The sequence below is a fragment of the Variovorax brevis genome (genome assembly GCF_030317105.1).
GTDB classification, from domain to species: domain Bacteria; phylum Pseudomonadota; class Gammaproteobacteria; order Burkholderiales; family Burkholderiaceae_C; genus Variovorax; species Variovorax brevis.
In genome coordinates this window covers 1-56,045 of sequence record NZ_JASZYG010000005.1, presented here as the reverse complement: position 1 = coordinate 56,045, position 56,045 = coordinate 1, and the positions used below count along the sequence as shown (strand labels likewise).

The window sequence follows — 56,045 nt, the reverse complement described above, 5'->3', positions numbered from 1 at the left end:
AGCGCGTCGAGATCCCCTCGCAGTGCCGGCTCGCGCATCAGTTCGCGAAAATGCAGCGGCGCGAGCCGGGGATCGCAGGCATGGCGTTCGAGCGCCGGCTCCATCGCGGCGTAGATCGCGTGCAGGTTGCGCAGCATGGCGCAATAGGGCTTCCGTTCCATTTCGCCGCGCAAGAGTTGCCGCATGAAGACGCTGCGTTCAGCCTGCGTGTGCAGTTCGCGCGTTTCGAGCTTCAGGGATTCCGACAAGCTGGGCATCAAGCCGCTCTCCAGGGGCCGAGGAAGCCCCATCATAGAGACGGCCGCCTATTTCATCACGGCGACCTCCACGCGCCGCGCCCTCGGGTCTTCGCCCGCCACGTTGGCCTCCGCCACCTGCGGTTTTTCCAGCACGATGCGATCCTGCGCAATGCCGGCCGCTTGCAGTGCATCGCGCACGGCAAAGGCGCGCTGCTTGGCCAGCTCTTCGTTCGTGGCCGTGTCGCCGGTCGCGGAGTGGAAGCCGGACAGCGTGACCCTGGCGGTTGCGTCCGCCTTCAGTGCGTCGATCACCGCCCCGAGCGCCTTCGTGCCGTCGTCCGAAACGGCCTTCGAGCCCACGGCGAACAGCACTTCCGCGCTGGCGCTGCCCGATGCGGCCGGCGCTGTCGGTGCGGCGGGTGCAGCCGGCGCCCCCGTGGCGACCACCGCCCGCACCTTTGCCAGCTCGGGATGGTTGGGCAGCATGCTCTGCCCGTACAGCGGCTTGTAGGCACCCTGGTGGCAGGTGGCGCAGTTGATCTTCGGAGAATAACCGCCCGCGCCCAGGCGTGCTGCAGGAAATGTCGGCGCCAGTGGGTCGAGGTAGTTGAGGTTGAGGTCGCGCGCCATGCGGATGCCATACCAGGCGGTGGCGCGCGGTGGCGTGCTCGTCTCCCAGTCCGCAAACGATCGCGTGTTGTGGCAGTAGGTGCAATTGACGCCCAGCGATTCCGACATGTGCACCATCAGCCCGTAGGTCCACTCGGTCTGCTTGATGGAAATGCGATTGCCGTTTTGCAGCGCCTCGCCACCGACCACGCGGATGTTGTTCGCTTGCTGAAGGAATGGCGTGAACGGGTCGTAGGGCAAGGCCGTCATGCCGCTGGTGGGCAACGGCGTGTTCTGCCCCGCCTTGTTGCCGGAATAGGCGGCCTTTTGCGACGGGCCGACGGTCCATGTGTTGGCCGGCACCGGCTGCCCGCGGTGGCAGGTGTAGCAGGTCACACCCGTGTCGGCGACGTGGTTCTTCCAGTCGGCGTTGATGTGCTGCGTCATCTGCAGCATGCGGCGGGCGACCACCTTGGTGTAGAGCGCGTCGGACGCCATGTCGTTGCCGGCATGGCAATAGGTGCAGCCCTGTTGCGGCGCCACCCATGCGGTGATGGACACCATCAGGCGGCTGAACTCGCCCACGCTCAGGTCGTTGAGCACCTTCACGTTCTGGAAGGTCTGCCCAGCCGTCGGACCGACCGCGGGCATCGGCGGCGTGTCGGGTGGCAAGCCGTTGATGGCGGCCTGCTGCTGCACGCTGCGCGGGTTGTAGATCTGGTCCATGCCGGTGCCGCGAAAGCCGCGCTGCACCGCGTCCACCGGCGGGCGTTCGAAGCAGCCCACCAGCAGCGCCAGCGCACCGAGCGCAACGCACCATCTCACCCCTGTCGAGTTCGTCATGGCTTGACTCCCTGCAAGGTCGCGGGGTCGATCACCGGCGCGAACACGGCCGGGTAGACCGGCGCCACGTGATGCTTCACGGCCCACAAATACCAGTTGTCGACGACCGTGCCGGTCAGGAGGATGCCGATGCCGCCCACCAGCGGACACAGCACCGCGAACCACCAGGCCCAGCGATGGATCGACTCCATCGTCGCGTTGAAGCCCATGCACCAGCGCCAGAACAATGCGGCGCGTTCCGAGGCCGTGCCACGATCGACGATCTGCTCGATCTCGCGCTCGCCGCCAAAACGACTCACGGCCAGGATCGTCGCGCCATGCATGGCAAACAGCAGCGTCGAGCCGTACAGGAACGCGATCGACAGCATGTGGAAGGGGTTGTAGAACAGGTTGCCGTAGCGGATGGAGAAGGCGGCTGTCCAGTCGAGGTGCGGAAAGATGCCGAAGGGCACCGCCTCGCCCCAGCTGCCCATCAGGATCGGGCGGATGAAGCCCAGCACCAGCATCAGCCAGATCGCCGATGCAAAGGCCCACGCCACGTGCGTGCCCATGTGCAGCGCCCGCGCGCGCCGGTACATGCGAAACCACCACAGCAGCACCGACGAGGTCATGAAGAAGCCCGCCATGAGCCACCAGCCGCCCTCGTTCAAGGCCGGAAAGAGCTTGAGCCCGATGGATGGCGGCGGGGGCTCCAGCGCAAGCCAGGGCAGTTGCCGCACGAACTGCACCGGGTCCCAGTTGACCGACGCGAGCATGTTGAGCCCGACGATCTCGAAGGCGATGAAAAAGCAGATGAGCGAAGCCAGCCCGAGCCAACCGAGGTAGATCGGCCCGATCTGCGCATCGCCGATCTTGCCCAGCCAGTGCCAGTGCCCTGGCGGGCCTTCGCGCTCCTTGTTGCCCCATTCGAGCGGCACGCCTGCATACGAAGGCGCCACGGCTTGCACGCGGGTAAAGATGTTCTGGTATTCAGCCATCAGGGTCTCCTCGGGCTGGTTTGACTTGTTATCGCCAGATGGGCAGGTTGAGCCACCAGGTCCACCATTCGGGCCAGCCGCGCGTCCAGAACGGGCCGCTGATCACGATGCAGACGGCGCTCCAGAACGCTGCGGACAACGCAAGGAAAAGGCCGAGCCGATGAATGCCCAGCGTGCCGATCGAATAGCCGATGGTGTCGCGGAAAAAAGTGTTCTCGTGCTCCGCCGTCTTCACCGTTTCACCCTCGCCCGGATTGGTGGCCGACAGGATCAGCGCGCCGTGCAGCGAGAGCGCCATCACGGTCGTGAAGAAGAAACTTACCGCCAGCATGTGGGCGGGGTTGTAGTGAAAATGCAGGTACTGGTAGCCGGTGTTCGATACCCAGTCCAGGTGGCTCATGATCCCGTACGGGAAGCCATGGCCCCAGGCGCCCATCAGCACCGGCCGGATCACTTCGAGCGTGACATACGCAAGGATGGCGAACGAATAGGCAAAGGGCACGTGATAGCCCATGCCGAGCTTTCGACAGATCTCCACTTGCCGCAGCGCCCACGAGACGAAGGCGCCAATTGCACACACCGTGATGAGTTGCCACAAGCCGCCCTCGAGCAGCGGCGCCATGCGCAAGCCGTACTTGATGTCGGGCGGCGCGATGTTGATCTGCCAAAGGTTCCACGTCGGCCCCTGCGATGCGCCCCACACGATGAGCAGCGTCCCCACCGCCGTGAAGAACACCGTCGTCACGCCGAAGAAGCCCACGTAGAAGGGCCCGACCCAGAAGTCGAAAAGGTCGCCGCCGGTCAGCGTTCCGCCGCGCACGCGGTACTTTCGCTCGAAGCTCAACATGGCCATGATGCGTTCTCCGGTCAGGACGGCTGCAAGCGGCCGCACCCTTGCCTCTGTGCTGGAAGCAGCCAGGCGGGACCCTTGTCGGGCCGGCACCCGGCTGCGTGTCGAGCAACCGCCGGCTATTTGCCCGTCGGTGCTGTAGCAGGCGCTGGCATCGGCGCCATCTGCGCCGAAACCGGCGCGTTCTTTCGCGGCCCTTCGAGCCAGTTGAAGCGGTCGGTGCTCAGCAAGATGAAATGAATCACCAGTGCCAGCACGAACAGGAACGTGAACAAGGCAATCAGCGTCCTGCGCGGATCGAAAATCAACCAGATTCGCCACATGTTTTGACTCCCTATGCGTTGAATCCGATGGACAGTGCCGCCAGCGCCACATCCTTGGCATCGTTGATGACGGACGCATAGCCACCCGCACCGGGAAGCCATGGCCGCCATTGCCACACCAGGAAGTGCGCCACGACTGCGATCAGCGTGAAGATGATGAAACTGGTCATGAAGATGCCGTGAAACTCCTTGGCTTCCTGCTCGGTCAGACCGGACAAGGAGCCACCTCGATCTCTAGGTTCCATAAGTTCTCTCCAGTTCGGCCTTGCGGCCACTTACCGCGCACGTCCCCCGCGGCGGGGATTGCTGCGACCGAAGCCGCCGCAACTTCTTCGGCGCGCCGGACGGCTCGCCAGGTTCTGTGTTCGCTCGGCCCCAAGCGCTTTGGGTCACGCGGTTCATGCGGGCTCTCCCTGATTCAACGCTGCACGTGAACGCGCCACGCGATCTGCCGTCACGCGCGGCTCGCCAGCTTTTCTTGCGTCGCGTTCGGCGCGGTCGCGCAGGCGCTTGGCGGCGGAGATCTGCACGAGAACCGGCTCGGAGTCGACGAGTTCGCCGAGCAACTGTTGCGCGTCGGGATCCCATTCGCTTTCTTCGCGTGGGTCCACGCGCGCGAGCGTCGCATCGACACGATCGAGCTCGGTGCCCAGCGGCAGGATGTGGAACAGCGCATCGAAGAGCGCGTTGCAGAACTCCTGCACGATGTAGGTGGCGCCCGCGTAGCCCATGAAGGGCGTGCCGGTGTGCCTTCGGATGATCGGCAGCGGGAAGGATGCCGGGATGAAGCCCGTCTTCATCATCCCGCCGCCACCGACTTCGGCGAGGTAGATGCGTTCGTTGTAGCTGCCGTACAGGACCAGCGGTGTCTTCTCGTGCACGAGGCGTCGCGTCTCGGTATTGTCGGTCTTGGCACCCGCACGGCGCGCGACCGCGAAGTTGCACGGCAAGCCCATCTCGTCTTCGAGGAAGTGGCGAATACCGCGCGTGTAGGTTTCATTCGCGACGACGCCGAAGCTCGCCGTGCCGAAGAAGTCCTGCGTGACGGAGCGCCACAAGTCCCAGATGGGCTTGATAGTGCTGTGCTTCTCCTGCGCGATGAAGGGCTCGGGATCGAGCTTCAGCAAGGCGCCGAGCGAGCGCAGGAATTCGGTGGTGCTGTGCAAGCCGATCGGCGCCTGCAGATACGGGCGCTCCAGCGCCTCGCACAGCATGCGGCCGAACTCGCGGTACATGCAGATGTTCGCGTCGGCCTCGACCAGCCGCGAGACGTCGGCCAGGTGGCTGCCGAGTGGAAACACCATGTTGACCTCGGCACCGATGCCTTGCACCAGCCTGCGTATCTCGGCCAGGTCGCTTGGCGCATTGAAGGTGCCGTAACTCGGACCGATGACATTGACGCGCGGCTTTTCGCCGACCGGTCGATCCGCAAAGGGCTTGCGTGCCGGCACGTGCTTCACGCCATATTCCGACCAGAGCCAGTACATGGCGCGGTTGGCGCACTGCCATTGGTCTTCATCGATGGTGCGCGGCAGGAAGCGCTGGATGTTGGTACCCGAGGGCGTGACGCCGCCGCCGATCATCTCCGCGATGGAGCCGGTGACGACGACCGATGGCAAGTCGGGGTCGAGCGTGGCGTGCGCGCGGCGCATGGAGCCTTCCGTGCCTTCGCGGCCAAGTTGCTCTTCGGCCAGGCCCGTCACGACGATGGGCAGTTCATGCGGCGGCAATGCGTCGGTGTAGTGCAGCACGGAGGTCACCGGCAGGTTCTCGCAACCCACGGGACCATCGATGACGACCTGCAGGCCCTTGATGGCCGTGAACACATACACGGCACCCCAGTAGCCGCCCGCGCGATCGTGGTCGAGGACTAGCATCTCGATCGCTCCCAGGCGCTTTTCGGGGAATGCGGACGTGTGAAGGTGATAGCGGGGGCGGGGGTCCAAGGAAGGTATTGGCGAAGCGACCCGAAGCGCGCGCAGCCTGAGGTGTTCATATCATTTCCTCCGCCTTGCGTTTTTTCTGTGCCTTCAACACTTGGCGGCGCGTGTCTGCCTTGAACTCCGGGCGGTCTTGCGGGACACCGTGCGCGGCTTCCCACACGCCTGCGCTGTGGCCGGAGCCTGCGTCGCCAAAGAAGGCCTTCATCTTCTCGAAGCGCTCCTTGTTGCCGATTGCCGCGTTGATGACCGTTGCAAGAGAACCTGCGCCCGCGGGTCCCATCAGCGGACGCGCCGAGATGAGATTGGTGAAATACAGCGCCGGCGTGCAAAGCTCCTTGGCGGCCTGAACGACCGGTGTCGTGCCGATGGCGAGGTCAGGCTTCCACTCATGCATCGCCGCAAGGTCCTGTTCGAGAGAAGCACGGAACTGGACGTGAACGCCCTTCGCTTCGAGCCACTCGCGGTCCGCATCGCTCCATGGCGTGCGTGGGCAGGCCGTGCCGACATAGCGCAGGTCGGCGCCGCTTTCCATCAACAAGCGGCCGACGAGCAACTCGGAACCTTCATAGCCGCTGAGCGTGATGCGGCCCTTGATCGGCATCTTTGACAGCGCGCCGCGGATCGCGGGCAGCATCATGTTCTTGACCGCATCGATGCCGGCCTGCGGCACGTTTGCGGCGACTCCGATTGCCTGAAGCCATGCCTCGGTGCCGTCGTGTCCGACGGGTGCCGAGCCCACGATGCTTCGTCCGGCAGCGTCGAACTCGCGAAGGCTCGCCGTGTAGAACGGATGGATGGCAGCAACGGCGACGCAATCGAGCGCCGCATACAACTCGCGCCACTCGCGCGTCGGCACCACCGGCCCGGCGGCCAGGCCCATCGGTTCGAGCATGCGACCGATGATCACCGGATCGGCCGGGAACATCTCGCCGAGCAAAGTGACGGTCGGCTTGGTGGCCTTGCCGGTGCGCGGCGCCTGTACCGGGCCGGCGAGCACTTCCGACCTGGCGTACTTGAGCATCGCGCCGGCCAGCACGTCCTTCGCTTCTGCATGCGTGGGCACGCCAAAGCCCGGCACGTCGATGCCAATGATGCGCACGCCGTTGATCTCCCTGGGCAAGATCTGCAGCGGCACGCCGCTCGCGGTCGGCACGCACAGGTTGATGATGACGATGGCGTCGTAGTGGGCGGGGTCGGCCTGCTGATGGACCGACTCCCGGATGTCCTCGAACAGCTTGCCCGTGACCAGTGTCTCGGAGTTGAAGGGCACATAGCCGACGCTGCGCCTGGCGCCGTAGAAGTGCGAGGTGAAGGTCAGGCCGTAGACGCAACAGGCTGAGCCACACAGGATGGTGGAGGTGCGCCGCATGCGAAGGCCCACGCGCAGCGCACCGAAGGCCGGGCACATGCTCTGCGGCTGGTCGTGCGGGCCGGCCTTTTCGTCGCGCGGATAGTCCTTTGCGTAACGTTCCAGCGTTTCGGATTTTCCGGCCGACTTCGCAGCCGCGAGCATCGCGTCGCCGCCCGAATGACAGCCCATGCCATCGCGCTGGATCGCAGCCGCATTGATGATAGGTATCACCCCCTCATCCCTGCGAGCCGGTATTGCTCCCTCGCCCCTGCGGGGAGAGGGCTGGGGTGAGGGGCTGGCGTCACCACCAACTGGCGTACCCGTCGCAGTCATGCCCTCACCCCAACCCTTTCCCGGAGCGAGAGCGAGAAAGGGACTTCACGCCTCGTCATAGATCACCTCGAGCGTTTCCTTGACGACTTCGCGCTTGCCGCACATGTCGAACTGCGTGGCCGGCTCCAGCACCACGTTGCGACCCACCGTGTCCGCCGCGAACAAACCCAGCAACTGGTCCTGCGTCATCGGCTTGGGCCGCACGGGCAATGAGGTGCCCACGTTCTGCGCCAGCTGCTCGAACATCGGCCCCCAGGCGCCGCCCGGCACGCCGATGATTTCGTAGCTCGCGCTCTTGCGGCGGATGTCGTCGTTGGCCGGAATGACCGACAGCACCGGAATGCCGACCTTCTCCGCGAACGCCGATGCTTCGCCCGTGCCGTCGTCGCGATTGATCACCATGCCCGCCACGCCCACGTTGCCGCCGAGCTTTCGGAAGTACTCGACGGCCGAGCACACGTTGTTGGCGACGTAGAGCGACTGCAGGTCGTTGCTCGCGACCACGATCACCTTCTGGCACATGTCGCGTGCAATCGGCAAGCCGAAGCCGCCGCAGACCACGTCGCCCAGGAAGTCGAGCAGCACGTAGTCGAAGCCCCACTCGTGGAAGCCCAGCTTCTCGAGCAACTCGAAGCCGTGGATGATCCCGCGCCCGCCGCATCCGCGACCGACTTCAGGGCCGCCGAGTTCCATCGCATAGACACCATCGCGCTTGAAGCACACGTCGCCGATGGCGACTGCCTCGCCGGCCAGCTTCTTCTTCGACGAGGTCTCGATGATGGTCGGGCACGCCCGCCCGCCAAAGAGCAGCGAGGTCGTGTCGCTCTTCGGATCGCAGCCGATGAGCAAGACCTTCTTGCCCTGCTGCGCCATCATGTAGGAGAGGTTGGCCAGCGTGAAGCTCTTGCCAATGCCGCCCTTGCCGTAGATCGCGATGATCTGCGTCTCCTTCGTGGGCGGCGCGGTGGACACCGCGTCGGGTTCGACAGCGGCTTCGGCGCGCAGCATCGTCTGCTGCATGAAGCGGACCGGCGTCCCCTCGGGAATGACGTGGGCTGTGGTCATTTGCAGCTTCTCCAATCGAGAACCATCTTCAGACAGGCAGGATCACCGAAGGCCATTCGATAGGCGCTGTCGGCCTCGGTGGCATCGGCGCGATGGGTGATGAGTCCGTCCAGGGGCAGGCGGCCCGATTCGACGAGGGCCTTCACCGCGACGAGGTCTTGCGGCTGCCACTGAGCCGCAATGCGCAGGCGTGCCTCGCGCATGAATGCCGGTGGAAAGTTGAAGGACAAGGGCTCGTCGTAAAAGCCGGCGAGCACGATTTCGCCGCCCGGCGCCAGCCGCGCGATGAGCGTGTCGAGCAAGGACGCATCGCCGCTCACGTCGCAGATCGATCGATAGTCGCGTCGGGAATCCCCTGAAGGATCGATCACTTCATAACCAAGTGCGCCTTCGCGCCGTCGCGCGTTGGTTTCCCAGACCACGGGCGAGGCGCCCGCGCTGACCGCGATGCGCGCGACCATTCGTCCGAGCACGCCATGGCCGACGATCAGGTCCGGTTGCTGCCCACACGCGGCGGCGCTCACGTGGTGAGCAGTGGCCGCCAGCGCCAGCAGCACGCCTTGCTCTCCGAAGCCCGCATCGAAGGCCAGCGTTCGCGCGCCCGGCAACACGACGGTGGACGCAGCGCCGCCAAACAATCCCCTGACTTCGCCAAAGCATTTGGCGCCCGGCACGAAGACGCGATCGCCGGCGCGCGCGCCCGAGTCCTTGCCGGCCGAGGTGACATGCCCGACCGATTCGTAGCCCGGCACCAGCGGATAGCCCATGCCCGGAAACTGCGGCATGCGGCCGTTCCACAGCAGGCGTTCGGTGCCGGTGCTGATGCCGCTCCATTCGATGTCGACCACCACGTCTTCATCGCCGGGCTCGATCAGGGCGAGTTCGCTGAGCGCGAGCTGCTGGGGCTTCTCGAAGACGACGGCGAGGGTGTTCATGCGGGCACGCTCCCAAGGCAAGACCCGCTCGCACACCGGGGTTGTGCGCCGTTCGGTCGAACCTGAAGTGTCATGTTTTATTGACTTCTTTATCTGTCTGGTTTCAATTACACTCCCGAACCGGGAGCGGATGCAATAGGCGTTCGTGCAACCAGAAGACTTGTTTGCAGCGGCATGCGCGTCGGAACCGGGCGCACGCACTCGAAGCCGGCCGCGTGCAGGAGTGACCGCAGGGCTTTGGCCGTGCGTGGACGGCCACGGCCCATCGCCAACAGATAGAAGCCGAAGTACGCATTGCCCATCGCCTGCGCGCCGGGCGTGCCAGCCATCGGCTCGGCCAGCAAGAGCGTGCCGCCGGGTGTCAACGCCTCGCGTACCGCACGAAGAATCCGAAGGGCTGCTGCATCGTCGTGGTCGTGAATGACGCGAACGAGGCTGGCCACGTCAGCCCCTTTGGGCAACGCATCCGAGAGAAAGCTGCCACCGACGATCTGCACGCGCCCGCCCACGTCGCTTGCCGCGCATCGTGCGCGTGCGCGATCGGCCACGGCGGGTAGGTCGAAGAGCACGAGCCGAAGGCGGGGCGCGCGCGTTGCCGCACGCAGGACGAAGGCGCCCTCGCCACCGCCAACGTCCAGCAGGCAGCGGTGCCTTGAAAGCGGATAGGCGTCGAGGATCTCGTCGGCCACCAGGGGCTGCGACGCCGTCATGAGCGCGCTGTACGCCTGCACGCTTGCCGCAGTCAGCGCGCCCGGTGCCGGCGCATCGGCATACGGCCAGTAGCGCGCCAGCGAGGATGACGATGTCTCTTCGCCGCGAAGCAATGCAACAGGATCGCGCAGGTCGGCGTAGAGCGAAGCGTGGTGCTCGATCATGGCCGTGATCGCAGTGTTTCCCACCATCGGCGCACCCAGCGTGCCCAAGCCGAAGCGCCCGCCGCCACGCGCCTCGACCAGCTTGAGCGCCTCGGCCGCGGCAATGAGGCGCTCGGTGGACGCCACCGGCAAACAGAGCCGAGCCGACAATTCGCCGATCGTCTGCGGGCCTTCTGCAAGGGTGTCGAAGAGCCGCAATTGCACGCAGGCCAACAACACCTGCGAATAGACGAAGCCGGCCACCAGGTTGAACAGTTCGCTCGCCCGCTTGCGCGCGATGGGCGCAGTGAGCGGAAAGGCCGCAGCCGCGCGCTGGAACGAACGGCTCGCCAGCAGGCGATCGCGCCATGCAAGCCAACGGTCGCGCATGCTGCGAGCACCGCTTGGCGTGGCGGACATCGCCTGCATGCTCAAGTCCTTCACGGGCCCCGCATCGTCAGGCCGCCGCGCGCAGCAGATCGGCGACGACCGGCGCCCGTGGCACCAGGCGCTCGGATTCGCCCCGCACCAGCGCACGCAGCCCATCGGCGCCGAGGCACTCGGGCACGGCATCGATCGCGCGGGCCACGAGTTGGTCGAAATACGCAATGGCGCCTTCAAGGCCCAGTTCACTCGCGGTGCTCGGGCGCAGCAAGGCCAGGTCGCGGCCAACGGGTTTTCCGAGCTCGCGCGGATCGCCCACCACATCACGGATATCGTCGGCCGCCTGGTAGGCCTCGCCCAACCAGTCGCCGAAGGCACGCCAGGGCCCGGGGTCCGCGCCGGCGGACTGCGCACCGCCCATCGTCGCGGCCGCGAACAGCGCGCCGGTCTTGGCGCGCTGGTAGTCGCCCAGGTCGATGCGCGGCTCGCTTTCCCAGGCTTGTCCCGCGACGGCGCCGAAGGGCATCCCCACGCTGGTCGCGACCGTCGCCATGAGCGGCGGCAGGCGAAGCGGCGAGTGCGCTGCCCCGGCCGCGAGCGTCTGGAAGGCCAGGATGATCAGGGCATCACCGGCGAGCACAGCCAGGCTTTCGCCCCAGGCGTACTGCACCGACGCCCGGCCCCGCCGCGTGGCGGCGTTGTCGAAGCACGGCAGGTCGTCGTGCACAAGGGATGCGCAATGCAGCAGTTCGATGGACGTGGCCGTCGCGTCCGACAGCACGGGGTCGTCGTCTCCGCAAGCGGCGGCCACCGCAAGGCACAGTCGGGGCCGCACGCGTGCGCCGCCCGGGAACACGGCGTGCCGCACGGCCCCGGCCAGCTTCGGCGGGCATCCAGGCGCCTCGCCCATCGAAATGGCCATGGCCAGGGAGTGTTCGATTCGAGTGAGCGGTTTCATGGGCGTTGGCCTTTCGGTTGGAAGCTCCGGGCGGATGTCATTTTTGATAGTCACTTTATAGTGTCATGTAGAATAGACACATGACAGCGCAGCGTCAACCGGCAGTCATCGACAAGGTCATCGCAGGGCGCAGCGACCGGGTCGTGGTCGTGGGTGCCGGTATCGGTGCCATGGCGGCAGCGCTGGAACTGGCCGTCGCAGGGATGGAGGTGTTGGTCCTGGAGCGCGCGCGGCACCCCGGCGGCAAGATGCGCAGGGTGTGGGTGGGCGACACCCCGATGGATGCGGGGCCTACCGTCTTCACGATGCGCTGGGTATTCGATGAGCTCTTCGCACAGGCCGGCGTGCGCCTTGAAGACCAAATCCCGCTGCAGCGGGCCCACGTGCTGGCACGCCACGCATGGGACGAGTCCGCACGGCTCGACCTCTTTGCCGATGTGAAGCAAAGCTGCGAGGCCATCGGCGACTTCGCCGGGGCGGGTGCGGCGAACGGCTACCGCACCTTTTGCGCGCGTGCGCGGCAGATCTACGACACGCTCGAAAAGCCCTTCCTGCGCGGCACGCGCCCCACTCCGCTGTCGCTCGTCGGGCGCGCCGGGCTGCGCGGACTGCCGGCGCTGATGGGCATCTCGCCTTTCGCCACCTTGTGGAAGGAACTTGGCAACTATTTCCAGGACCCCCGGTTGCGCCAGTTGTTCGGCCGCTATGCGACCTACTGCGGCTCCTCGCCCTGGCTGGCGCCGGCCACGCTGATGCTGGTCGCGCATGTCGAGCAGGAAGGCGTGTGGCTGGTTGAAGGCGGCATGCATCGGCTCGCGCAGGCGACGGAGTCGCTTTGCCTCAGCCGTGGCGCGCGCTTTCGCTACGGCGCGCACGTCGAGGAAATCGTCTGCCGCGACGGCCGCGCGACTGGCGTGCGACTGGCGGGCGGCGAGCTCGTTAAAGCGGGCGCGGTCATCTTCAACGGCGATGTCGCAGCGCTCGGACAGGGCCTGCTGGGCAGCGCCGCAGCAGCCGCGCAACCGGCCAGGCCAGGCGCATCGCGGTCCTTGTCCGCTATCACCATCAACCTGCTCGCTCCCACCAGCGGCTTCCCGCTGATGCGCCACAACGTGTTCTTCTCGCGCGACTACGCGGCCGAGTTCGACGACATCTTGCAGCGCGATCGCTTGCCAGCCGAGCCGACCGTGTACGTGTGCGCGCAAGACCGCGGCGACGACGCCGATGCATTCACACCCGGCGGCCAGGAGCGCCTGCTCTGCATCGTGAACGCGCCTCCATCCGGAGACACGAGAACCTTCACCCAAGGGGAGATCGAATCATGCCAAGCGAAAGCCTTCGGCCAACTGGCGCGTTGCGGTTTGCAAGTGAATTGGGCGAAAGACGCGTCGGTGACCACGACGCCCAACCAGTTCGGGCAGATGTTTCCGGGCACGGGCGGCGCCTTGTACGGACAGGCCTCGCACGGCTGGGCGGCATCGTTCAGCCGGCCGGGGTCGCGCACCCGCTTGCCGGGCCTCTACCTGGCGGGCGGCAGCACGCATCCGGGGCCGGGCGTGCCGATGGCAGCGTTGTCCGGACGGCTGGCTGCGGCCAGCTTGATGGAGGACCGCGCTTCGACGCGCCGGTCGCACCCGGTGGCTACGCATGGTGGTACGTCGACGCGCTGAGCGACGACGGGCAATGCGGGCTCACGATCATCGGCTTCGTCGGAAGCGTTTTCTCGCCCTACTACACCCGCGCGCGGCGCAAGGCAGCCGCCGGCGCTGCGGATCCGCTCGACCATTGCGCCATCAACGTTGCGCTCTACGGCCGTTCACGCAGCACCAACCAGTGGGCGATGACCGAACGTGGCCGCGAGTGCGTGCACCGCGGCCGCACGGAGCTTTGCGTGGGACCGAGCCAGATGCGCTGGACGCGCGATGCCCTCGTCATACGAATCGACGAAGTCTCGGTGCCCTGGCTGGCGCGATTGCGCGGGGAGATTCGCGTCTATCCATTGGCCTTGTTGCAGCAGTCGTTCGCGCTGGACGCCGCGGGAATGCACCGCTGGCGTCCGATTGCTCCCTGCGCGCGCGTGGAAGTGGCACTGCAACGACCGCGCATGGCGTGGCAGGGCACAGGCTACTTCGATTCAAACGAAGGCGACCGGGCGCTCGAGCAGGACTTCGTGCGCTGGGATTGGTCGCGCGGAACGACGAGCGACGGGCGAAGCTTCGTCTTGTATGACGTGGCGCGGAAGGCGTCGGACGACCTCGCACTCGCGCTGCAGTTCGAACCTTCGGGAAAGATCGTCCAGCGCCGCGCACCGGCAACGGCGACGCTTGCACGCAGCGGCTGGCGCATGGATCGCCTGACGCGCTGCGACGACGGTGGATCGGCCCAGGTCAAGCGCACGATGGAAGACGCGCCCTTCTATGCCCGCACCCTGGTCGACACGCAGCTTTTTGGCGAGCGCGTGACCTGCGTCCACGAAAGTCTTGCGCTCGAACGCTTTGCTTCGCCCTGGTGCCAGTGGATGCTGCCCTTTCGCATGCCGCGCATCGCACGCTGAGGCCGTCAATCGCGGTCAGTCTCGTCCTTGTGTGTTTGCTTGTCGCGCCGCAGGCGACAAAGCTCCCACACCGCGAGGCCGATCACCACGCCGATGCCGCCCAGGAACTCCAGCGTGATGATCAGGCCGGCGCTCAAGTCACAGCCTTCCGCGGCATTTGCGCAAGTACTCAGGCGCGCATCGGCGGGCGGATGGCCCGGGCCCGCTCTTGGCGTTCGAGCCGGTCGAACAGATCGATCAACCACACGACACGGCCGTCTGCTACATGCGCGAGTTGCTGTTGCTGCTGCGGCCCGGTTTCCGCCACGGCCTCGACGAGAAAGCGATTGGCCGGTAGAACGGGCCACCGATGCGCCGCACGCCGCGGACGGATCGCGAGCAGCGCGCGCGCCAGCGACCAGGCCTTGCGTGAAGCCGGCACGACGGCGCGTTGCGCGATCGAATCGAAGCCCGATTTTTCCACCACCCAGCCGATATCCGCATACAGGAAGCGGGCCGCATTGATGCCGGGACGGCAGGCCAGGGGCAGCTCCGCCACGCCTGCGTCAACACGCCGGTAAAGCACGTCCGCCGCCTTGAGGAGACGGCAGATCACCGAACCCAGTGCCGGCGTATGCGCGGGACGCGCCAGCCACGCTTCAGGATCCATGCCGGCCTCGCGCATCCATTCGCGCGGCAAATAGAGCCGGCCCATCGCGGCGTCCTCGCCCACGTCGCGCGCGATGTTCGACAGTTGCATGGCCACACCGAGATCGCAGGCGCGCGCGACGCCATCGGCCGAGCGCACGCCCATCAGCAAGGCCATCATCGCGCCGACGGCGCCGGCCACGCGCGCGGCGTATTCGCACAACTCCTCGAAGCTCTCGTACCGCCGGGCCGACACGTCCCACTGGAAGCCTTCGATCATGGCCTCGGGCAGCGCGCGTGGAATGTCGAAATGTGCAACGACCGCGGCCAGCGCGCGGTCGCAGGGCCTGCCGATTGAGGCAATGGGCGCCGCCCGGTCGTAGGCGCGCGCCAGGCGATGGCGCAGCATTTCGACGGCGCCCTGCTCGTCGTCGCCATCGTCCACCGCATCGTCGGCCATGCGACAGAAGGCATAGAGCGCACAGGCGGCGTCGCGCACTTCGCGCGGCAGCAGCAGCGATGCTGCGAGGAAGGTGCGCGAGCCCTGTCGCAACGATGCGCGGCAGGCCGCGATGTCGGCAGGCTCGATGCGCGTGCGATCCTGGGCGCGCACGACGTCATGCAACGCGGCGACGGGCAATTGAATTTGCATGAGGCACCACCGTATCGAGGATGCGGGCCGACGACAGCACGCCGGGCAAGCCGGCGCCGGGATGGGTGCCTGCACCGACGAGGTACAGGCGCTCAAGTTCTTCGCTCTCGTTGTGTGGACGAAACCAGGCGCTCTGGCGCAGCACGGGCTCCATGCCGAAGGCGGCACCGCGAAAAGACGACAGGCGGTCCTGGAAGTCCTGCGGAGTGAACACACGCGAAGTGGCAAGGCAACGGTCCAGGTCGGGCAGGAGCGTCGCCTGCAGGCGTTGCTGGATGGCAAGGCGATAGGGTTCGGCACGCGTCGACCAATCGGTTCCGCTTTGAAGGTGCGGCACCGGCGAGAGGGCGTAGAACGCGTCGCAACCGGGCGGCGCCAGCGAAGGATCGGTCGCAGTCGGCCGATGAAGGTACAGGCTGAAATCGTCCGCAAGCAACTTGCGCTCGAAGATGTCTTCGAGGAGTTCGCGATAGCGCGGGCCCAGCGCGATGGTGTGGTGCGCGATGCCAGGGTACTGGCGCCGCGTGCCGAAGTACCACACGAACAGGCTCATCGAATAGCGCGCCTTCTCGATCTTGCGATTGGTCCAGCGCTTTCGGTGCTCCGGCGCGACCAGGTGCCGATAAGTGGTCGCCGAGTCTGCATTCGAGACGACGACATCCGCGCGCAACGCTTCGCCGTTCGAGAGTCGAACGCCTGTGGCCGCGCCGTCCTTCACCGTGATCTGCGTGACGGCCTGGCTGCAGCGCACGCTGCCGCCCTGCCCTTCGATCAAGCCCACCAGGCCCTTCACGAGGCTGCCGGTGCCGCCCATCGCGAAATGCACGCCCCATTGCCGTTCCAGGAAGGCGATGAGGCAATAGACGGACGTGGTCGCAAAGGGATTGCCACCAACCAGCAGCGACTGGAAGGTCAGCACCACGCGCAGGCGCGCATCGCGTACGTGCTTGCAGGCAAGCGAATAGACCGTCCGGTAGCCCTCCAGCTTGACGAGCTGGGGCAACGCCCGCGCCATGTCCCTCCATGTGCTGAAGGGCACATCGCCGAGCTGCTCGAAGCCGACCTTGTAGATCGCCTCGCTGGCCGCGAGGAAGCGCTCGTAGCCCGCCACGTCATCGGGTGCCAGCCGCGCCACTTCGGCACGCATGGCAGCAGCGTCGCCCGAATAGTCGAAGCTCGTGCCATCGTCGAAGCGGATGCGATAGAAGGGCGACACCGGCCGCAGGTAGACGTCGTCGGCCATCCGCTTGCCGCAGAGTTCCCACAGCTCCTCGAAAAGAAAAGGCGCGGTGATGACGGTCGGCCCGGCGTCGAAAGTGAAGCCGTCTTGCCGGAAGACGTAGGCACGCCCACCCGGTGCGTCAAGCTTTTCCAGCACGGTCACGCGATAGCCACGTGCACCCAGGCGCACGGCAGCGGCCAGGCCGCCGAAGCCGCTACCGATCACGATCGCCTGCGGCGGCTCCCCCACGGGGCGCGCTGACCGCACGCGCGGCAGCGGGATCCGCGATGCCCCTACTGGAGTTGTCAACATGTTGCGCATAATATGAGTGTCAGGTTAAATTGACAACATGGTCGATCCGGCACTGGAACTGCGAGACCTCGCTTGCGTGCGCGGCGGCCGGGTTTTGTTCAGCGCATTGCGAATTGCGGTGCCACGGGGGCGCCTGCTGCGCGTGACCGGCGCCAACGGTGCCGGCAAGACCAGCTTGCTGCGCATGGTCTGCGGCCTGCTGCGGCCTGCGCAGGGCGATGTGTTCTGGCAGGGCACGCGCATCGGCGCGCTGCGGGAGGAATTCCATCGGCAGCTCGCGTACATCGGGCATGGCGCAGCGCTGAAGGACGATTTGTCGGCCGTGGAAAACCTGCTGGTCGCATCGCGGCTGGCGGGTGCCAATCCTTCTCCAGGGCAAGCACTGGACGCGCTGGAAGCCTGCGGCTTGCGGGGATTTGCGCATGCGCACGCGCGCAAGCTGTCTCAGGGTCAGCGAAAGCGCGTGGCACTTGCACGGCTCGCGCTGTGCAGCGACGCGATGCTGTGGGTGCTCGACGAGCCCTTCGATGCGCTCGATGCGCACGCTTCAGATGCGCTCGCACAGCTTGTGGCCAGGCACGCGGGCCGCGGCGGCGTCGTGCTGCTGACCAGCCACGCCACGGCGCTTCCCCTGCCGGCGACGCTGATGCCCATGGAGCTTGCGCTGTGACCGCCATCGCCCTGCCCGCCGCAGCACCGAACGAAGCCGGCGTGTTGCGCGGCGTGTGGTGCATCGCCATGCGCGATGTGCAACTCGCGCTGCGCCGGCGCACCGACAGTGCGGCCGTGCTCTTCTTCTTCGTCATCGTCGTGAGCCTCTTCCCGCTCGCGATCGGCCCGGAGCCCGCGTTGCTGCGACGCATGGCGCCAGGCGTCGTGTGGGTCGCGGCCTTGCTCGCGTCGATGCTGTCGCTGATGCGGATGTACGCCGACGATCTCCAGGACGGCACGCTCGAGCAGCAATTGCTGTCGGCGACGCCGCTGGCGTGGCTGGTCCTTGGCAAGGCGTGCGCGCACTGGTTGTGCTCCGGCTTGCCGCTGGCGCTGATCTCCCCGCTGCTGGCCCTGCAACTGGGCCTGCCGGCTGCGGCCATGGCCGTGCTGGCCGCGTCGCTGCTCATCGGAACGCCGGTGCTGAGCCTCGTCGGTGCCATCGGCGCCGCGCTCACGGTGGGTGTTCGCGGTGCGGGTGTGTTGCTGTCGCTGCTGGTGCTTCCGCTGGTGGTGCCGGTGCTCATCTTCGGCGCTGGCGCGGTCGATGCCGGCAGCTCGGGCGGGGGCACGGTCGGGCATTTCTCGCTGCTGGGCGCCATGCTGCTGCTGGCGCTCGCCGGTGCGCCGCCTGCCGCCGCCGCGGCACTGCGCATCGCGTTCGAATGATGAAGGAGGCACCCATGGCGCTGATGTCCACTTCGCCGCTGCCGCGGCCCGGCGCGTCATCGATCAACTGGTTTGCGTATTCATCGCCACAACGCTTCTATCCGCTGGCGGGCAAGCTGATGATCGCGTCTGCCATCCTTGCCGCGCTGCTGGGCGTGGTGGGCCTGGTCATCGGCCTGGGCATCGCGCCGACGGATGCGCAGCAGGGCGACGCTTATCGCATCATCTTCGTGCACGTGCCGGCCGCGTGGATGTCGATGCTCATCTACGTCGTCATGGCCTTCTGGGCCGGCATCGGCCTGGTGTTCAATGCGCGACTGGCATCGATGTTTGCGCGGGCGCTGGCGCCCACGGGTGCGCTCATGACCTTCCTGGCGCTGTGGACCGGTGCGCTGTGGGGCAAGCCGACGTGGGGCGCGTGGTGGGTGTGGGACGCACGGCTCACGTCGGAGCTGATCTTGCTGTTCCTCTACATCGGCTTTCTCGCGCTGCACGGCGCCATCGACGACCTGCGACGGGCGGACCGGGCGGCTGCGCTGCTCGCACTGGTAGGCGTGGTCAACGTGCCGATCATCTATTTCTCGGTGAAGTGGTGGAACACCTTGCACCAGGGCGCATCAGTGAGCTTTTCAAAAGCTCCCAGCATCGCGACGCCGATGCTCACGGGGATGCTCGTCATGGTGCTTGCGGTGTGGCTTTACTGCATCGCGATTTCGCTGGCGCGGCTGCGAACGATCATCCTCGAGCGCGAGCGAGACACAGCCTGGGCGCGCAGGATCGGGGAGGCCTCATGAACTGGAGCAACCCCGCGCAGTTCCTGGAGATGGGTGGCTATGGTCTCCATGTCTGGGGCGCCTTCGGCATGACGGCGTTGGCCGTCGCCGTGGAGATCGGCCATGTGCTCGTGCGCCGCCGCCAGTTGGCCCGACGCGGACCGGGGGAAGGCGCGTGAAAGCCAGGACGCGTCGCGGCCTGTCGATCCTCGCGGGCCTTGCGGCGCTGGCGGTCGCCAGTGCATTGGTGCTCAATGCCTTTCGCGGCAACCTGGTGTTCTTCTTCAGCCCTTCGCAAGTCGCCGCCAGGGAGGCGCCGCACGGGCGCGGCTTTCGACTCGGCGGCCTCGTCCAGGAAGGCAGCCTCCAGCGCTCGGCGCAGGGCCTCACGGTGCACTTCGTCATCACCGACCTGGCCCGGCAGGTCGCGGTCGTCTACACCGGCCTGTTGCCCGACCTGTTTCGCGAAGGCAAGGGTGTGGTCGCGCAGGGTCGACTCGGCGTGGACGGTGTTTTCTACGCCGATCAGATCCTGGCCAAGCACGACGAGAACTACATGCCACCCGAAGCCGCCGATGCGCTGGACAAGGGCCGTCGCACCTTGCAGGCCGCGCAGCCATGATTCCTGAACTCGGCCACCTTGCACTCGTGCTGGCGCTGTCGATGGCGCTGGTGCAGGCGTTTTCGCCGTGGGTGCGTTGGCAACGGGGCGGCGAATGGGCAGCGTTCGCCCGGCCTGCTGCGCAGGCGCAGTTCGTTTTCGTCGTGCTCGCCTTCGCCGCACTCACGCAGTGCTTCCTTCAGAACGACTTCTCGGTGCTGTATGTCGCGCAGCATTCGAACTCCGCGCTGCCGACCGTCTACCGCGTCACGGCGGTGTGGGGCGGCCACGAGGGTTCGATCCTGCTGTGGACCTTGATCCTTGCGGGATGGACCCTGGCGCTGAGCGTGTTCTCGCGTCGGCTCGACGAGGCAACGCTCGCCTGCACGCTTGGCGTGATGGGCATCGTCAGCAGCGGCTTCCTGCTCTTCACGCTCTTCACCTCGAACCCCTTCGAGCGATTGCTGCCTGCCGCGCCCGACGGCCAGGACCTGACTCCGCTCCTGCAAGACCCGGGCATGGTGATCCATCCTCCCATGCTCTACATGGGCTACGTCGGTTTCGTGGTGGCCTTCGCGTTCGCCGTGAGCGCGCTCGCCACCGGCCGGCTCGATGCGGCGTGGGCGCGCTGGTCGCGGCCGTGGACAACCATCGCGTGGTGCTTCCTGACCTGCGGCATCGCGCTCGGCAGCTTCTGGGCCTACTACGAGCTCGGCTGGGGCGGCTGGTGGTTCTGGGATCCGGTGGAGAACGCGTCGCTCATGCCCTGGCTGGCCGGCACCGCGTTGATGCACTCGCTGATGGTCACGGACAAGCGCGGTGCCTTCAAGGCATGGACCGCGCTGCTGGCCATCACGACCTTTTCCTTGTCGCTGCTCGGCACCTTCCTCGTTCGCTCGGGCGTGCTGACGTCGGTGCATGCCTTTGCGGCCGACCCGAAGCGCGGGGTTTTCATCCTCGTCTTTCTCGCGCTCGTGACGGGCTCGGCGCTCACCCTCTTCGCATGCCGTGCGCCAAAGGCGGGGCGCGGGGCCTGCTTCGAGCTGGTGTCGCGCGAATCAATGTTGCTCGCCAACAATGCACTGCTGCTCGCGGCCTGCGCGGCCGTGATGCTGGGCACCTTGTACCCGCTCGCCATCGACGCACTGGGTCTGGGCAAGTTGTCGGTGGGGCCACCCTACTTCCAGGCGGTGTTCGTGCCGCTGATGGCGCCGGCGCTGTTCCTGATGGGCGCAGGGCCCATCGCGCGCTGGCGGCAAGCGGCGGCAGGCGACCTGGCACGCCGGCTGCGCTGGGCCCTTGGCGTGAGCGCGGCGACCGCGTTGCTCGCACCCTTGGCGCTCGGCCGGTGGACGCCGCTGGTCGGCTTCGGCCTGATGCTGGCTGCGTGGATCACCGCCACCTGCATGCTCAATTTTCTGGAGCGACTGCGCGCGCATCCGTCGGCCGGCTGGTTCGCGCGCGCAAGGTCGCAATCGGGCAGCTACTACGGCATGCTCGTCGCGCACTTCGGCGTGGCGGTCTTCGTCGTCGGCGTGACGATCGTCGGTGGCTTCGCGGTTGAAAAGGACGTTCGCATGGCGCCCGGCGAGAGTGTGACGCTGGGCCGCTACAGCATCCGCTTCGAGGGCGTGCGCGAACGGAAAGGGCCGAACTACATGGCGGTGCAAGCCACCCTGGCCGTGGCGCGCGATGGCCTGCCGCTGACGACACTTTCTCCCGAGCGGCGCCTCTACACCGCGAGCGGAACGCCGATGGCCGAGACCGCCATCGACCATGCCTTCACACGCGGCATCTACGCCACGCTCGGCGAGCCCGTCGGCCCCTTGGCCTGGGGCGTTCGCGTGCAGTACAAGCCCTTCATCGGCTGGATCTGGGGCGGGTGCCTGCTGATGGCGATTGGCGGCCTGATGGCCGTGGTCGACCGTCGCCGGCGCATGGTGCCCAAGGCCGTGATCGACCCGCGGACCGCACCGTCGCGGCCGACCACGCCAACCGTCCTGGCGCGGAAGGTGCAAGGTCCGACATGAAGCGCTTCGCACTGCCCCTTGTTGTGTTCTTCGTGCTGATCGCTTTCATGGCGGCGGGCCTCACACTGCATCCGCGCGAAGTGCCTTCGCCGCTCATTGGCAAGCCGGCACCCGCCTTCAGCCTGCCGCTGCTCGACGCGCCAGGACGCGCGTTGACCGCGAACGACCTGCGCGGCCAGGTCTGGGTGCTGAACGTCTGGGCTTCGTGGTGCGTGGCGTGCCGACTCGAGCACGAGGTGGTGCGCGACCTGGCCGCGGCCCGCGTCGTCCCCATCTACGGCCTCAACTACAAGGACAAGGCTTCCGATGCTGCGAACTGGCTGCAGCGCCTGGGCAATCCCTACGTTGCGTCCTTGTCAGACTCGGACGGACTCGTGGGCATCGACTTCGGCGTGTACGGCGTCCCGGAGACCTTCGTGATCGACAAGCAAGGCGTGATCCGCCACAAGCTCGCAGGTCCGCTGACGCCGCAAGCGCTGCGCGAGACCATCATTCCGCTCGTGAGGAAACTCAATGGCTAAGACAACGCAACGAATGCTCGCCACCTGGACCATGGCATTGGCGATGTGCATGGGCAACTCAGCGCACGCCGTGGAGGCCTTGCCCCTGGCAGACGACCCGGCGCTCGAGACGCGCGTGATGCAGGTCGCGGAAGAGCTTCGCTGCCTCGTCTGCCAGAACGAGACGCTCGCCGCGTCGCAATCGGCGCTGGCCGCAGACCTGCGCAAGCGGATCGGACGGATGCTCTCGGAAGGTCAGTCGCGCCAGCAGGTCCTGGATTTCATGGTGGCCCGCTACGGCGAATTCGTTCTCTACAAGCCGATGTGGGAATTGCGCACGCTGGTCCTGTGGATGGGCCCGTTCGCCTTCCTGGTCGGTGCGCTCTTGTCGCTCTTTCTCGGCCTGCGCAAACAAGCTGGCAGTGGAGCGCCCGCCGACCTGAGCGATGATGAACGCTTGCACGCGCAAGCCCTCCTTGAAGACGGCGCGGGCGTGAAGTGAACTTGCTGTTTTGGTGCGCGGCCGCCGGCATGACGGTGATGGCGTGGCTGTTGCTCGTCGTGCCGCTGCGAAGCCGCGGTGTGGAAGCATCCCACCCCGCATCCCCGGGAGCGGCAAGCCTCCTGGTCCTGCAGCAAGCACTGCTTGACCTGAACGCAGAGTTCGCAGCCGGGCGGATCGACGCAATGGAACGCGATCGCTGCCGCCGTGAAATCGAGCAGCGTGTGCTTGCGGACGTTGCGGGACACAAGTCGTCGGTGCTCTCGCGGCCATCACGAACGTCGATCGCAGGGCTCGGGCTGGCGATCGTTGTTTTTGCTTTCGCCGTTTATGGCTATCTCGGCAAGCCTTCCGCCCTGCAGCCAAGCCGCATGGATGCCGCTTCAACCGCGGCCGCGCAAGAAGCGGAAGCCCGTGCAGCCGAATCCATGCTCGACAGCATGGAGCAAAAGATGCAAGGCCAGCGCGCCGGCACGGTCGACGCGGCCGGCTGGGCGCTCGTCGCGCGCTCCTACGCGGCACTGAATCGCTTCGACAAGGCCAGCAGCGCGTTTGCACGCGCCCTTTCCGTCGCGCCCGACGATCCGGTCTTGCTCGTGGACCAGGCGGATGTGCTGGCCATGTTGCAGGGCGGGAGCACGCGCGGCGAGCCGGCAAGACTCATCCAGCGGGCGCTCGGGATCCAGCCGCGCCATCCCAAGGCGCTTGCCCTGGCCGGATCGGATGCCTTCGAACGCCACGACTTCGCCGCAGCCATCGACTTCTGGACCCGGGCACGCGAGCAAGTGCCGACGGGTGCGTTCGCAGCCAACATGGACGCGCAACTTCAGGCTGCCCGCGCGGCGATGGGTTCCGGTCAGTAGCGCTTCGACCGGCAGGGGATCGAGACGGTGCTACAGTTCGCCGCGCTCCGAACATCATGGCCGTCTTGCGAAGCTCCAGAGACACATTCGAAATCATCGAATTCATCCCTCGGAGACAACGGCTGAAACCGATTTCGACTTGCTTTTCGCCCGCTGGCCGGGTGGCCGAAGCGATTCATTTTTCCATCTGAGGTCCAGGGTTCGGCCTCGCATTTGTTGCTCCCTCATGGCATCTCACGACTTCGACGTTCTCATCGTTGGCAGCGGCCTTGCCGGACTGAGTGCCGCGGTGCACCTGGCCAGCACGCATCGCGTGGCCGTGATCACCAAGCGCAGCCTGAGCGATGGCGCCAGCCAGTGGGCCCAGGGCGGCATTGCCGCGGTGCTGGGCGAGGGCGACACCATCGAGTCCCACGTGGAAGACACGCTGGTGGCCGGCGCGGGCTTGTGCGACCTCGACGCCACGCGTTTCGTCGTGGAACATGCACCCGAGGCGATCGAATGGCTGCGTACGCTCGGCGTGCCCTTTTCCGAGGAACATGGCGCATTGCATTTGACACGCGAAGGTGGCCACAGCCAGCGGCGCGTTGCGCACGTCACCGACGCCACCGGCGCAGCAGTGCAGCGCTGCCTCATCGACGTGGTGCGTCGTACACCGAACATCACGCTGTTCGAGGGCCACACGCTGGTCGACCTGATCACGGGAACCAAGCTCGGCCTGGGCGACATCGGCTGCCACGGCCTGTATGCGCTGGACTCGGAGGCCGACGAGGTCGTGGCTTTTCGTGCGCCGCACACCATCCTGGCCACCGGCGGCGCAGGCAAGGTCTACCTCTACACGACCAACCCCGACACTGCGACAGGCGATGGCATCGCGGCAGCGTGGCGCGCGGGCTGCCGCGTGTCGAACATGGAGTTCATCCAGTTCCATCCGACCTGCCTTTATCACCCCTTCGCCAAGTCCTTCCTCATCAGCGAAGCCGTGCGTGGCGAAGGCGGACAACTCAAGCTGCCCGACGGCACGCGCTTCATGCCCGCGCATGACGAACGCGCTGAACTCGCACCGCGCGACATCGTGGCGCGCGCCATCGATTTCGAGATGAAGAAGCACGGCCTCGATTGCGTGCACCTGGACATCTCGCATCAAAGCCCGGCGTTTTTGCGCGAGCACTTTCCGAACATCCTCGCGCGCTGCGCCGAACTGGGCATCGACATCACGCGCGAGCCCATTCCCGTGGTGCCCGCCGCGCACTACACCTGCGGCGGCGTGATGAGCGACCTGAGCGGGCGCACCGACCTGCCCGGCCTCTACGCCATCGGCGAGACGGCCTGTACGGGCCTGCATGGCGCCAACCGGCTGGCCAGCAATTCGCTGGTCGAGTGCATGGTGTTCGCGCGCGCCGCCGCCAAGGCCATTGCCGACACGCCGCCGCGCCGCGTGGCCGAGGTGCCGCCGTGGGATCCGAGCCGCGTGACCGATGCGGACGAGATCGTCGTGCTCTCGCACAACTGGGATGAACTGCGTCGCTTCATGTGGGACTACGTGGGCATCGTGCGCACCAACAAGCGGCTGGAGCGCGCGGCGCACCGCATCGCCTTGCTCTCGCGCGAGATCGACGAGTTCTACGGCAACTTCCGTGTCACGCAAGACCTGCTCGAACTGCGCAACCTGGTGCAGGTGGCCGAGCTGATCGTGCGCTCGGCGCAGGCGCGCCACGAGAGCCGCGGATTGCATTTCAGCCGCGACTATCCCTCGCTCGCGGCCACCGCGGTGCCGACCATCCTGGTGCCGTCGGCGATCTGAACGCTTCCCTTCTTTTACTTCTCCAAGAGAAAGACTTCACGCCATGTTTCGTACCCTGCTCAAGTCGAAGATCCATCGTGTTGCCGTGACGGATTGCGAACTCCACTATGAAGGCTCCTGCGCCATCGACGAAGACCTGCTCGACGCCGCCGGCATGGTCGAGAACGAGCAGGTGCACATCTGGAACATCAACAACGGCGAGCGCTTCGTGACCTATGCCATCCGCGGCGAGCGCGGCACCGGCATCATCTCGGTGAACGGTTCGGCCGCCCGCAAGGCCTCGGTGGGCGACCTGATCATCATTGCCGCCTTCGGCCTCGTGCCTGAAGAGAAAGTGGCCACGCATCGGCCACGGCTGGTGTTCGTCGACGGCGCGAATCGCATCAAGGAAGAACGCGCCCACATCCCGGTGCAGGCTGCGTCCGGCGAGCCCGTGGCCGCCTGAGCCCGGCGCCTTTTGCTTCTTCCTTCAAGTCGTCCCGCATGACCGCCACCACCAACGAACCGGCGAGCCCCTACGGCACGCTGCCCCCCGCCTCGCCGCCGGCGCTGCGCAAGCCTTTGAGCCTGCCGCGCCTGGCCGACATGCACGCGCGCGGCGAGAAGATCACCATGCTCACCGCCTACGACGCGACCTTCGCCGCCATGGCCGATGCGGCCGGCGTGGAATGCTTGCTGGTGGGCGATTCGCTCGGCATGGTGTGCCAGGGCCTGCACAGCACCGTCGGCGTCTCGCTCGACACCATGCGCTATCACACCGAAAGCGTGTTTCGCGGCCTGCACCGCGTGCAGGGCACGGCCTGGCTGATTGCCGACCTGCCCTTCGGCAGTTATCACGAGTCTCGCGAACAGGCGCTGCGCAGTGCCACGGTGCTGATGCAGGCGGGCGCGCACATGGTCAAGCTCGAAGGCGGCGGCTGGACCGCCGACACCGTTCGCTTCCTGGTGGATCGCGGCATTCCGGTGTGCGCGCACTTGGGCCTCACGCCGCAGACAGTGCATGCGCTGGGCGGCTACCGCGTGCAGGGCAAGGGCAGCGAAGCCGCTGCCGTTTTGCGCCAGCACGCACTCGAACTGCAGGACGCGGGCGCCGCGATGATGGTGCTGGAGATGGTGCCCGCCACGCTCGCCGCCGCGTTGACCGGAGAACTCACGCGCTGCGCGACCATCGGCATCGGCGCCGGCCGCGCGACGGCCGGCCAAGTGCTGGTGCTGCACGACATGCTGGGCATCAACCTCGGCAAGATGCCGAAGTTCGTGCGCAACTTCATGGCCGAGGGCGGCGGCATCCTGCAGGCGCTGCAAGCCTATGTGGGCGCCGTGAAGGACGGCAGTTTTCCGGACGACAGGCTGCACGCCTGGTAAGCCGCGCGCCCACCCTTCATTCGATTCAACGAGACCTGAACATGCATATCGCCCGCACGATCGACGAACTGCGCGAACACCTGGCCGGCTTTCAACGCCCCGCCTTCGTGCCCACCATGGGCAACCTGCACGACGGCCATCTGGATCTGGTGCGCCAAGCGAAGCCGCTGGGCGACGTGATGGTCGCCAGCATCTTCGTGAACCGCTTGCAGTTCCTGCCGCACGAAGACTTCGACACCTATCCGCGCACCTGGGACAGCGACTGTGCCAAGTTGCAGGCGGCCGGCTGCGACCTGCTCTTCGCGCCGGATGAAAAGGTGCTCTACCCCGAGCCGCAAACCTGCAAGGTGCATCCCGATCCGGCGCTGGCCGACATCCTCGAAGGCCACTTCCGGCCGGGCTTTTTCATCGGCGTATGCACTGTCGTGATGAAGCTCTTTTCCTGCGTGCAACCGCGCGTGGCGGTGTTCGGAAAGAAGGACTACCAGCAGTTGATGGTCATCCGCCACATGGTGCGACAGTTCGCGCTGCCCATCGAGATCGTCGGCTCGGAAACGCGGCGCGCCGAGGACGGGCTGGCGCTTTCTTCGCGCAACGGGTATCTCAGCGAGTCGGAGCGTGTGGAAGCCATACAGCTTTCGAACGCGCTCAAGGCGATGGCCGAGGCCGTGCGTTCAGGCGAGCGTGACTTTGCCGCGATCGAGGCGCGCGGCATGAGCGCGCTGCAGGAACGCGGCTGGCAGCCAGACTACCTGGTGTTGCGTCGACGCGCCGACTTGCAGGCGCCCGCATCCGGAGAGGCGCTGGTTGCGTTGGCTGCTGCGCGCCTTGGGACGACACGGCTCATCGACAACCTCGAGATCGACAGTTGAGCGAACGGCTTGATGGCGCTCGGGCCGACTGACGCCTCACTCACCAGCACGGGCTTTTGCGGCAGCGCGGAGTTTGCTCGGACTTGCTCCTCTCCCTTCCGGGGAGAGGTTGGGTGAGGGGCACCGGGCCCATGCAATGACCACGCGCTTTTGACCGCCCGGTGCCCTCACCCCAACCCTCTCCCGGAGGGAGAGGGAGTCGAGACCCTTGTTCGAATCATCGTGGCCATAGCGAGTCACTCTACAGCCCCGCGAGGCACACGTACTTGATCTCCAGATAGTCATCCAGCCCGTACTTCGAACCTTCCCGCCCCAAGCCCGATTGCTTGACGCCTCCAAACGGCGCCTCCGCCGTGGAGATGAGGCCGGTGTTCACACCGACGATGCCGCACTCCAGCTGTTCGGCAACCCGCATGATCCGGCCGATGTCGCGGCTGTAGAAGTACGACGCAAGGCCGAACTCGGTGGCGTTCGCCATCGCCAGTGCTTCGTCCTCGGTGTCAAAGGCGAAGATGGGCGCGAGCGGGCCGAAGGTTTCTTCGTGCGCCACCAGCATGTCTGACGTCGCGCCGCCGATCACGGTGGGTTCGTAGAAGCGCCCGCCCAGCGCGTGGCGCTTGCCACCCGCCAGCACGGTGCCGCCCTTGGCCAGCGCATCGGCCACGTGTTCCTCGATCTTGGCCACGGCCTTGTCGTCGATCAGCGGCCCCTGGTTCACGCCGGGCTGTGTGCCCTCGCCCACCTTCAGCGCCTTGACCTTCTCCACCAGCTTCTGCGTGAACGCCTCCAGTACGCCGCGCTGCACAAGGATGCGGTTGGCGCAGACACAGGTCTGGCCGGTGTTGCGGTACTTCGACACCATCGCGCCTTCCACCGCGGCGTCGATGTCCGCATCGTCGAACACGATGAAAGGCGCGTTGCCGCCCAGTTCCAGCGAGAGCTTCTTGATGGTGTCGGCCGACTGCCGCATCAGCGTGCGCCCCACCTCGGTCGAGCCCGTGAAGCTGAGCTTGCGCACGATGGGGCTGCGCGTCATCTCGCCGCCGATCTTCGATGCAGATCCGGTCAACACCGACAGCAGTCCCTTGGGCACGCCCGCCCGGTCGGCGAGTTCAGCAAAAGCAAGGGCCGAGAAAGGCGTCTGCGTCGCGGGCTTGACCACCATCGCGCAACCCGCCGCCAGCGCCGGCCCGGCCTTGCGCGTCAGCATCGCGGTCGGGAAGTTCCAGGGCGTGATCGCGGCCGTGACGCCCACGGGCTGCTTCAGCGCAAGGATGCGGCGATCCGCCTGCGCCGCCGGAATGGTGTCGCCGTACACGCGCCGCGCCTCTTCGGCGAACCACTCGATGAACGAGGCCGCATAGGCGATCTCGCCCTTGCTCTCGGCCAGCGGCTTGCCCTGCTCGGTGGTCATGATGAGCGCCAAGTCGTCCACATTGGCCAGCATCAGGTCGTTGAGCTTGCGCAGGATAGCCGAGCGTTCCTTGGCCGGCCGCCGTGCCCAGGCGCGTTGCGCGACTTCGGCCGCTTCGATGGCGCGCACGGTCTCGGTGGTGCCACACATCGGCACGGTGCCGATCTGCTCGCCGGTGGCCGGGTTGACGACGGGGACGGTCTCGCGCGAGTCCGCATCCATCCATTCGCCGGCGATGAAAACCCGCTCGCGCAGCAGGCTGGAATCCTTCAGTTTCAACATGGTCGGTCGATCTCCTTGGCGTTAACTGGCTGTTGAGCCTTGCACAGCCCGCGAAACAATGGCGAGGCCTTCCTCGAATATGGACTCTTCGATGGTCAACGGGAAGAGGAATCGAATCACATTGGCATTTGTGCCGCAGATCAGCAGCAGCAGGCCAGCCGCTTGCGCGCGCTGTTGCACCATCTTGGCGAGGGCCGGGTCCGGGCTGCCGTCGGCCGTGGCGAATTCCATGGCCACCATGGCGCCGAGCCCGCGCACGTCCGAAATGCGCGGCACTTCGCGGCGCAAGGCTTGCAAGTGCGCGGTCAGGCGCTGGCCGAGATGGGCGGCGCGCTCGTTCAACCGCTCGTCCTCGATCACGTCGAGCACGGCGTGGGCCGCCGCAATGGCGAGCGGGTTGCCCGCGTAGGTGCCGCCGAGCCCGCCGGGCGCCGGCGCGTCCATGATCTCTGCGCGGCCGATCACGCCCGACAGCGGCATGCCGCCCGCCAGGCTCTTGGCGACGGTCATCAGGTCGGGCAGCACGTCGTAGTGCTCCATGGCGAACAGTTTGCCGGTGCGCGCGAAGCCGGTCTGGATTTCGTCGGCGATCAGCAGGATGCCGTGGCGGTCGCAGATTTCGCGCAGGGCGCGCATGAATTCAGGCGGCGCGACATGGAAGCCGCCTTCGCCCTGCACAGGCTCGAGGATGATCGCGGCGACCTGCTCGGCCTCGATGTCGGACTTGAACAGGTGCTCGATGGCGCGCAGCGAATCGTCGACCGTGACGCCATTGAGCGCCTGCGGCGCCGGCACGTGGAAGATGCTACCCGGGAAGGGGCCGAAGCCGGCCTTGTACGGTGCCACCTTGCCCGTCAGCGCCATGCCCATGAAGGTGCGTCCATGAAAGCCGCCCGTCAGCGCGATGACGCCGGGACGTCGCGTGGCCGAGCGCGCGATCTTGATGGCGTTCTCCACGGCCTCGGCGCCGGTCGTGAAGAAAGCGGTCTTCTTCGCATGCGTGCCGGGCGCGAGGCGATTCAGGCGTTCGGCCAGCGCGACCGAGCTTTCATAGGGGACCACCTGGTAAGCCGTGTGCGTGAAGCAATCGAGTTGCGCGCGGATCGCTTCCACGATGCGCGGATGGCAGTGGCCGGTGTTGAGCACGGCGATGCCCGAGCCGAAGTCGATGTAGCGGCGTCCCTCCACGTCCCACAACTCCGCGTTGCGCGCTCGCGCCGCATAGATGGGAAAGCCGATGCCGACGCCGCGCGGGGCGGCTGCGATGCGGCGTGCATCCAGGCTGGCATTGGTGACTGCAGCGGCGTCGCTCTGCGGACGCGCGAGGGTGGCGGTGGAACTCATGCGGTGTCTCTCATGGGGTTGGAAAAAATTGCGGAAGAGCCGGACGCCATCAGCGACCGGCGGCGAGTCGATCGCGCAGGTAAGCCTCATGCCACTGCGCTTCCGAAGTCTCGATCACAAGGGGTTTGCGCCGTGCGCCGCCCGGCACTTGCGCGAGCGCCTCTCGCAGCGATGCTTCGTCGTCGGCGCGGCAAGCGTCGCAGCCGAAGCCGCGCGCCAGCATCTGGAAGTCCGGCGTGTAGATATCGACGCCGATGGGCGCGATGTCCCTGCGCTGCATGTAGCGCTTGATTTCGCCATAGCCGAAGTTGTTCCACAGCAGCACGACGATCGGCACGCCCGCTTCCACGGCGCTGGCGAGTTCGGGCAGCGTGAACTGCAGTCCGCCATCGCCGATCAAGCAGACCACGGGTGTGCCGGGCGCGGCCAGTTGGGCGCCGACGGCGGCCGGCAGGCCGTAGCCCAGGGTGCCATAGCCGGTGGATGAATTGAACCAGCGCCGCGGCCCCGGCATGTCGATCGCGAGATTGCCTTGGTAAACCGGCTGGGTGGAGTCGCCCGCAAAGATGGCGCCAGGCAGGACATCCAGCACCGTCCGCAGGTAGTGCCGTTGCGCGCGGAACTGCGAATCCCATTCTTCTTCGAGCTGCGTTCGAACGGCGCGCACACGTTCGGCGCCCCACGACGGAGCGCCTTGCAAACGCGAGCCGGCGCCGGCGTGAGGCAAGTCGCGCAAGCTCGAGACGAGCCGCGCCAGCACATCGCCGCTGTCTCCCAGCACAGTGCAAGTCGGCTCGAAATTGCGCGACAACTGCGCGGTGTCGATGTCGACGCGGATCAGCGCGCCGCCCAATGCAAAGCCGCCGTCGAAGACCGTGTCGTAGTCCGTTTCGCCCAGCTCGGTCCCCACGGCCAGCACCACATCCGCTTCGCGCACCAGCGCGCGCACGGCGACCGTGGATTGGGTCGAGCCCAGCAGCAGCGGATGCCGTGGTGGCAGCAAGCCCTTGGCGTTGATGGTGAGCGCGGTGGGGGCGCCCAGTTGTTCGGCCAGCGCTTGCAGTGCGGGTCCGGCATTCACCGCACCGCCGCCCGCAAGAATCAGCGGCCGAACGGCACGCGCCAGAAGCGCCGTTGCATCGTCGATCGATGGCTGGCTGGCCACCGGCTTGCGGGATCTTTCGGGCCTCTGCCGATTGAGGTGGCTCGCATCGGCCGTGATCACATCGAGCGGAATCTCGATGTGCACCGGCCGCGGCCGCGCACTGTCGAACACGGCAAATGCACGCGCCAGCACGGCCGGCAGGTCATCCGGTTGCATCAACGTGTGCGAGAAGGCGGTGAGCCCGGCGATGAGCCCTTGCTGCGAGGGCAACTCGTGCAGATGCCCGTTGCCATGGCCCAGCTGACTGCGCGCGTTGACGCTGGAGATCACCAGCATCGGCACCGAATCGGCATGGGCCTGTCCCAGCGCCGTGGCGATGTTGGTCATGCCGGGCCCGGTGATGATGAGGCACACGCCCGGCTTGCCGCTCACGCGCGCATAGCCGTCGGCCATGAAGCCGGCGCCTTGCTCGTGGCGCGGCGTGACGTGGCGGATGCGCGAGCGGGCCAGGCCGCGGTAAAGCTCCACTGTGTGGACGCCGGGGATGCCGAAGACATGGTCCACGCCATAGTCTTCGAGCAATTCGATCAGGACTTCGCCAAGGGTCTTCATGTCGCCCTCACTTCAGCGAGCCGGAGATGAACTGCTGCAGCCGTTCGCTGCGCGGCTGGCTCAGCACCTGCGATGGGTCGCCCTCTTCCTCGATCAGTCCGCGGTGCAGGAAGATCACGTGGTTCGAGACGCTGCGCGCGAATCCCATCTCGTGGGTGACGACCACCATGGTGCGCCCCTCTTGGGCCAGCGATTGCATGACGCGCAGCACCTCGCCCACCAGTTCAGGATCGAGCGCCGAGGTCGGCTCATCGAACAGCAGCGCGTCCGGCTCCACGGCCAGGGCCCGCGCGATGGCCGCGCGCTGCTGCTGCCCGCCCGAGAGATGCGCGGGATGGTAGTGCCGCCGTTCGTACAGGCCGACCTTGTGCAGATAGGCCTCGGCCGCCTCGATGGCCGCCGGCTTGCTCATGCGCAGCACATGCACCGGCGCCTCGATGATGTTCTCCAGCACCGTCATGTGCGACCACAGGTTGAAGCCCTGGAAGACCATCGCCAGCTTGGAGCGCACCCGTTGCAACTGCTTGTGGTCCGCGCATTCGAGATCGCCGTGCGCATCGCGCTTCAGGCGCAAGGCCTCGCCGTTGACCAGGATCTCGCCCTCGGTCGGATGCTCCAGCAGGTTGATGCAGCGCAACAGCGTGCTCTTGCCCGAGCCGCTGGAGCCGATGATGCTCAGCACGTCGCCCTTGCGCGCCGTCAGCGATACGCCGCGCAGGACCTCGTTCGATCCATAGCGCTTGTGAAGCTGCCGCAACTGCAGCGGATACGGCGCCGAACTGATGGCGACGGAGGCGGCGTGGGTGCCTGCTGTGTCCGGTGGAACCCGCAGCGGCGTGTCGAGCGCGGCAAACGATGGAGTGGTCATGGTGAACGTCGGCATGGAGGGTGGGGAGTTCAGGGGGTGGGCTCGTGCAGCGCACGTGGTCGCAGGTGCACCAGCCAGCGCCGCTCGGCAGCGCCGAACAGGCGCACCAGCAACAAGGTGAGCAGGAGGTAAATGACGCCGGCCGTGATGAAGGGCTCGAAGGCCACGTAGAACTCGGCGTTGATGAAGCGTGCGGCACCGGTGACGTCCAGCAGGGTCACCAGGCCGGCGAGCGAGCTCATGTGCAGCAGCATGATGACTTCGTTGGCGTACTGGGGCAGCGCGCGCCGCAGCATCGAGGGCGCCAGGATGCGGCGCGCCATCGTCCAGCGCGACATGCCGAAGCTCAGCGCCGCCTCGATCTCGCCCTTGGGCAATGTGGCCAGCGCACCGCGAAAGATCTCGGTGGTGTAGGCCGTCGTGTTGATGACGAAGGCCAGCAAGGCGCAAAAAGCCGCGCTCGACAGCAGGGGCCACATCACGCTGCCGCGAACCGCTTCGAACTGCGACATGCCGTAGTAGATGAGGTAGAGCTGCACCAGCGCCGGCGTGCCGCGGATCACGAAGGTGAAGGCCGCCACCGGCATCCAGAAGATGCGCCGGCTCGCATTGCGCGCAAAGGCCAGCGGCACCGGCAGCAGCAGTCCGAAGAGCGCCGCGCCTGCAGTCAGCCCGAGCGAAATGCCGACGCCTCGGGCGAAGAGCTCCCAGTTCTCGGCGATCAGGTCCCAGTTCATGGTGTGCACCTCATGGCAGGGCCGCAGCGGGCTGCGAAATCGGACGCGTCAGGCTGCGCGCACCGCGCTTTTCAAGCCAGCGCAGCAACAGCATCGACGCGGTCGTGATGAGCAGGTACACCGCCGCCGTGAGCAGGAAGAAGGTGAAGGGTTGCCGCGTGGCCTGCGCTGCGTTCTTGGCGCGGAACATGATGTCTTCCAGGCCCAGCACCGACACCAGCGCGGTGGACTTCACCAGCACCAGCCAAGTGTTGGTGAAGCCCGGCAAGGCAAGGCGCGCCATCTGCGGCAGCACGATGCGCCACGCCATGCGCACCCGGCCCAGGCCGAAGGCTTTCGCCGCTTCGATCTGGCCTTTGGGAATGCCCAGGATGGCGCCGCGAAAAGTCTCGGTGAGGTAGCCGCCGAAGATCAGGCCCAGCGTGACCAGCGCCGCGAAGAAAGCGGGGATGTCCACGTGTGTGTCGATGCCCAACCCGGCCAGCGCGAGGTTGATGAGCGCGGGGCCGCCGTAGAAGAACAGCAGCATCAGCACCAGGTCGGGCACGCCGCGGATCAGCGTCGTATAGGCATTGGCTGCGCTGGCCGACCAGCGCCCGCCCGAGATCTTGGCCCAGGCGCCAAGCAGGCCCAGCGCGATCGCCAGCACGAGCGAACCCAATGCCACCTCGAGCGTGACCGAAGCGGCTGCCAACACGTTCCACAGATAGTCCATCCCTGGCCCCTCTCTCTTCACCCTGTGCGTTCAGTCCACCACGAGGGTGAAGGGGAAGTACTTGTCGTTGATCTTCTTGAGCGTGCCATTCTTGCGCAGCGCCTGCAGGCCCTGGTTGAACAGCTCCTTGAGTTCCGGATCGCCCTTGCGCACCGCCACCGCGACGCCTTCGCCGAGCGACTTGTCGTCCTTGCCCGAGAGCGAAGGGCCGACGAACTCGTAGTCCTTTCCATCCTTGCTCAGAAAGCTGTCATTGACCTGCACGACAAAGCCGAAATGCAGGTCGGCGCGGCCACCCAGCAACTCGAGGTACGGCTCGCTCGCGCCCTGGTAGTACTTGACGTTGGCGACGTTGCCATACACCTTGCGCACATAGCTCGCCTGCGCCGTGCCGGCCTGCACGGCGATCGTCTTGCCCTTGAGCCCCTCGGGGCTGACAACGGTGGTGGCACCCTTCTTCTGCACGAACCTGTTTTCCATGCGGTAGTAGGGTTCGGTGAAGTCGATCAGGCGCTTGCGATCGTCGTTGATGTTCAGCGAGGTGATGAGCGCATCGGACTTCTTCGAGACCAGGCCGGGAATCAAGGCATCGAATGCGGTGTTGACCAGCTTGCACTTGAGCTTGAGCTGCTCGCACAGCGCATTGGACAGGTCGACCTCGAAGCCGACCAGCTTGCCATCGGGCGCCACCGATTCGAAGGGCGGATAGGTCGCGTCCATGGCAATGGTGACTTCCTTCCATTCCTTGGCCGCGGCATTCAGGCTCAGGATGGTCAGTGCGGTGGCGATCAGGTAGCGGGTTTTCATGTCGACTCCTCCGGGTTGTTGTAACGTGGGAAAGTGATGGGTTGGCAAGGGCTCATTGCGGCGGGCGCGGGGCGATGACGTGGCGCAGTTCCTGGAAGGCCTGCAGGCCCCACGGGCCCAGTTCCCGACCCAGGCCGCTGTGCTTGAAGCCGCCCCAGGCGGTCTGCGGATAGATGAGCTGCGGCACGTTGACCCAGGCGGTGCCGACTTCCAGCTCTGCGGCCAGGCGCAGGGCGCGGTCACGGTCGGTGGACACGACGGTGGCAACGAGGCCGTGGTCGCTGTCGTTGGCGATGGCGGCGGCTTGCGTGTCATCGTCAAAGGGCTCCACGCAGACCACCGGGCCGAAGATCTCTTCGCGCCAAAGCGCGGCGGAGCCCGTTGCGTCCGTGAACACGGTGGGTTGCAGGGCGAAGCCTTCGCTGCCCGCAGCGCTTCCACCGCAGCGCAGGCGCGCACCGTCTGCGACACCGCGGCGGATGCGCCCCAGCACGCTTTCGCGCTGCGCAGCGCTGATCAAGGGGCCGAGGTTGACCGACGCGTCACCCGGATCGCCGTGCCGCAAAGCTTGCGCGGCGTCGACCAGCCGCTCGACGAAGTTCTTGAACACCGGCCGCGCGACCAGCACACGCGAGGTGGCCGAGCACATCTGCCCGGCGTTGTAGAAGGCGCCTGCCGTCGCCAGTTCGGTGGCCAGGTCCAGATCGGCGGCGTCGAGCACGATCAGGGCGGACTTGCCGCCGAGTTCGAGGCTGACCCGCTGCATGCGCGCGCCACAGGCCTGCAGGATGCGCTGACCCGTCGCGTTGCTGCCGGTGAACGACACCTTCGCCACGCCCGGATGGTCGACCAGCGCGGCGCCCACGCTGCCGGCCCCGCACACGAGGTTGACCACGCCGGGCGGCAGGCCCGACTGCAGGATCAGGTCCATCAACGCGATCTCGGCCAGCGGCGTCAGCTCCGAAGGCTTGAGGACCACCGTGCACCCGGCCGCGAGCGCGGGCGCCAGCTTCCATGCGGTCGTCACCATCGGGAAGTTCCAGGGAACGATGAGCGCTGCGACGCCGACCGGCACGTATTGCAGTTCGGCGCTCACGCCCGCATCGGGCAGCGGCACGTCTCGCGGATCCAGCCCCTCGCCACGCGCGCAAAGCCCGGCGTAGTACTGGAAGGTGGCGATGACATCGCTCACATCCGTTTGCGCCTCCGCGGCGGGCTTGCCGTTGCACAGGGATTGCAGGGCGGCGAGGTGCTCGCGATGGTCGGCCACCAATTCGGCGATGCGGCGCAGGACATGGCCGCGCTGCGCAGCGCTCGTGCGTCGCCACTCGGGCATCGCCTTCCGGGCCGACATGACGGCGAGGTTCACCTGGGCCTCACTGGCCGCGGCAAAGGAGAGGATGGGAGCGCCCGTCACCGGATTGGCGATCGACAGCGCGGCGCCCTTCCCGGCCTGCCACTCGCCATGGATGGCGGCGCCGGCAGCGCGCAGGTCTTTGGTGGAAAGGTTCATGACGTGCATGCCCTGGTCTGGATCAGTCGCGGCGCAGCACACCGGGCATGACGCACAGCAGCTCGTAGGCCAGGTTGGCGGCGAGCAGGGCCGTGGTGCCCAGCGGGTCGTAGGGGGGCGACACCTCCACCACGTCGGCGCCAACGAGGTTCAGCCCCCATGCCCCGCGGATGACTTCCAGCACTTGCGGCACCGTCAGGCCAGCGATTTCCGGTGTGCCGGTGCCAGGCGCAAACGCCGGGTCGATGCCGTCGATGTCGAGCGTGAAGTAAACCGGCCCGCCGCCGACGCGCTCGCGCACCTCGGACATCAGGGGCGTGAGCGACTGGCCCCAGCATTCCTCCACCTGCACGACGCGAAAGCCCTGCTGGCGGCACCAGTCGAAATCCTGCGCCGTGTAGCCGGTGCCGCGCAGTCCGATCTGGACCACGCGATGCGGATCGACCAGGCCCTCTTCCACCGCCCGCCGGAAGGGCGTGCCATGCGCGATCTTCTCGCCGAACATCGTGTCGTTGACATCCGCGTGCGCGTCGATATGGATCAGGCCGACGGGCCCGTGGAGCTTTCGCAGGGCGCGCAGGATCGGCAGGGTGATTGTGTGGTCGCCCCCGAGCGTGATGGGCTTGCAGCCGGCGCCCGCGATGGCGTCGAAGGCGCGTTCGATGATCGCGATGGAATCGGGCAGGCTGTAGGGGTTGATGGCCACGTCGCCCAGGTCCGCGACGCGAAGGGCGTCGAAGGGCGCCGCCCGCGTCGCCATGTTGTAGGGCCGCAGCAGCACCGATTCGGCGCGGATCTGGCGCGGGCCGAAGCGCGTGCCGGCGCGATTGGAGGTGCCGAGGTCGAAGGGAACGCCGACGAATCCCACGTCGAGCCCGGCCGGGGTGTCGGCCACAGGCAACCGCATCATCGTGGCGATGCCGCCGAAGCGGGGCATGTCGTTGCCGCCCAGGGGCTGGTGGAAGGCCTGCTTCCCGGACGCCGGGTCGCCCTTCACATCTGGAGAGGTCGATGTGAAAGGCGTCGCCGCAGCCGGGGCCATCTCGCCTGTTGGCGAGGCCATGCGCTCGACGCTGGTGGGGTTTGCGAATTTCATGGTCTGGATGCTAAGGACTGGCCTTCGCTCGATCCATGGCGATGTCATCGCGTTCACATCGACTAGGATCGATGTATCGAACGGGGAAACCCTTATGTTGACCAACATCGCAGACCTGGACCTTCGCCTGATTCGCGTCTTCCTGGCCATCGTGGACGCCGGTGGCCTGTCGGCGGCGCAGGGCACGCTCAACGTCGGCCAGTCGACCTTGAGCAGCCAGCTCGCCACGCTGGAAACGCGGCTGGGCTTCGCGCTGTGCCAACGAGGACGCGGGGGCTTTCGGCTCACGCCGAAGGGCGAGCGCTTCGCGCAAAGCTCGCGACGCTTGATGGAAGTGCTGAGCGACTTCAGTGCGGAAGCCCGCAACGTGGACCGCCAGTTGGTGGGCAGCCTGAGCCTCGGCCTGATCGGCCATGCGCCGATGAGCCAGAACGTGCGCATCAGCCAGGCGATTGCCCGCTTTCGCAAGCGCGACGAAGCGGTGCGCTTCGCCATTTCCGTGCGGACGCCGAGCGACCTGGAGGAGCAGTTGATCAACGGCCAGCTCCACGTGGCGGTGGGCTACTTCTGGCATCGCGTGCCGACGCTGGTCTACACGCCGCTGTTTTCGGAGCGGCAGGTGGCCTACTGCGGACGTGACCATCCGCTGTTTGGTCGTGCCGGCGGCTTGGCGATGGAAGACATCGCGGGCTTCGACTGGGCCTGGCGAAGCTATCCGCTGCCGGAGGCACAACTGACGCAGCCGAAGGTGCAGGTCACCGCCATCGCCGACAACATGGAGGCGGCCCTGGTGCTGATCCTGTCCGGGCGGCACCTGGGCTATCTGCCGGAGCATTTCGCGGCGCCCTATGTGGAGGCGGGCCTGCTCGCGCCGCTGAACGCGGAACTCATCCGCTACGACGTGGCCTTTCATGTGGCCTCCCGCAAACGGGCCTACCTGAACGACATCACGCTGGCTTTCCTGGAAGACCTCAAGGAGGTGCATCTCACGATGGGTGCGTTGTCGCCAGCTTGACCTGGACGGATCGGGATTGGCATCATTGAGCATCGCCGCCCCGGTTCGAGGGCGGACTCAAAAAAACGCCTGGAGGTGGGACATGATTGGACGTCGTCGAATCATCTCTGGCTTCGCTTGCGCCCTTGGGGCAACGGCGCTGGCCCAGGTTCCGGGGCGAACGTACCGCATCGCCTACTTCGGGTTCACGGCAAAGAACTCCAAGGACGATGAACGTATCGTGGCGGCGTTCATCAATCGGCTGGTTGAACTCGGCTTCGTGGAAGGCAGGAACCTGACCATCGATTGGCGCTACGCCGAGGGAAAGAGCGAGCGCTACGCCGAGTTCGCTGCAGAGATGCGGGACAAGGGTGTCGACCTGGTCGTGACCGGCACTGCGACGGCTGCACGTGCCGTGGTCGAGGCGGGCCGCAACATCCCGGTGGTCACCTTCGGAATCAACGACCCGCTGCGTACGGGTCTCATCCAGAGCCTGGCGCATCCGGGCGGGCAGGTCACCGGGATGTCGAACTTCGCCGGAGACCTCGCGCCAAAGCGGATCGAGTTGTTCAAGGTGGCGGTCCCGACCGTCTCCAGGCTCGCATTTGCGCGCTGCCCGGAATGCGCGCGGCGCTCGGGCCTTGCCAGCGCAACGATCGACGCGGCTTTTGAGAGCTACCGGGAAAGCGCAAGATTGCTTGGACTCACCCTCATCCCCCTGAACATCAACGCGGCCGAAGATTTTCCGGAGGCCGTCGCAAGGATCGAGAGCGAACGCGCTGACGGCGTACTCCTGTCACCCAACGAGATCAATGCAAAGCTGCGAGCTGAGTGGGTTGCCTTCGAGGCAGCGAAGCAGGTGCCTGTGATGGCAGACTATCGCGCCTATGGATGCCTGCTGTCGTACGGCCCCGACTACGCAGCGATGTTCCGCCGTGTGGCTGAGATTGCAGTGCAGATACTCAATGGCGCACAGCCCGGCAACCTTGCGCTGGAGCAGCCGACGAAGTTCGAATTCGTTGTCAATCTGAAGGTAGCCAAAGCGATGGGTTTGAACATCCCGCGCAACGCGCTCCTTCGTGCCGACGAAGTCATATCGTGAGCATCTGGGCGGTCGCGGATTCTGCGCGAGACTGATCGCTCAGGCGATGGTGGTTCGGTTCACTTCTTCTTCCATGCATCGATCATCTTGCGTACAGAATTCATCGCATCCTTCGCATACGAGCGACCATAGTTGGCAACGTCGCTGGGGGTGTCCCAAACGGTATCGACGCCCTCCTGTTCGTCAGTTCGCGGGGAAGCCGAATTCTCGGCGTTGGCTTCGCTTTCTCGCTGGCTGGGGAATTCGGTGATGTCGTTCATTGAACGTTCCTTGATTCGGGCAATGCACAACGCACTGCGACACCTTCCAATCTGGGTGCATCGAACTCACGGCTGTGTGGGAAGGTATGGGGTGCCAGCGTAGGCCGGCGCGCGACCACGGCGCATCCGCCGCTTGTTCACGCCGCCAGGCATCAAAGCGGGCAGGTGTTGATATTGCTTCTCTGCCGGGAACCCGCCATGTTTTGCCTTGGTCTCGCCTATCTCTTCGGGGCACGGGTAATGCGCAGGATGTTGCGCTCCCTGAGCTCGAAGACTGGAATGTCCAGATCGGGCATGCGCAACAGTTGCGCGTCCTGGTCGGCGTACTGCTTGACCGCCCGGCCCGCGTAGTCCCATTCGCCAAAGCGGCATGGGTCGTGATAGCCGCCTTGCCATGGGCGTGCCGGCGCGTAGCGGTCTGCGCCCCTGGGCACGTGTTCGACCTCGCATCGGTCCGCCGGGTTCACCAGGGAGTAGACGAAGAACGATGGGCGCCCGGCCGCAATCGGACGCTGGTTCCAGGTGTGGCTGGTTTGCGCCTGAAGGTCATCGAGCATCGCATCGGTGGTTCGCACGAGGGCCAGTGGCGTCCCCTGGAAGGAGTAGAACTTCGGGCTGCCGGCCGGAACCTGCGACAGGTCGATCTCCAGCCAGGCCACCTCCTTGCGTTCCAGTCCTGTCATCCAGTACACGAAGGCAACCCAGGCGCCCGTGGCGACCAGGATGGTTATCACGAGCAGAACGCGACGCAGGGTCACTTCGTGGCGGGGAAGTCAGGGACAAGACGAAGATTTTCGGACTGGATCCGGGATCCGTGTCCTTGAAGGGAATGGTCCCACACTGTCAGGAATGCGCGCGGCACTGACATCGAGGTTGACGGCGCCAACCGTCTCAATCCACTGGAGTCACACGGTATGCCTTGGCGCCCGACTGCACCCATGAGAAAAACCGCGCGACTGCAGGATCGTGCCGCCCTCTGGCCGGACAGACAAGAAAGTGTTTCCTTCCAGTCGACACGACCTGCTTGAAAGGCGCCACAAGACGGCCTGACGCCAGGTCCTCTTCCACGAACTCAGGCTGTGCGATGCCGACACCCAGCCCCTCGATCGCAGCCTGGTACATCAACAGCGAGAAACTGAACTCAATCTGATTGGCAGGCTTGAGTTCGGGTGCGCCCATGAGTCCGAGCCACAGGGGCCAATCGTCGGGCCGATTGGCGCTGTGAAGCAAGGTCATCGTCGCCAGTTCGGCAACCCGCGCCTTTCGCTTGCCCCACAGGCGCGGCGAGCACACGAGGATTCCACTTTCCTCCATGACGGGGATGCCATGCAGCCCTGGGTCCGGCTCGGACGCGCGTTGCATGCCGACATCCACATCCTCCGACTCGAAGTCCACCGGCTGAACGCTGGTGTTGATGTGCAGTTCCAACTGCGGATGCAGGACCTGAAAGCCCGGCAGCCGCGGCATCAACCACTTCATCGCAAACGTCGGGGGCAACTTGAATTGCAGCGCCTGCCCATCGCCGCCGCGCGAGACCTGCTGCAGCGTGCGCTCCAGTGCGCTGAAGCTCCTCTGGCAGGCGGCGGCCAGGACTTCCCCTTGCGGGGTAAGGCGCAGTGCACGCCCGCTGCGCTCGACCAGACGCTTGCCCACGCGCTCTTCGAGCTGGGCCACCTGCTGGCTGACCGCGCTCTGGGTGACATGCAGCGCTTCCGCGGCCCGGGTGTAGCTCAGGTGTTCGGCGACCTTGTCGAACGCGCGCAACGCGGTGAGAGGGAGGATTGGCATTAGCTCAGCTTATATGAATTCAGAAAGTCTAATTTTTTTACCAGAGCGAAGAGAAACAGAATCCAGACACGACGCAGCAATTTAACTTATGCAAGGAGTCCTTCTTTGTCCACTGCCCCGGCCACGGCGCCAAGCCTTCGTTTCGACGGGCGGATCCTGTTCCTGTCCCAGGACCCGCAAATCATCGATCGCCAGCTCTCTGGCGAAGACCTGTCGCTCGACGTGGCGCTGCCCTTGCGCACGGACGTTTCGACAGACGAGATCACGCCGGCAAACATTTGCTACTACTACGACGAGAAGCTCGGCGAGTACCCTTACCTCGGACTCAAGTGCGGTGACCGGACGCCCGTCAAGGCGGGCGGTGTCAAGGCAGGTGGGTTCGAAGTGACCGTCGCGGGCCGCCGCTACGGCAAGGGCTCTTCGCGCGAGGCCAGCCCGTTTGCGGAGCTGTGCGCAGGCATTCGCCTGGTCATTGCGGAGAGCTTCGAGCGGATCTACCGACAGAACTGCCGCAACCTCGGCATCCTGACCTCCACCGATTTCGGACTGATCGAGCGCATCCGCCGCGGCGAGAGCATTCCGATCGAGGCCTTCACGCAAGGGGAGGACGAGCTCACGGCCGAATTGATCCGGCGTGGCGGGCTCTTCAAGCTTTCGCAGGCTCGGCGCGAGGGCTGGGCGCCGCAGCCGCACGCCGTTGCGCCGCGGCCGATGACCTACGCGGAAAAGATCATCGCCCGTGCGCGGGGCGGCGAGATGCCCGTGCGGCCCGGCGAATCGCTGTTCGTCAAGGCGGACTGGCGCTATGCCCACGAGTACGTGACCCCCATGTCGCTGACGGTCCTGGAGCGCGCCACAGGCGGAGACTTCCAGCTTCATGAGCCGCAGGGCATCCTCTGCTTCTCCGACCATCTCACCTTCGTGCACCACAGCATGCCTGCGGAGCGCAAGGCCATCGGGCTTCTCGATGCCGCGCAGAACCTGCAGCGCGTGCAGCAACGCTTCTGTGAGAAACACGGCGTCCGGCTGCATGGACTGCTGCGCGACCGCGAAGGCTCCGAAGGCATCAGCCATTCGATCATGGCCGAGCGGTACGTGCTTCCCGGCCAAGTGGCGGCGGGCACCGATTCGCACACGACGCATTGCGGCGCGCTGGGCGCACTGGCCTTCGGTGTGGGCGCGACGGAGATTGCCAATTCGTGGCTCACAGGCGAAGTGCGGCTCGAGGTGCCCCGCATCTGCAGGGTGCTGCTCAAGGGCCGCCTGCGTCCGGGCGTGGAGGCCAAGGACGTCGCGCTGCACATCCTGCGCACCCCCTACGTGCGCGAGGGCCATGCCATCGGGCAAGTCTTCGAGTACACGGGTGAAGCACTGGCCGGCTTGCCCACCGACGAGCGCGCCACCCTGACCAACATGGTGGCTGAAATGGGTGGCTTCACCGGAATCGTCGCGCCCGACGAAGAGACGCGCCGCTTCCTGCGCGAGCGCCGCGGCATCGATTTCCACATCGAGCCCTGGATGTGCAGCGACGAAGGCGCCGAGGTGGCGCACACCATCGAGATCGATTGCGCACGGCTGGAGCCGATGTTGGCCCGGCCGGGCGACCCGGGCAGTGGCGTGAGCGCTTCCGAATTGAAGGAACGAGTCTCCATCGACATTGCCTACGGCGGTTCGTGCACGGGCGGGAAACGGGAAGACCTGCGCCACTGCCATGAGGTCCTGCAATGGGCTGTGGGACGCGACTTGAAGGTGCCGCCGGGCATCCGCTTCATCGTCCAGTTCGGCAGCCAGGACGTGCGCGATTTCTGCTTGCGCGAGGGCATGTTCGAGGTGTTCACCCGAGCGGGCGTCGAACTGATCGAGCCTGGCTGCGGCGCCTGCGTCAACGCCGGCCCGGGCGTGTCCGACCGCGTAGACCAGGTGACTGTCAGCTCCATCAATCGCAACTTTCCGGGCCGCTCCGGTCCCGGGAAGCTTTGGCTGGCGAGCCCCACCACGGTGGCGGCGAGCGCCATCGCCGGCCGCATCGTGAGCTTCGATCAACTGCGTGCCCTGCATGGCGAATGACGCCCTGCCATGGCACCCGCAACCCCACAGCAACCCAAGGAGACAAACATGCAATCCACGAATCGTCGCGCCTTCATCGGCAGCCTCGCCACCAGTGCGATCCTGATCACCCATCCAGGCATGGCGGCCGCCCAGGCGGGCAACAACGCTCCCATGCGGATCATCGTTCCCGCAAGTGCCGGCTCCGGCCAGGACGTCATGGTCCGGTCCGCCCAGAACGCGATGAGCAAGACGCTGGGGCGCCCTGTCATCGTGGAGAACCTGCCTGGGTCCGGGGGGATCATCGGCACGCAGCAACTTGTGAAGGCAGCGCCGGACGGCAACACGATTGCGTTCGTCTCGAACAACCACGTCGTCAATCCGGCCGTCTACAAGAAGATGCCGTACGACAGCCTGAAGGACATTACGCCGATCACGATCGTCGGCGAGACGCCGTTCCTGCTCGTGGTCAATCCCAAACGTCTACCGGCCAACAACGCCAAGGAACTCGTGGCGCTCATCAAGGCCAAGCCGGACAACTACAACTTCGGCTCTTCCGGCAACGGCACCATCCTCCACCTCGCTGCCGAGATGTTCGTCGACGAGGCGGGGCTGAAGGCTCGCCACATCCCTTACAAGGGCGCTGGACAGATGATCACCGACCTGATCGGCGGCCAGGTCGACTTCGGGGTGCTCGCCGTTCCCGCCGTGCAGGCGCACCTCAAGGCTGGAACGCTGCGGGCGGTGGCGGCCACGGGCGCGACAAGGGTGCCTTCCTTCGCGAACATACCGACGCTGCAGGAGCAAGGCATCAACGTCACGGTAGGCGGTTGGCTCGCCGCGATCGGACCGGCCAAGCTCGCTCCGGCCGATGTGAAACGCCTGAACGAGGCGATCGTCACCGCGTGGACCTCGCCCGAGGTGAAGAAAGCGATGGCAGAACAGGAGAACATCATCAATCCCACCACGCCGGAAGCCGCCGTAGCGACCTTCAGCCGCGAGCAAGCCCGCTATGTGGACGTGGTGCGCAAGGCCGGGGTGACGCTGGACTAGGGTTGCCAGACCACGCGCTCGATTGTTGCGCAGTTCGGATTGCTGACCCACCAGGCGATGTTCGCTGAAGGCGTTGGCCAAGGCGTCGAGGACGGACATACGACTCTCGTGCCATCCGCCGTAACGTGCCGGTTCCAGGAGTTCAGTGCCAGAGATCCGGAATCAGGCTCCCACGCTTTTGCACACTCTCGAAAAGAATCAGCATGACTGCTTCACGCAGCCCGTCAGCCCGCGGGCGGAGAGTGGTGCGCAAGCGAAGCGAGCCGCCGGCCTATTCCCTTGGCTGCTCGGAAAGGCGCATTGATGCGGTTGACGCCCGAGAACATGTACTCGTCCCAGTTTTGCGGGTCGGGCTTGCACAAGGACTCGATCACGGCAATTTTCGCCCTGTCCGTCATGACAGATTTCCCGACAGGAGCCGGTGTGATGCCCATGCGCCGCAGATACCAGTTGAACTGGCAAATGCGTGCCTTCTCGTCGTGGGCGCGCAAGTCGTAGAAGATGCTGACGCTGATCGAGGCTTGCTTGTTGTTGCGCACGCTGTGCGGCCCCAGTTGAGGAAGATGCACCCCGGTGCCCGGCGTGATGATCTGGTGCGTCGCGAAGGCTTCCACTTCCTCCCTGTAACGGCCGGCCATGACGTCCCCGTGGTAAAAGCCTTCGATTTCCGTCTCTGTCAGCACGCGATTGTCCGGGGGGTACACGCAGACATCCTTCTCGCCAGCGATTTGCAAGAGGAGACTGGACTCATGGTCGAAATGGTAGCGAACGAAGTAGTCCGGCGGATTCATGAAAATGGTCATCCCGGACCATGTCATCACTTTCCGCAAAGGAAAGTCCAACATAAGCTCAACGTCGCGTAGCACAGACTGGAGCACTTCGTCGTATTCAGGCAAGACCTGATTCGCGTGCGATAGCTTGATCCACGAATTGGCCTCCTCCATGTCGACGATGGCCCCGACCAACTTTCGTCGGCCTTCGGGGGAGTTGTCGCATTGAAATCCGCTGGCGGAACAGCGCAAGTGGTCACCGGTATCGAGCATCGCCTCTGCGAGCTTCGCCAGTCGGGGGCGCTCGAACAGGGGGTGACCTGCCAATCGATGCTCAAAGATGAAGGATTTCCTGCCTAGCTCAGCCCATTTCGCCTTGTCGCGAATGTCAAGCAGGTTTGAGCCCGAATCTGCTCCACCGAGGGATCCCATCGCCGAGACGTTCATGCGTTACCCCGCGTGCACCGCAGATCCGCATCCGCGCTTCCTGGAGTTATTCCCCGCCACACCTCGGGGACAAATCCCGAAAGCAAATGTTTACTGCGTGCGATTGTTGTGTGTTTGTAATACGAACATGTTACTGCGGCACTTGACATTTGGTAAACATCATCGACTGGTAGTTACCCGGGTGTGGGAGATTTCGCAAAGGCCAAGTCGCAGCTTCGTCGCCAGAACACATCTGCCTTGAAGTGCTTGCTTGCATGAGCAGCGCATCACCTTGTTTGTGCAGATTGCACGAAGGTCCACAGGCAAAGCGTTGATTGCATTCCGGGCGACGCCAACACTGTCCGAAAGGTGTATCGCCACTGAAATGTTGCGCGACGCGGCGCAACAGGTTGAAATGCGTTTCCCGACGATTATTGTTAACGAAAGTTTCCAATCGTCCGGGCTGTCGGGTTCGAGGGGCTTCATCTTGTTTCGGGAAGCAACATGAGCGATACGCTGTCTTCGGTCTATGTGGTGATACCAGCCCTCAACGAGGGCGCAGTCGTGGGCGACGTGATCGAACAGGTTCGACGCGTGTGCCCCAACGTCGTGCTGGTCAACGACGGCTCATCCGACGACACCGCCTCCCGTGCACGGCTGGCCGGTGCCAAGGTCGTGAGCCACGCGATCAACCTGGGCCAAGGCGCCGCGCTGCAGACTGGTATCACGCATGCCCTTCGCCTCGGTGCCAGCCACGTCGTCACCTTCGACGCCGACGGCCAGCATGACCCGCGCGAAATCCCCGCCCTGATCGACAGCCTTGCCGGCGGCGCCGACGTTGCGTTGGGCAGCCGCTTCAAGGGCACCGCCATCGGCATTCCGATGCGACGACGGCTACTCCTGCAGGCCGCCTGCTGGGTGAATTACGTGCTGACCGGCCTGCGCCTGTCTGACGCGCACAACGGTCTTCGTGCCTTTACCCGAAACGCGGCGCAGCGCCTCAACCTGCGCCAGTCCGGCATGGCGCACGCCACCGAAATCGTGGCCCAGGTCGCGCGCCATCGACTGAAGTACGTGGAAGTGCCGGTGACAATCCGCTACACCGCGTACTCGCTGGCCAAGGGCCAGACGATGAGCAACTCGGTTCACATCCTCATCGATTTGCTGCTCAAGGGGTTGACGAGATGATCTTCCAGTTCATCGCCTCTGGCATCCTGGCCTGCGTAGTGCTGTACGCCTATACACAGGCGCGAATGGCGCCCAAGGTCACGGCCCTGGCCATCGTTGTTGCGATGGTGGGCGAGTACTTCGTGCTCCTGCCCGAACACGCGGCTTTTGTAGCCAACGCCGTGGGCATCGGCCGCGGTGCCGACCTGATTTTCTACCTGTGGATCCTTTTCAGCCTTATCGGCCTGCTCTACCTGCACTTGAAACTGCGCGTGGCCAATGAGCGCTTTGTGACGTTGATCCGCCAACTGGCGCTCGAACGCGCCGAATCGGGCGAATCGAACGGGGCCGGCTGAGCTTCAGTCAGCCCGGTGCTGATTCGTGTAGAGCGCCCCGTCCGCCAGCGGGCACAGGGTGGCGTCTTTCAGCGCGATGCAATTCGCATCGAAGCCAGGGCGGGCGCCCGCAAGAAATACCACCCAGCGCGCCTTCGGCGGGATCTGGCTACGCGGGACAGGTGCCGTCGTGTCCTTCACCACCTCCAGTGAGACGATGCCGGGAAAGCGGCTCATGAAGCGCGTGGCGTACAGCACATTGCCCGATACCACGTGCCCCTGATCAAAGCTTTGCGCGTTGACCAGGCCCGCCACAGTGCGGGCGGTGTTGGCATCGCGCCGTGCGTCGCCGGCATGCGCGCTGCCGAAATCGTTGTTCAGCATGACCGCAGCTGAAACGAAAGCCCACAGGGCCATGACCCCCGCGTAGACCTTCGCCCTGGGTGCGCGGGCAAAGGCGTAGTACAGCATCGTCAACACGAGCAGCGCGCACACAACGCGGAACGCGTCCGGGTGCAGCGCCCGCGGCCAGAACACCTCCCGCATCTGGTTCCAGTTGTTCACGATGCTGCGCACGGCCATCAATGCCACGCAGGCGAGAACGACGAATCCGCCGATCCAGGCGCGCAACCGGCGGTTGGCTGAGGCATCCGGAAGGAAGCGCGCAAAGGCAATGAAGAAAAGCGGGAAGAGCGCCGACATGTAGCGCGAGCTGAAGATGCCCACGTGATTGACGTACACGCGCTCCCAGTTCACGCCGACCTTGACGCTGCCCATCAGCAGCACGCCGACACCCAGCACGGTCATTGCTGCCAGCATCACATCGGCATTGCTCAGCCGGGTGGAAAACACGCCGCTTCCCAATGCGATGAGTGCTGGTCCGAAGACCAGGAAGATGACGAAGACGTAAGCGAAGAAGTAGTTTGCAAAGACGTGCAGGTAGCCGCGGTCGGTCGTGACTTCAGCCACCCTGGAAAGTCCGTTCTGGTAGAACTTCCCCAGCGGGTCCCAGTGAAGATGGCCCGTGAGCAGCAGGTTCAGCACGTATCCTGCAAGCAGGAAGGACACGTTGAGCAGCACGAGCGCCAGCACCATCGTGCGCAGGCGATCCGCACGCTTCCCGTCCTTCCAGACGACGCACAACAGCACCAGGTTGCACGCCGCCAGGACGGCCAGCGCGTTGGGTTTGGCGAGCAGCGCCGCACCCAGGCACGCCCCCAGTGCCACTGCCGCCAGCGCCACGCTGCGGCCATACAGCGAGAACAGCAACGCAATGCCCGTCCACGTGAGGCATTCGTAGAGCGCCTCGGGCATGAAGTACGGAAGAAAGCTCGTCGAAGGCATCCACAAGGCCAGCACCGCGATCCAGGTGGCCACCTCGCGAGTCACGAAATGGCGTGCCACGGACGCGACCGCCAGCGCGGCCAGGGAAGCGAAGAACACATTGAAAAGTTTTCCGGCGGCGTAGAAATCGGCGCCGAAGAAGTAGGTGAACTGATAGATCGCAAAGAAGAGCGCGTTCGGGAAGCCGGCTTCGCCGCGGTTCGGCACGCTGGTGATGGCGCGTGTATCGATGGTGCCGTCGTACCAAAGCTGCGCCGTCTTGATGTAGTAGTACTCGTCGTGCATCAGGATCGGCTCGGAAATCACCAGCAGCCGGACGGCCAGTGTCGCCACGGCCAGCAGGAAGATGACTTCGGGCCTGGCAACGGTCTGCCAGAACGCCGATGCAGTGGTGGAACCCGCGCCAGGCTGTGGCGCGGCAACAATGGCCGAATGGTTCATGCGCCCTCTTTGATGAGTTGATCTTGACCCACGCCGGAAACGCCCTCAGCGGTCGGCGCCCCACGCAATGACAAATACGCCCGCAAGAATCGCGGCCAGGCCGAAATAGAAGGAGACGTGCAGCCTTTCATTGAACATGCGCGACGCCATCAGCGGCGTCAGCACCAGCGTCAGCGCATGGAAGGGATAGGCCTTGGACAGATCGGTGATCGACAGGATGTAGACCCACAAGCCCGTCAGCGCCATGTAGAGCACGACAGCGGCGATCAGCGGCACATTGGTGATCGCCGACCAGATGAAGGGCGTGGGCGCGTTGTCACTGCGCAGCGTGACCGCCGCCTGCTTGAACAGAAGCTGACCCCCGGCAATGCCGAGCGAGTACCCCAACAGCAAAATGATTTGCCAGATGCGCATGGTTTGGTGGCTTTCTTGTCGGATCGCAAGCATTGTGAACCAAAGGTTACAGATTGCGACGCTTTGAGGGAATACCTCATCTGGCGGACTTGCCAAGCAGGCTGGCGATGCGGCGCGCATTCGCCATCAATGTCAGGGTCGGACCCTTCGCGGGCAGATAGGCGAGGCCCGCACCGTCGCACACGTACACGTTGCGGGTGCCGCGCAGCCGGCCGGATCGGTCGAGCGTCAAGGGCCGCTCCTCATCGCAACAGGGCAGCATGCCCGCGTAGTGCACGCTCGATCCGGCCCCGGGGTGGATCACGCGAAGTGGCCAGCATCCCAGCACGCGCAGCGCCTTGCAGAACTCGCGCTCGGCTGCGCGCTGTGCCGCCTGCTCCGACGCATCGGGCCGCCAACGGATGTCCAGCACGTCGTCTTCCGGCGATGCGGCCTGCCGCAGCGTCAGATGCTTGCCGGACCCGGCGATGTCTTCGTGCTGCACGCCCAGGATCACAAAACTCGTGGCCAGCGCCTGGAAGATGCGCAGCGAATCGCGATAGTCCAGCGGCGAGTCCTTCAGGAGGCGCGTCAGCAACATGCCGGTGAAGGAAAAGAACTGCGCCTGCACCAGGTGCTGCTGGTCGCCCGTGGGATCGAGCATGGCCGTCAGTTGGGCCAGCGCGTACGCGCGTTGCGGCATCGCCGCGCCCAGGCCGGACCATCGCACCGAGGGGATGTAGGCGTGCTCGTTGCAGACGAAGGGCACGGGCTGGCCGTAGCAATGCAGCGAACGCAGGACAATCCGCGTGCTGCCGAGTGCGCCGGCGCCCAGCAGCAGCCGCTGGCCCGGGAACGTGACGGTGCCGCCATGCTGCAGGTGGCGTCCGGTAACGTGAACGCTGCCGTCCTCGTGCTCTTCGAAATGCGTTACCAGCACTTGCGGCCGGTACTCGAAGCCGGGCCTGCGCAGAAGATCATCGAACAGCACGGAGGGCCGGAACACGCTCCCGCCGGCATTGCTCCAGAAGTCCATTCCATGCATGGGATTGGCCCGCCGCTCGCCCAGGTCCTGGCTCAACACCGCCAGCATCGGACGACCCAGCCGCATGCGCAGGTCTTGAAGGCGCGCCTTGCGCCGCTCATAGGTGGACAGCAAGGCTGCCGCATTGTGGTCGGGGCCGAGCGCCGGTTGGAGCGCGGACAGTGCGCCGCACCACGGCGCGAGGTCGTCGTTCCCACCGGAGATGCCGATCAGCCGCGCAACCGCCTCGTAATGCGGCGCCATTTCATCGGCATCGAGGCCTGCGCGCGTGAGTTCATGTGGCGTGAAGGGAAAGGCCCCCGCGCCCCACGCTTCAGCCAACCCGCCCCGTGCCAGGCTTTCGATGGCCGCGAAGGCGTCGCCACCGGTTCGAAGTCGTTCCATGGCACGCCGGAAGACGAAGCGGCGCGGGGCCGTCGCTTGCGCCAACGGCCCGGTGCTGCCGAGGTCGATGCCTTCCTGGTTCTCGCCCAGCAGGTAGCGATGCTGGCCCGCATCGCCGTGCCGCAGTTCTGCGAACGATCGTTCCGGCACCAGCTTTGCGTAGCGCGCATCGACGTCGCCGCTGTCCAGCATCAGGACGCGATGGCCGGCATCCAGCAGGCAAGTGGTGGCCATGACCGCGCTCGCCCCCGAGCCCACGACGACGAACGGCGCCGCGTCAGGCATCCGACCGGCCAGCGCGCAGCCAAAGGTAGAGCGGCATGCCGAGCAGCGCCATCAGCGTGGCGCGAGTGCCGTGCCATGCGATCGCCGCCACCGTGGCCAGCGGCGAGCGCGGCGCGGGCAGGAAACGCCTGGCATGCTCGGGCGTGGCTTCGAGAACCGTGGCCATCAGGAGCACGCGGCGGCGAAGCGGCGCCGCCGTGCCGCGCGTCGCGGCGGCGGCATCGAGCAAGCCCAGACAGGACGGATGGCGGCGCGCGAAAGCGGTGACCTTGTCGGGTTGGGCAAGGAGCAGTTGGCGGTGTGCGTCCACGTAACGCTGCACCACTTCGGGCGAGGGGTTCGCGCCAACGAGATAACGCGCCAGCACCCTCGCCTCCTGCGCAAGGACCTGCGAATCGTCCTGGGCCGGAAAGAGCCGCGCAAAGCCATCCTCGAGATTCAACGGCGCAAAGTCCAGGTCGCGCTGCGCGGGCCCGATGTCGATCTGCGTGTCCTGGTTGGAGCCCAGCACATTGCTGCGGGTGATCGGCGGGGACTTCATCAAACGTGCAAGCAGCGACGCCATCGCCAGCGACACCGGCAGCGGCACGTGCAGCTTGATGGGCGCTGGCAAGCCTTGCGCCACGGCGATGCGATCGAGCAGTTCATCAAAGGAGCACTGCCCAGGCCCGCCCAGGTCGTAGACCTGGCCGATGGACGCTGGCGCATCGAGCGCGCGCACCAGCGCCTTCGCAACGTCGTCCACATGGACCGGCGCCGACCGCCACCGTCCGTCGCCCAGCACCGGCACGGCCCGATGCGCGGCAACCACGCGCCGCAGCGTGCCGAAGATGCCGTCATCGGCCGTGCCGTACACGACGCTCGGGCGCATCACGGTCACGTCCAGTCCGGACGCCAGAAACATGGCGTCCGCCGCCGCCTTGGTGCGCGCATAGTCGCCCTGGCGGAAGATCTTGGCGGACTGCGTGCTGACCACGATCGCCCGCCGGCAACCCGAGGCAAGGCATGCCTCGACCAAGCGGCGGGCCCCACCGATGTTGACTTCGTCGATGTCAGGCGCATCACGCGTCTGCGCTGCCAGATGGATCACGGCGGCGCAGCCTTCGCAGGCGGCGCGCAGCGCGGCGGCATCGCTCATGTGCCCGTGGAACATCTCGACACCCGGCATCGCCCACTGGCCGGGCCTGCGCACCAGCGCGCGCACCCTGTACCCCGACGACTGCAGCGCCGCCACTGTGTGCCTGCCGATGAACCCGGTCGCGCCCGTCACCAAAACCGGCGACGCAGCGCTGGCATGGGCGTCCGTCACAAATGTGTTCATATGTGACGAAGCTAGGGTCTGCCGGCCATGCCGTCAATACCACTTTTCGCCAGCAAGTCGGTGGCAGCGCGCTACTTGGTCATCTTGGTGCACGCTGGGGGCCCCTCGGTGTTCGTGCTCCGGGGTGAATGATCGGCAGGATCCGGAGAGCTCAGCCTTCAGGGTGCGTACGGAATTGCTCGATCGACAGACGCTCCAGGCTCTGCGCAAACCTTGAAGCGTTGCCCCCCAGGGTCTGCGTTGCCTCACGCGCAGCCTCGAGCACCTGGCGACACGCGGCGAACATCGCCTCTGGCGGCGTGAGCCGCACTCTGGGCGCGGACAAGGCCAACGACCCGCTCAACTCCCCCGTCACGCCAAAGACCGGAGCGGCCACGGACGCCGTTTCAGGATCGCGCTCGCCGTACGACGCGGCCCAATGGTTCTCCCGGATGCCGCTGTACTCGGGGGCAACCGGCGGCGTGAACGCAAGCAATATCTTCCCTGACGCGCCCTGTTCGATGGGGTATTCCTGACCGACCCTCACGGAGGCGCGCACGGAGCGCGAAGGCTCCACGCGGAAGAGCGCTATGCGCATCCGGTTCTGTCGCACGTAGAAGGATGCGGTCTCGCCGCTGGCTGCGCTCAGCTGCTTCAGGAGCGGCTCGATGACGTCGCCGACCTGGAACGAACGCTGGTAGATCGCGGCCAACCTGAGGGGCTGCGGACCGACGGTGTACTGCCCGTCCGGCAATTTGCGGATGTAGCCCCCGTGCTCGAGCGCCGCGAGCAGTCGCAAGACCGTGCTCTTGTACAGCCCCGTACGGATGGACAGCTCCGTTAGCGTCAAACGGTCATCCGTTGGGCCGAACGCCGCAAGCAATGCAAATGCCCTGTCGAGAACGGCGACACCGCTGGATTCGGCTGCGGCGGCATTGGCGGGTTCGTTGGGCTCGGTCATCGAGAGGCATCGTGGGTAAGGCAAGGAAGCCGCAGTTTGACACGCGCCTGCGGCCGTGCCTTTCGGTCATGTCCTCAGGGTGATGTGCGGGTTTACCCGGTACACGGTATGCAATTGCGCCTTTACAGTTCTATCTAACAGATCTTGATTCTGTCAGATAGAACCGAAATGGCGATACCTGAAAAGTTGGAGACACAGATGTGCGACAAGCCAGTTGATTTCACGGAAGCCAGGGCCGTCCCCCTGAACTGGCGACGTCCGATCGCCGCCTCGTTGAAGGCCGCTCGATGAGCGCCGGCAACTACCTGCCTGTCAGGGAGAACTGGCTCGCCCTCCACAAGGAGGAAGTCCTCGAACCTGCACTGCCCATCGTCGACGCCCATCACCACTTCTACGACCGCCCCGGCTGGACCTACCTGGCCGACGACTACAGGGCCGATGCATGCTCGGGGCACAACGTTCGGGCCTCGGTCTACATGCAGGCGCTGACGCGCTATCGCCCCGACGGGCCGGAGGCCCTGAGGCCGGTCGGGGAGACCGATTACGTCGTCGCCGCAACCCACGCCAACGCGGGTGAACTCCCGCAAGTTGCCCGGGGCATCGTCGGCTACGCCAACCTGCGGCTCGGCGCGGCGGTGCGCGAGGTGCTGGAGGCCCATCTGCTTGCCGGCTCCGGGCGATTCCGCGGCGTCCGGCACCTGACGACCTGGGACGCCCACCCTTCGCTGGTCAACCCGCTGACGGCCGCGCCGCGCGGCTTGCTGCTGGACCGTGTCTACCGCCAGGGTGTGGCGCAACTGGCCCCTCTCGGGCTGTCGTACGACGCGTGGCTGTTCTTTCCGCAACTGCCGGAACTGCTCGACCTTGCCAAGGCTTTCCCGGAGACGACCGTGATCGTCAATCACTGCGGCGGCATCGTGCGGATCGGCGCGTACGCGGACCGGCATCCGGAGTTGTTCTCGACCTGGTCGGCGTCGATGCGCGAGATAGCCCGCCTGCCGAACGTGCACGTCAAGCTCGGAGGCTTGGGCATGCGCATCAACGGCTTCGACTTCGAGAAGGGCGAGACACCACCGAGTTCCAGTCACCTGGCGAACACGTGGAAGCCCTGGATCGAAACCTGTATCGAAGCCTTCGGTGCGAAGCGCTGCATGTTCGAAAGCAATTTCCCCGTCGACAAGGGTTCCTTCAGCTACGCCACCTGCTGGAACGCTTTCAAGCGTCTGACGACGAACGCCACCGCCGCTGAGCGCCAGGCGCTTTTCGAAGGTACCGCCACCCGTGTCTACCGGCTCGGCTGATTCCTCCATTTCCTCCGTTCAGATTCACCAGGACATTCCCATGAAATTCCAAAGCAAGCTTTACCGCACTGTCGCCCTCCTGGGCATCGCCCTCTCGGCCACAACCGGCTGGGCACAGTCGGCCTACCCATCCCAGCCGATCAAATTGGTCGTCCCGTTTCCGCCCGCCGGAGGCACGGATGTGCTGAGCCGCGTGGTGGCGAACGAAGTGACGCAGATGGACAAGTGGACCTTCATCGTCGACAACAAGCCGGGGGCCGGTGGAAACATCGGCCTCGATGCCGTTGCCAAGGCCAGGAAGGATGGCTACACCCTTGGAACGGGGCAGACCGCCAACCTCGCGATCAACCCGGCGCTCTACTCGAAAGTCCCCTTCGATCCGCTCAAGGACTTCGCGCCGGTCGTCCTGCTCGCGTCGCAGCCCCTGGTGCTCGTG

At 65.7% G+C, this 56,045-nt stretch carries 57 protein-coding genes (1 of these 57 running past the window's edge); 24 read left to right on the top strand and 33 right to left on the bottom strand.

Translation table 11 applies throughout. The features are described 5' to 3' along the window. From QTI66_RS16700 to QTI66_RS16645, 12 genes are all read right to left on the bottom strand, one after another. Positions 1–257, bottom strand: the 5' portion of a protein-coding gene (locus QTI66_RS16700) for a biliverdin-producing heme oxygenase (RefSeq protein WP_286560952.1). It extends 382 nt beyond the left edge of the window; 257 of the gene's 639 nt are visible here — the first part of the coding sequence; it begins with the start codon at positions 255–257; the stop codon falls past the left edge of the window. 48 nt (positions 258–305) lie between these two features. Continuing rightward, the gene (gene pufC / locus QTI66_RS16695; RefSeq protein ID WP_286560951.1) at positions 306–1,691 is read right to left on the bottom strand and encodes a photosynthetic reaction center cytochrome PufC; all 1,386 of its coding nucleotides are present in this window, start codon (positions 1,689–1,691) and stop codon (positions 306–308) included. After that, positions 1,688–2,668: a photosynthetic reaction center subunit M gene (gene pufM, locus QTI66_RS16690; protein WP_286560950.1), complete on the bottom strand. Its 981-nt coding sequence runs from the start codon at positions 2,666–2,668 to the stop codon at positions 1,688–1,690. The genes pufC and pufM overlap by 4 nt, the downstream gene beginning before the upstream one ends. Before the next feature lie 28 nt (positions 2,669–2,696). Beyond that, positions 2,697–3,521 (bottom strand): photosynthetic reaction center subunit L, encoded by an 825-nt coding sequence (gene pufL / locus QTI66_RS16685; RefSeq protein ID WP_286560949.1) that lies wholly within the window; start codon positions 3,519–3,521, stop codon positions 2,697–2,699. A gap of 116 nt (positions 3,522–3,637) precedes the next feature. Further along, the gene (gene pufA / locus QTI66_RS16680) at positions 3,638–3,841 is read right to left on the bottom strand and encodes a light-harvesting antenna LH1, alpha subunit (protein WP_286560948.1); all 204 of its coding nucleotides are present in this window, start codon (positions 3,839–3,841) and stop codon (positions 3,638–3,640) included. Positions 3,842–3,852: 11 nt separating this feature from the next. Beyond that, positions 3,853–4,059, bottom strand: coding sequence for a light-harvesting antenna LH1, beta subunit (gene pufB / locus QTI66_RS39905; RefSeq protein WP_286560947.1), 207 nt, complete (start codon positions 4,057–4,059; stop codon positions 3,853–3,855). A 180-nt stretch (positions 4,060–4,239) separates the two neighbouring features. Beyond that, positions 4,240–5,718 (bottom strand): chlorophyllide a reductase subunit Z, encoded by a 1,479-nt coding sequence (gene bchZ, locus QTI66_RS16670; protein WP_286560946.1) that lies wholly within the window; start codon positions 5,716–5,718, stop codon positions 4,240–4,242. 115 nt (positions 5,719–5,833) lie between these two features. Beyond that, positions 5,834–7,366 carry a chlorophyllide a reductase subunit Y gene (gene bchY / locus QTI66_RS16665; protein WP_286560945.1) on the bottom strand — a complete coding sequence of 511 codons (1,533 nt, stop codon included), beginning with the start codon at positions 7,364–7,366 and terminating at the stop codon, positions 5,834–5,836. Between the two features lie 147 nt (positions 7,367–7,513). After that, positions 7,514–8,533 carry a chlorophyllide a reductase iron protein subunit X gene (locus QTI66_RS16660; protein ID WP_286560944.1) on the bottom strand — a complete coding sequence of 340 codons (1,020 nt, stop codon included), beginning with the start codon at positions 8,531–8,533 and terminating at the stop codon, positions 7,514–7,516. After that, entirely contained in the window at positions 8,530–9,468 is a 939-nt protein-coding gene (gene bchC / locus QTI66_RS16655) for a chlorophyll synthesis pathway protein BchC (protein WP_286560943.1), read from the bottom strand. Before bchC ends, QTI66_RS16660 begins: the two co-directional genes overlap by 4 nt. Before the next feature lie 107 nt (positions 9,469–9,575). After that, positions 9,576–10,751: a methyltransferase gene (locus QTI66_RS16650; protein WP_286560942.1), complete on the bottom strand. Its 1,176-nt coding sequence runs from the start codon at positions 10,749–10,751 to the stop codon at positions 9,576–9,578. A 28-nt stretch (positions 10,752–10,779) separates the two neighbouring features. After that, positions 10,780–11,664, bottom strand: coding sequence for a polyprenyl synthetase family protein (locus QTI66_RS16645; protein ID WP_286560940.1), 885 nt, complete (start codon positions 11,662–11,664; stop codon positions 10,780–10,782). Positions 11,665–11,744: 80 nt separating this feature from the next. Here QTI66_RS16645 and crtD point away from each other — a divergent pair, with 80 nt between their 5' ends. Further along, positions 11,745–13,334: a 1-hydroxycarotenoid 3,4-desaturase CrtD gene (gene crtD / locus QTI66_RS16640; protein ID WP_286560939.1), complete on the top strand. Its 1,590-nt coding sequence runs from the start codon at positions 11,745–11,747 to the stop codon at positions 13,332–13,334. Beyond that, positions 13,331–14,218 (top strand): carotenoid 1,2-hydratase family protein, encoded by an 888-nt coding sequence (locus QTI66_RS16635; protein WP_506555396.1) that lies wholly within the window; start codon positions 13,331–13,333, stop codon positions 14,216–14,218. The genes crtD and QTI66_RS16635 overlap by 4 nt, the downstream gene beginning before the upstream one ends. Before the next feature lie 5 nt (positions 14,219–14,223). On the opposite strand, the gene QTI66_RS16630 is transcribed toward QTI66_RS16635, so the two are convergent. From QTI66_RS16630 to QTI66_RS16620, 3 genes are read right to left on the bottom strand one after another with little or no spacing between them, the layout of a single operon-like run. Continuing rightward, a complete protein-coding gene (locus tag QTI66_RS16630; protein WP_286560937.1) occupies positions 14,224–14,355 on the bottom strand; it encodes a hypothetical protein in 132 nt (43 codons plus the stop codon). Positions 14,356–14,387: 32 nt separating this feature from the next. Beyond that, positions 14,388–15,497, bottom strand: a complete 1,110-nt coding sequence (locus QTI66_RS16625) for a phytoene/squalene synthase family protein (RefSeq protein ID WP_286560936.1) — start codon at positions 15,495–15,497, stop codon at positions 14,388–14,390. Continuing rightward, the gene (locus QTI66_RS16620) at positions 15,463–16,986 is read right to left on the bottom strand and encodes a phytoene desaturase (protein WP_286560935.1); all 1,524 of its coding nucleotides are present in this window, start codon (positions 16,984–16,986) and stop codon (positions 15,463–15,465) included. The genes QTI66_RS16625 and QTI66_RS16620 overlap by 35 nt, the downstream gene beginning before the upstream one ends. Positions 16,987–17,068: 82 nt before the next feature. Between QTI66_RS16620 and ccmA the strand changes: the two genes are divergently transcribed. From ccmA to panC, 13 genes are all read left to right on the top strand, one after another. Further along, positions 17,069–17,701, top strand: a complete 633-nt coding sequence (gene ccmA / locus QTI66_RS16615; protein WP_286560934.1) for a cytochrome c biogenesis heme-transporting ATPase CcmA — start codon at positions 17,069–17,071, stop codon at positions 17,699–17,701. After that, on the top strand, positions 17,698–18,411 hold the full coding sequence (ccmB, locus tag QTI66_RS16610; protein WP_444815010.1) for a heme exporter protein CcmB: 714 nt from the start codon (positions 17,698–17,700) through the stop codon (positions 18,409–18,411). Before ccmA ends, ccmB begins: the two co-directional genes overlap by 4 nt. Before the next feature lie 14 nt (positions 18,412–18,425). Then, the gene (gene ccmC / locus QTI66_RS16605; protein WP_444815009.1) at positions 18,426–19,205 is read left to right on the top strand and encodes a heme ABC transporter permease CcmC; all 780 of its coding nucleotides are present in this window, start codon (positions 18,426–18,428) and stop codon (positions 19,203–19,205) included. Beyond that, positions 19,202–19,363: a heme exporter protein CcmD gene (gene ccmD / locus QTI66_RS16600; protein ID WP_286560933.1), complete on the top strand. Its 162-nt coding sequence runs from the start codon at positions 19,202–19,204 to the stop codon at positions 19,361–19,363. The genes ccmC and ccmD overlap by 4 nt, the downstream gene beginning before the upstream one ends. Beyond that, entirely contained in the window at positions 19,360–19,806 is a 447-nt protein-coding gene (gene ccmE / locus QTI66_RS16595) for a cytochrome c maturation protein CcmE (RefSeq protein WP_286560932.1), read from the top strand. Before ccmD ends, ccmE begins: the two co-directional genes overlap by 4 nt. Further along, positions 19,803–21,815 (top strand): heme lyase CcmF/NrfE family subunit, encoded by a 2,013-nt coding sequence (locus QTI66_RS16590; protein WP_286560930.1) that lies wholly within the window; start codon positions 19,803–19,805, stop codon positions 21,813–21,815. The genes ccmE and QTI66_RS16590 overlap by 4 nt, the downstream gene beginning before the upstream one ends. Further along, positions 21,812–22,336, top strand: a complete 525-nt coding sequence (locus tag QTI66_RS16585; protein ID WP_286560929.1) for a DsbE family thiol:disulfide interchange protein — start codon at positions 21,812–21,814, stop codon at positions 22,334–22,336. The genes QTI66_RS16590 and QTI66_RS16585 overlap by 4 nt, the downstream gene beginning before the upstream one ends. After that, entirely contained in the window at positions 22,329–22,817 is a 489-nt protein-coding gene (locus QTI66_RS16580; protein ID WP_286560928.1) for a cytochrome c-type biogenesis protein, read from the top strand. Before QTI66_RS16585 ends, QTI66_RS16580 begins: the two co-directional genes overlap by 8 nt. Beyond that, positions 22,814–23,680: a c-type cytochrome biogenesis protein CcmI gene (gene ccmI / locus QTI66_RS16575; RefSeq protein ID WP_286560927.1), complete on the top strand. Its 867-nt coding sequence runs from the start codon at positions 22,814–22,816 to the stop codon at positions 23,678–23,680. Before QTI66_RS16580 ends, ccmI begins: the two co-directional genes overlap by 4 nt. 226 nt (positions 23,681–23,906) lie before the next feature. Further along, positions 23,907–25,484 carry an L-aspartate oxidase gene (gene nadB, locus QTI66_RS16570; protein ID WP_286560925.1) on the top strand — a complete coding sequence of 526 codons (1,578 nt, stop codon included), beginning with the start codon at positions 23,907–23,909 and terminating at the stop codon, positions 25,482–25,484. Between the two features lie 43 nt (positions 25,485–25,527). Then, a complete protein-coding gene (panD, locus tag QTI66_RS16565) occupies positions 25,528–25,929 on the top strand; it encodes an aspartate 1-decarboxylase (protein ID WP_286560924.1) in 402 nt (133 codons plus the stop codon). A 38-nt stretch (positions 25,930–25,967) separates the two neighbouring features. After that, positions 25,968–26,849, top strand: coding sequence for a 3-methyl-2-oxobutanoate hydroxymethyltransferase (panB, locus tag QTI66_RS16560; protein ID WP_286560923.1), 882 nt, complete (start codon positions 25,968–25,970; stop codon positions 26,847–26,849). Between the two features lie 41 nt (positions 26,850–26,890). After that, on the top strand, positions 26,891–27,721 hold the full coding sequence (panC, locus tag QTI66_RS16555) for a pantoate--beta-alanine ligase (RefSeq protein WP_286560922.1): 831 nt from the start codon (positions 26,891–26,893) through the stop codon (positions 27,719–27,721). A 241-nt stretch (positions 27,722–27,962) separates the two neighbouring features. Here panC and QTI66_RS16550 read toward each other — a convergent pair whose 3' ends face one another. The 9 genes from QTI66_RS16550 to speB are packed head-to-tail and all read right to left on the bottom strand — an operon-like array spanning position 27,963 to position 38,055. Continuing rightward, complete coding sequence (locus QTI66_RS16550; protein ID WP_286560921.1) at positions 27,963–29,417, bottom strand: NAD-dependent succinate-semialdehyde dehydrogenase; 1,455 nt, start codon at positions 29,415–29,417, stop codon at positions 27,963–27,965. Positions 29,418–29,438: 21 nt separating this feature from the next. Further along, entirely contained in the window at positions 29,439–30,761 is a 1,323-nt protein-coding gene (gene gabT, locus QTI66_RS16545) for a 4-aminobutyrate--2-oxoglutarate transaminase (protein WP_286560920.1), read from the bottom strand. Between the two features lie 49 nt (positions 30,762–30,810). Further along, positions 30,811–32,478: a 5-guanidino-2-oxopentanoate decarboxylase gene (locus QTI66_RS16540; protein ID WP_286560919.1), complete on the bottom strand. Its 1,668-nt coding sequence runs from the start codon at positions 32,476–32,478 to the stop codon at positions 30,811–30,813. A 7-nt stretch (positions 32,479–32,485) separates the two neighbouring features. Continuing rightward, positions 32,486–33,346, bottom strand: coding sequence for an ABC transporter ATP-binding protein (locus QTI66_RS16535; protein ID WP_286560918.1), 861 nt, complete (start codon positions 33,344–33,346; stop codon positions 32,486–32,488). A 29-nt stretch (positions 33,347–33,375) separates the two neighbouring features. Continuing rightward, a complete protein-coding gene (locus QTI66_RS16530; protein WP_286560917.1) occupies positions 33,376–34,083 on the bottom strand; it encodes an ABC transporter permease in 708 nt (235 codons plus the stop codon). 10 nt (positions 34,084–34,093) lie between these two features. Further along, positions 34,094–34,798, bottom strand: coding sequence for an ABC transporter permease (locus QTI66_RS16525; RefSeq protein ID WP_286560916.1), 705 nt, complete (start codon positions 34,796–34,798; stop codon positions 34,094–34,096). 30 nt (positions 34,799–34,828) lie between these two features. After that, positions 34,829–35,605, bottom strand: a complete 777-nt coding sequence (locus tag QTI66_RS16520; protein ID WP_286560915.1) for a transporter substrate-binding domain-containing protein — start codon at positions 35,603–35,605, stop codon at positions 34,829–34,831. Positions 35,606–35,657: 52 nt separating this feature from the next. Next, positions 35,658–37,118: an aldehyde dehydrogenase family protein gene (locus QTI66_RS16515; protein ID WP_286560914.1), complete on the bottom strand. Its 1,461-nt coding sequence runs from the start codon at positions 37,116–37,118 to the stop codon at positions 35,658–35,660. Positions 37,119–37,140: 22 nt separating this feature from the next. After that, positions 37,141–38,055: an agmatinase gene (speB, locus tag QTI66_RS16510; protein ID WP_286561490.1), complete on the bottom strand. Its 915-nt coding sequence runs from the start codon at positions 38,053–38,055 to the stop codon at positions 37,141–37,143. Positions 38,056–38,308: 253 nt separating this feature from the next. On the opposite strand from speB, the gene QTI66_RS16505 reads away from it, so the two are divergent. After that, positions 38,309–39,229, top strand: a complete 921-nt coding sequence (locus QTI66_RS16505) for a LysR family transcriptional regulator (protein WP_286560913.1) — start codon at positions 38,309–38,311, stop codon at positions 39,227–39,229. A 25-nt stretch (positions 39,230–39,254) separates the two neighbouring features. After that, positions 39,255–40,310, top strand: a complete 1,056-nt coding sequence (locus tag QTI66_RS16500; RefSeq protein ID WP_286560912.1) for an ABC transporter substrate-binding protein — start codon at positions 39,255–39,257, stop codon at positions 40,308–40,310. A 59-nt stretch (positions 40,311–40,369) separates the two neighbouring features. Here the strand turns inward: QTI66_RS16500 and QTI66_RS16495 are convergent, their stop codons facing one another. From QTI66_RS16495 to QTI66_RS16485, 3 genes are all read right to left on the bottom strand, one after another. Further along, a complete protein-coding gene (locus QTI66_RS16495; RefSeq protein ID WP_286560911.1) occupies positions 40,370–40,570 on the bottom strand; it encodes a hypothetical protein in 201 nt (66 codons plus the stop codon). 218 nt (positions 40,571–40,788) lie between these two features. Beyond that, positions 40,789–41,304 carry a hypothetical protein gene (locus QTI66_RS16490; RefSeq protein ID WP_286560910.1) on the bottom strand — a complete coding sequence of 172 codons (516 nt, stop codon included), beginning with the start codon at positions 41,302–41,304 and terminating at the stop codon, positions 40,789–40,791. Between the two features lie 157 nt (positions 41,305–41,461). After that, the gene (locus tag QTI66_RS16485) at positions 41,462–42,358 is read right to left on the bottom strand and encodes a LysR substrate-binding domain-containing protein (protein ID WP_286560909.1); all 897 of its coding nucleotides are present in this window, start codon (positions 42,356–42,358) and stop codon (positions 41,462–41,464) included. Between the two features lie 105 nt (positions 42,359–42,463). Here QTI66_RS16485 and QTI66_RS16480 point away from each other — a divergent pair, with 105 nt between their 5' ends. Further along, entirely contained in the window at positions 42,464–44,425 is a 1,962-nt protein-coding gene (locus QTI66_RS16480) for an aconitase family protein (RefSeq protein ID WP_286560908.1), read from the top strand. Between the two features lie 48 nt (positions 44,426–44,473). Beyond that, complete coding sequence (locus QTI66_RS16475) at positions 44,474–45,457, top strand: Bug family tripartite tricarboxylate transporter substrate binding protein (protein WP_286560907.1); 984 nt, start codon at positions 44,474–44,476, stop codon at positions 45,455–45,457. Positions 45,458–45,681: 224 nt separating this feature from the next. Here QTI66_RS16475 and QTI66_RS16470 read toward each other — a convergent pair whose 3' ends face one another. After that, positions 45,682–46,674: a cupin-like domain-containing protein gene (locus QTI66_RS16470; RefSeq protein ID WP_286560906.1), complete on the bottom strand. Its 993-nt coding sequence runs from the start codon at positions 46,672–46,674 to the stop codon at positions 45,682–45,684. 250 nt (positions 46,675–46,924) lie between these two features. Between QTI66_RS16470 and QTI66_RS16465 the strand changes: the two genes are divergently transcribed. From QTI66_RS16465 to QTI66_RS16455, 3 genes are read left to right on the top strand one after another with little or no spacing between them, the layout of a single operon-like run. After that, positions 46,925–47,161 carry a hypothetical protein gene (locus tag QTI66_RS16465; protein ID WP_286560905.1) on the top strand — a complete coding sequence of 79 codons (237 nt, stop codon included), beginning with the start codon at positions 46,925–46,927 and terminating at the stop codon, positions 47,159–47,161. After that, entirely contained in the window at positions 47,158–47,841 is a 684-nt protein-coding gene (locus tag QTI66_RS16460) for a glycosyltransferase family 2 protein (protein ID WP_286560904.1), read from the top strand. Before QTI66_RS16465 ends, QTI66_RS16460 begins: the two co-directional genes overlap by 4 nt. Next, positions 47,838–48,176 (top strand): DUF2304 domain-containing protein, encoded by a 339-nt coding sequence (locus tag QTI66_RS16455; RefSeq protein ID WP_286560903.1) that lies wholly within the window; start codon positions 47,838–47,840, stop codon positions 48,174–48,176. The genes QTI66_RS16460 and QTI66_RS16455 overlap by 4 nt, the downstream gene beginning before the upstream one ends. Before the next feature lie 3 nt (positions 48,177–48,179). Here QTI66_RS16455 and QTI66_RS16450 read toward each other — a convergent pair whose 3' ends face one another. The 5 genes from QTI66_RS16450 to QTI66_RS16430 form a co-directional block, all read right to left on the bottom strand. Next, positions 48,180–49,940, bottom strand: a complete 1,761-nt coding sequence (locus QTI66_RS16450; RefSeq protein WP_286560902.1) for a hypothetical protein — start codon at positions 49,938–49,940, stop codon at positions 48,180–48,182. Positions 49,941–49,985: 45 nt separating this feature from the next. After that, positions 49,986–50,354 (bottom strand): hypothetical protein, encoded by a 369-nt coding sequence (locus QTI66_RS16445; protein WP_286560901.1) that lies wholly within the window; start codon positions 50,352–50,354, stop codon positions 49,986–49,988. A gap of 76 nt (positions 50,355–50,430) precedes the next feature. Beyond that, positions 50,431–51,996 (bottom strand): GMC oxidoreductase, encoded by a 1,566-nt coding sequence (locus tag QTI66_RS16440; RefSeq protein WP_286560900.1) that lies wholly within the window; start codon positions 51,994–51,996, stop codon positions 50,431–50,433. Between the two features lie 43 nt (positions 51,997–52,039). Continuing rightward, positions 52,040–53,368 carry an NAD-dependent epimerase/dehydratase family protein gene (locus tag QTI66_RS16435; protein ID WP_286560899.1) on the bottom strand — a complete coding sequence of 443 codons (1,329 nt, stop codon included), beginning with the start codon at positions 53,366–53,368 and terminating at the stop codon, positions 52,040–52,042. A gap of 151 nt (positions 53,369–53,519) precedes the next feature. After that, a complete protein-coding gene (locus QTI66_RS16430; RefSeq protein ID WP_286560898.1) occupies positions 53,520–54,308 on the bottom strand; it encodes an IclR family transcriptional regulator in 789 nt (262 codons plus the stop codon). Positions 54,309–54,556: 248 nt separating this feature from the next. Here QTI66_RS16430 and QTI66_RS16425 point away from each other — a divergent pair, with 248 nt between their 5' ends. Together QTI66_RS16425 and QTI66_RS16420 are read left to right on the top strand one after the other, a co-directional pair. Next, positions 54,557–55,609, top strand: a complete 1,053-nt coding sequence (locus QTI66_RS16425) for an amidohydrolase family protein (RefSeq protein ID WP_444815017.1) — start codon at positions 54,557–54,559, stop codon at positions 55,607–55,609. Between the two features lie 40 nt (positions 55,610–55,649). Further along, positions 55,650–56,045 (top strand): Bug family tripartite tricarboxylate transporter substrate binding protein (locus QTI66_RS16420; RefSeq protein ID WP_286560896.1); only part of this gene is annotated, 396 nt, incomplete at its 3' end.

Excerpts from the sequence above, each read along its gene's own strand:
- QTI66_RS16460 (WP_286560904.1), top strand. The coding sequence starts at position 47,158 with ATGAGCGATACGCTGTCTTCGGTCTATGTGGTGATACCAGCCCTCAAC.
- panB (WP_286560923.1), top strand. The coding sequence starts at position 25,968 with ATGACCGCCACCACCAACGAACCGGCGAGCCCCTACGGCACGCTGCCC.
- QTI66_RS16585 (WP_286560929.1), top strand. The coding sequence starts at position 21,812 with ATGAAGCGCTTCGCACTGCCCCTTGTTGTGTTCTTCGTGCTGATCGCT.
- gabT (WP_286560920.1), bottom strand. The coding sequence starts at position 30,761 with ATGAGTTCCACCGCCACCCTCGCGCGTCCGCAGAGCGACGCCGCTGCA.
- QTI66_RS16660 (WP_286560944.1), bottom strand. The coding sequence starts at position 8,533 with ATGACCACAGCCCACGTCATTCCCGAGGGGACGCCGGTCCGCTTCATG.
- QTI66_RS16650 (WP_286560942.1), bottom strand. The coding sequence starts at position 10,751 with ATGCAGGCGATGTCCGCCACGCCAAGCGGTGCTCGCAGCATGCGCGAC.
- QTI66_RS16540 (WP_286560919.1), bottom strand. The coding sequence starts at position 32,478 with ATGAAGACCCTTGGCGAAGTCCTGATCGAATTGCTCGAAGACTATGGC.
- QTI66_RS16525 (WP_286560916.1), bottom strand. The coding sequence starts at position 34,798 with ATGGACTATCTGTGGAACGTGTTGGCAGCCGCTTCGGTCACGCTCGAG.
- QTI66_RS16580 (WP_286560928.1), top strand. The coding sequence starts at position 22,329 with ATGGCTAAGACAACGCAACGAATGCTCGCCACCTGGACCATGGCATTG.
- QTI66_RS16515 (WP_286560914.1), bottom strand. The coding sequence starts at position 37,118 with ATGAACCTTTCCACCAAAGACCTGCGCGCTGCCGGCGCCGCCATCCAT.
- ccmA (WP_286560934.1), top strand. The coding sequence starts at position 17,069 with ATGGTCGATCCGGCACTGGAACTGCGAGACCTCGCTTGCGTGCGCGGC.
- QTI66_RS16435 (WP_286560899.1), bottom strand. The coding sequence starts at position 53,368 with ATGAACACATTTGTGACGGACGCCCATGCCAGCGCTGCGTCGCCGGTT.
- nadB (WP_286560925.1), top strand. The coding sequence starts at position 23,907 with ATGGCATCTCACGACTTCGACGTTCTCATCGTTGGCAGCGGCCTTGCC.
- QTI66_RS16645 (WP_286560940.1), bottom strand. The coding sequence starts at position 11,664 with ATGAAACCGCTCACTCGAATCGAACACTCCCTGGCCATGGCCATTTCG.
- QTI66_RS16455 (WP_286560903.1), top strand. The coding sequence starts at position 47,838 with ATGATCTTCCAGTTCATCGCCTCTGGCATCCTGGCCTGCGTAGTGCTG.
- QTI66_RS16625 (WP_286560936.1), bottom strand. The coding sequence starts at position 15,497 with ATGCAAATTCAATTGCCCGTCGCCGCGTTGCATGACGTCGTGCGCGCC.
- QTI66_RS16550 (WP_286560921.1), bottom strand. The coding sequence starts at position 29,417 with ATGTTGAAACTGAAGGATTCCAGCCTGCTGCGCGAGCGGGTTTTCATC.
- QTI66_RS16520 (WP_286560915.1), bottom strand. The coding sequence starts at position 35,605 with ATGAAAACCCGCTACCTGATCGCCACCGCACTGACCATCCTGAGCCTG.
- pufA (WP_286560948.1), bottom strand. The coding sequence starts at position 3,841 with ATGTGGCGAATCTGGTTGATTTTCGATCCGCGCAGGACGCTGATTGCC.
- QTI66_RS16470 (WP_286560906.1), bottom strand. The coding sequence starts at position 46,674 with ATGAACGTCTCGGCGATGGGATCCCTCGGTGGAGCAGATTCGGGCTCA.
- speB (WP_286561490.1), bottom strand. The coding sequence starts at position 38,055 with ATGCCCCGCTTCGGCGGCATCGCCACGATGATGCGGTTGCCTGTGGCC.
- QTI66_RS16475 (WP_286560907.1), top strand. The coding sequence starts at position 44,474 with ATGCAATCCACGAATCGTCGCGCCTTCATCGGCAGCCTCGCCACCAGT.
- panC (WP_286560922.1), top strand. The coding sequence starts at position 26,891 with ATGCATATCGCCCGCACGATCGACGAACTGCGCGAACACCTGGCCGGC.
- crtD (WP_286560939.1), top strand. The coding sequence starts at position 11,745 with ATGACAGCGCAGCGTCAACCGGCAGTCATCGACAAGGTCATCGCAGGG.
- pufL (WP_286560949.1), bottom strand. The coding sequence starts at position 3,521 with ATGGCCATGTTGAGCTTCGAGCGAAAGTACCGCGTGCGCGGCGGAACG.
- bchZ (WP_286560946.1), bottom strand. The coding sequence starts at position 5,718 with ATGCTAGTCCTCGACCACGATCGCGCGGGCGGCTACTGGGGTGCCGTG.
- ccmD (WP_286560933.1), top strand. The coding sequence starts at position 19,202 with ATGAACTGGAGCAACCCCGCGCAGTTCCTGGAGATGGGTGGCTATGGT.
- pufC (WP_286560951.1), bottom strand. The coding sequence starts at position 1,691 with ATGACGAACTCGACAGGGGTGAGATGGTGCGTTGCGCTCGGTGCGCTG.
- QTI66_RS16450 (WP_286560902.1), bottom strand. The coding sequence starts at position 49,940 with ATGAACCATTCGGCCATTGTTGCCGCGCCACAGCCTGGCGCGGGTTCC.
- pufM (WP_286560950.1), bottom strand. The coding sequence starts at position 2,668 with ATGGCTGAATACCAGAACATCTTTACCCGCGTGCAAGCCGTGGCGCCT.
- QTI66_RS16590 (WP_286560930.1), top strand. The coding sequence starts at position 19,803 with ATGATTCCTGAACTCGGCCACCTTGCACTCGTGCTGGCGCTGTCGATG.
- ccmC (WP_444815009.1), top strand. The coding sequence starts at position 18,426 with ATGGCGCTGATGTCCACTTCGCCGCTGCCGCGGCCCGGCGCGTCATCG.
- QTI66_RS16535 (WP_286560918.1), bottom strand. The coding sequence starts at position 33,346 with ATGACCACTCCATCGTTTGCCGCGCTCGACACGCCGCTGCGGGTTCCA.
- QTI66_RS16485 (WP_286560909.1), bottom strand. The coding sequence starts at position 42,358 with ATGCCAATCCTCCCTCTCACCGCGTTGCGCGCGTTCGACAAGGTCGCC.
- QTI66_RS16530 (WP_286560917.1), bottom strand. The coding sequence starts at position 34,083 with ATGAACTGGGACCTGATCGCCGAGAACTGGGAGCTCTTCGCCCGAGGC.
- bchC (WP_286560943.1), bottom strand. The coding sequence starts at position 9,468 with ATGAACACCCTCGCCGTCGTCTTCGAGAAGCCCCAGCAGCTCGCGCTC.
- QTI66_RS16440 (WP_286560900.1), bottom strand. The coding sequence starts at position 51,996 with ATGGCCACCACTTGCCTGCTGGATGCCGGCCATCGCGTCCTGATGCTG.
- QTI66_RS16505 (WP_286560913.1), top strand. The coding sequence starts at position 38,309 with ATGTTGACCAACATCGCAGACCTGGACCTTCGCCTGATTCGCGTCTTC.
- QTI66_RS16430 (WP_286560898.1), bottom strand. The coding sequence starts at position 54,308 with ATGACCGAGCCCAACGAACCCGCCAATGCCGCCGCAGCCGAATCCAGC.
- QTI66_RS16445 (WP_286560901.1), bottom strand. The coding sequence starts at position 50,354 with ATGCGCATCTGGCAAATCATTTTGCTGTTGGGGTACTCGCTCGGCATT.
- QTI66_RS16495 (WP_286560911.1), bottom strand. The coding sequence starts at position 40,570 with ATGAACGACATCACCGAATTCCCCAGCCAGCGAGAAAGCGAAGCCAAC.
- panD (WP_286560924.1), top strand. The coding sequence starts at position 25,528 with ATGTTTCGTACCCTGCTCAAGTCGAAGATCCATCGTGTTGCCGTGACG.